Consider the following 54,888-nt stretch of genomic DNA (forward strand, 5'->3'; position numbering starts at 1 on the left):
GGTGGGCGGCACCAGAATAGTGTCGAGCGCTTCGGGCAGCATATCCGGATAGTCGAGGGTGTAATGCAGCCCGCGGCTTTCCTTGCGTTCCATGGCTGAGCTGATCATCAATTCGGCAACTTGTGCCAGGTTGCGCAGCTCGATCAGGTCACGGCTGACTTTATAGTTGCTGTAGAACTCGACCGTATGAGGCTAAACCCAATGGATACAGGGGTTTCAGCCGATGACCGTCAACCACCGCTCCCAAAGTGGGACAAACCTGTTACAAACTGCGCTCGCCAAGCCGTACCACTATCGCCGGTCTGGTCGCTATTACCTTCGCCTTCGCCCTCAAGGAACCGTTAAGGGCTTCTTCACGCTGTCACTCAGGACTACCGACAAGGCCACCGCAATGACCATCTCCGACGACATCCTCTCGACTCTCAAGGCTTACCACTTGGACAACCCTGAGGCGTCATGGGACGAACTCCGTGAGCGCTTGATTGAGTTCGCTGAGTACAACCTGACGATGGCACACGGTGATAGCTCGCTGGTCGCTTACGAGATGATCAACGATGAGCATCACTTGGCACTTCGTAAGGCCTCCGCAAAGCTGCCCCTGAGCGTCAACCAGCAACGAGCAGTGAGTAAGGCTCTTGAGATTCTTGAGGCCTCTCAGGAGCGTATGCGGGGAAGTCAGGGAAGCTGGTCGAAATCGTAAAGGACCTCAACGAAGAATCTTGTGGCACGTCTTTGGCCCTCTCCTTGCCTTCATCTGTAAACGCTTTTCCGAGGCTGACCTTTAAGTCTCTCTCTGCGCTCTACATGGAGGAACGCAAAGACAGCATTCAGCCCAGCACCATGCGCGACGTGAAGTCATCGTGTGAAGCTATCGGCGCGGTCCTTGGCGAGCTGGACATGAAGAACCACACACGGGAGGACATGAAGAGCCTCAGGGACAAGCTTCTTGAGGACCGTAAGCCTTCGACAGTTAAGAAGCTGCTGACCCGGCTATCAACGGTCATGGATTGGGCTGTGAACAATGGCTATCTCGACAAGAGTTTCGATAAGGGCCTGAAGCCAACTAAAGGCGCTGACAGCTCCCGTGAGGCACTCTCTCAAGATCAGGTAAAGGCCCTGATGACTCACGCTAACTCACTACCAGTGGACGCATGGCAGCGTTGGGCGTTGTCCCTTGGGGTCATCACCGGGACCCGTATCGAGGAGCTCAGACAGTTGACCAAGGATGACGTAAAGCAGGTTGGGGAGTGTGGGTCATCGACATCAATAGGAACGACGGCAAGACAGCCAAGACCAGGAACGCTTTGCGTGTCATACCGCTGACTGACGGTGCCTGTGGGTTCGACCTTCAAGCGTTCCGTGGGTTTGTCGATAAAGCTGATTCCCGACTGTTCACGTTAGGGGCTGGTCAGTTCTCGAACGTGCTTAATAAGGCCCTTAGGGATGTCCTAAGTTTGAACGCTGATCGGACCCAGACCTTCCATTCTTTGCGTCACTCTCTGGCCGGTGCATTGAAGGCTGCTGAGATCCCTGTGGGGACCGCTGAGTCAATCTTGGGGCATGCTTCGGGATCTATCAGTTATGACCTTTATGGCGCTGGAAGTACGGTCGAAGTGACTCGATTAGCTGAGGCTTTGAAAGTAGCTTTGCGTTTCAGGGTGAAATTTTTAACATTCCTTGTGGTAATTACTGAGCCGATCTTGGGGCACCGGGGCACGCTTCATGGTCGGTCAGTTATGACTGATCTTATGGGCAAATAGAAATTATACAATTAGGTCTTAATGGAATGAGAAATCTCGAACTTTATGGCGGTGAAAAGGTAGCTCAAGAGCTTAGAAAACGTGAGCTACAGCTGCTTTCGATAGATTCAAATGGTGAAAAAGCCGCAAGAACTATGGCTTGGAAAATGTTTTGCGATGATGAGCTAAAAATAGACGACAGCAATAGTAATTTATCACGGCTCGCACAGATCAAGTATTTTCATGCCGTTGACTTACTTCCTCAATATGGCCTGTCGATGGATATTGATGAGCGTAAATTCAGAGATTGTTTTCTCGATGAGTTGTGGGTGATAAATAAGAGTGTCACTAAGAAGGAGTTCAATTGGTGTTTTACGTGTTTGTGGCTTTAGGCCTGTTTGGGCTATACAAGATATTTTTCTGATGCCTGCGACCAAGACCTTGAGTGGGTCGAGGTCGCAAGTCTTTATTGGTCTCGAAATATTTGAAGTAGAGTGGTGGGTGATTTGATTTGATTGTTCATAAAATCAAAATAGTCTCGTCCGCCTGCCGCTTGTCCTTTATCGAATCCTTCTACTCCTTGTAGTTGCATTGAGGCGCGAGTGTACTCATCGGTGGAGCCTATGTCTTTTCTTAGCAAGGCTTCATGTCCGTACAGCATGCAAATGAAAAACTCCTCATCGTCTCTTAATGGTGCATTCGAATACTGTAAGGAAGCGTCAAGAAAACCTATAAAATAGCCTCTTACAAAGTCGCTGCTGAGTTTGGCTTTATAGCTTGATACGGATCTGCACAGCATGAGATTAAATTCAAGAATAGTAGCTGTGCGTGAAAGTGTTTCTCTGATTTGCTGATTTTGGGGGTGGGTTTTTTCTTTAAGAAGCCAAACATTTAAAGCGTCCTGTATACTAAAATTTGTCCGGGCGATTTGTCTGCGAAGATTTGCCTCGGGAGTCCTGTCCAGAGTCACTCGAGATTTGTTTTTGCTGCTTCCTCGTTTTCTTGAATTCTGAGTTCGAAGGTATTGGATAGATGAGTGTACTGATGGATTTGATCCAGAATCAGAAAGCCTATTAGTGACGCTTTTCTTGTAAATGAAGAGGTCGGGTTTTTGCCATGGCTGACTGTGTTTCTACTTATGAAGTCAGTTTCTTCAGTAACGTTGAAATCTTTAAAATAGTGCTTGTTTAGATACTCTCCGAATCTATCGGGGAGTAGTCTTGTGATTGTGTGAGTGTGCTTTGTTACATTGGTGGATATGTGAGAAGATAGCGCGCTCTGTTGTCTTCCTTGTTTTTGAGGGTTTGCTCGGATGAAGTCCTCTCGGAGAAGTGCCTCAATCCTTGGGTATAATATGTGTATTGATGCGTCATAATCCTCATTCAGATGGTACTTCATTGATTTTTCAATGAGGGCGTAATGTGGTTTTATTTTCTCGTTGTTGCTTATTTTTGATAGCCAATTGTTACTGTCGTCACATAACTTTTGGTCGATGCTTTGCTCTATTTCCTGAGTGTCCCAGTCGAGCTTTAAATAATTAAGCAGGTTTAGTTGTTGCTCGTAATCAAGATAAGAGAACGGGAACCAACCGGAAGCAATGATTTTACGCCACTCGTCGTCATTTAAATCAAATATCTCTGGAAAAACCGAAGCCGAGAATCCAGTAGCTATAAGGCGACCTACGTCGTAGTCTATAGGTGCGTAATTTTCATTTTCTAATAGAGGGCCGAAATCCCAGAATAGAATTCTCTCCCATCCATTGTTTAGTATGATTACATAGCCACAATCCTTGGGGAATTCTATACCTTCTAATATCATTTTGTCGAAGTGGTGGAGGTCATTTTTTCTTACTGCGTCACCAGCTTCAACGCTTCTGGTTACCAATGCTTCAGCATATATGTCGAAGTCATTTAGATGTACTTCTGTCTCAAGATTTTCGTGAATTATGGCGACGAAGCGCTTAACCGTTGAGGCGTGGAAGTCCGCGTAGGCCATTTCTAAAATTTGGTTAGGGAAAGCTTCAACCTTACGAATGAAATCTCTACCGCTTGACGATAGGGAAACCCCTCGGTACTGGATAAGTGCGGGTTCTCCAGCTCTCGCAGCGTTCGTGCAGTAACCGGCAGGCTTTTCTTTTAGGTGAATTACTTTCTTCATCGCTCGATCCCTATGTGCCGAATTCTTGACTGCCCTTGCTTAAGACTCTGCCAGAAATAATCACTTTATGCCAATAAGGCATCGTGCCGATATTCGTTGGTTTCCCCCATCCTTACAGTTTCTTGAATTTACAGGTGGGTTTCGCCCGATGGTCTGAGGATTTTGCAGGGCGTAGGGCTGAACTATAACGGAACCAAGTAGCTGCTCGTTAAGATCCGCTACGAATTACTTAAAGCTCTTGAGATGTTCTCTATGGAGACCATCGTGTCACGTATGTGCCCATTTCTCGGATGGCCCGCCGTTACCTGCAAGCCTTAAGGTCGCCGTGCAAATGCTGATGAGGCCCCACCTAAGGGACAGAGGGCTTTGTCCTTCTGAGATTCTGCCGGGTAGGTTGGAATAAACCCTTACTTACAATGGAAGATACGAATAGTTTCTTCTGATGCCCATTTAGATTTGTCTGTAAAGACCCTCACTAAGGCCACAGGACTAATACCTCCGGGCCCACTCTCGTAAACCTTAGTCGAGCCAATTGGGCTTAAATCCCAATCTACGCATGGATGACGGTTACAACCTCGGAACTCCCCACTTAAAACCCCTCACCTAAACAGGGACCACCGAGCCCATCCTAATCCCCTCGCAACCAACGGAGACCACCGCTACCAAGGAGACCCGCCACATGACCCATTTCTCTACCGTTCTATTTCAAACCCTGGCCCATGACTTCGACCGGGCCGACTACCTGACAGGTCTTCGCCTTGTGCCTAATAAACCCAAGCGAGGAACCGTGCCGACAATCATTGATAACCCTTTCTGTGGTCAACTGGATTTTCAGGACCGGTATGACCGATGGTCTGAGGACATCCTTTCAGGAGTCGCAAGGCTGGACCACGGCGGAGCCAAACAGCTCCCGGTTAAGACCCTCTATGAATTGCTTGAGGCCCTTGAGGTTTTCTCTACGGAGACCATCGGGGCACACCTGGGTCTGTCCTCCCGGATGGCTCGCCGCTATCTCAGTGCCCTTGAGGTCGCCTTGCAACCGCTTATGAGGTCCCGGCCTAAGTGGCTGAGGGCTGCTATGGGAGACTTTGAATGTCACCAGCGCGAGACCACCCCGGCCATTCAATCGACACCCAACCAGATGGCACAGCTACGTCTGGACCTGGGAACTGATGCGTTCGCCATTTAATGCGGACACAAGATAAAGAACCCTAAGTACCGACCTCTAAGAGGCACTGACTCAATGAGGACACAAGACTAAAGCCATCCCTAAATGACCCTTCCTTTGTGACGGGGATTATTTGCTGATAAGCAATCCCACCTCTTAGAGACCTTTAAGACCCTCTGAGCTTAGTGCCTGGGTCTACCGACCACTGATTGAAAGCACCACTGAGCAACCTTTAAGAGACCACTGAGCAGCCGCCCAGGACCTGCGCGCACCTCTAAGACCTGCACCATGGGTCACTAAGGAGAACCACCACCACACAATAAGGAGACATCTACCATGCAAAACATTCAGATCGACGTTAAGAACCTTTCCGCTTCCTACAAGGCCGACCCTAAGAGCCCTTCGGGCCTTGCGACCCTTGAAGGTCAACCCGTAGGCAACCAGCGTCCCGATGGCTATTGGTCATTTCAAGGGCTGGCAGTTCACCGGGTCGTGTACGCACTGGTCACCGGCAAGGACCCTCAAGGGCTCTACATCGACCACCGCGACGGGAACCCCGGGAATAACAAGACCAGCAACCTAAGGGCCTGCACCAATCGCCAGAACGCACAGAACACCCCAGGTCGTTCCCGCTTCCTGCCTAAAGGGGTCTACATCAACGCTAAGACTGGCCGTGTGTCTGGCTGTGTAGAAGGCTACGGCCTGGGTAAAAGTTTCATGCTGGCCGATGACCATGACAGCTCGCAGCTCAACGCAATGTGTCGTGCTGCCTATGAGGCAATCCTTGAGGAACACGGAGAGTTCGCCAACGTAAGGAGCTTCTTTTGTCAGTTACCCATTGAGGCCGTAATGGGGCCCGCTGAGGGGCCTTGCTAAGGCTGTTTAAGAGAGGACTCCCTCTGAAAGTCCCCGTATCGCCTGAGCCCTGCTGGGCTGACTTGTTGCTGACTCAAAGGCGACTAAACGAGAGCCTAAGGGGAGATGAGGAAATGACACGAAAATCTGAATGACCACCTGTAACTACTAACCTGCGCGCTTACCCCCGTGGGCCTTGCACGCTCATTCGGGCGCACGTTAAGGACCCTTGCGGGCAGGCGATAAGGACCCCAGCGTTAGGACAAATATGTGCCAAAGCTGTTACAGATCGGGGGCTTATGGTGCTACGCTAAGGGTCCTAACGTGCCTCATCTGGTCGGTGTAAGGATCGTATCCTTCGCCTCTGGCAGCATCTCTGGATAGTCCAGCGTGTAGTGCAGACCCCGAGATTCCTTGCGTTCCATCGCTGACTGGATCATCAGTTCAGCTACCTGAGCAAGGTTCCTCAACTCAATAAGGTCTCTGCTTACTCGGTAGTTGCTGTAAAACTCATCGATCTCATCCAGCAACAGACGCACCCGGTGCTGCGCCCGTTGCAGACGCTTGTTGGTGCGCACGATGCCGACGTAGTCCCACATGAATCGGCGCAGCTCGTCCCAGTTGTGCGCGATGATCACATCTTCATCCGAGTCGGTGACCTGGCTGGCGTCCCAGACGGGCAGGGCGCTCGGCGCCGCGATATCATCCAGCTGCGCGAGAATGTCCGCCGCCGCCGAACGGGCGTAAACGAAGCATTCCAATAGCGAGTTGCTGGCCATGCGGTTGGCGCCGTGCAGGCCGGTAAAACTGGTTTCGCCGATGGCGTAGAGGCCGGGCACGTCGGTGCGCCCATGCTGATCGACCATCACGCCGCCACAGGTGTAGTGCGCGGCGGGAACCACCGGGATCGGTTGTCTGGTGATGTCGATGCCGAAGCCCAGGCAGCGCTCATAAACAGTCGGGAAGTGGCTTTTGACGAACGCTTCGGGCTTGTGACTGATGTCGAGATACACGCAGTCGACACCCAGACGCTTCATTTCATGGTCAATGGCCCGCGCGACAATGTCACGAGGCGCCAGCTCGGCGCGTTTATCGAAGCGATACATGAAGCGCTCGCCATTGGGCAGCTTCAGATGCGCGCCTTCGCCACGCAGGGCTTCGGTGATCAGGAAGCTTTTGGCTTGCGGGTGATACAGGCAGGTCGGATGGAACTGATTAAATTCCAGGTTCGCCACCCGGCAGCCGGAGCGCCAGGCCATGGCGATGCCGTCACCGCAGGCGCCGTCAGGGTTGCTCGTATAAAGATAGACCTTGGCCGCGCCGCCCGACGCCAGAATCACGAAACGTGCGCCGTAGGTATCGACTTCCCCGGTGGCACGATTCAGTACGTAGGCGCCGAGACAACGGTCGCCTTCCATGCCCAAGCGGCGTTCGGTAATCAGATCGATGGCAACGCGCTGTTCCAGCAGTTCGATGTTCGCGCGCTCTTTGGCCTGGGCCAGCAAGGTCTTGAAGATCGCAGCGCCGGTGGCGTCGGCAGCATGGATGATCCGCCGATGGCTGTGGCCGCCTTCGCGGGTCAGGTGAAATTCGAAACCACCGTCTTCAGTGCCGGACTGTTCGTCGCGGGTGAACGGCACGCCCTGGTCGATCAGCCATTGGATGGCTTCGCGGCTGTGCTCGACGGTAAAGCGTACGGCGTCTTCATGGCACAAGCCGCCGCCCGCATTGAGGGTGTCGTCGACATGGGATTCGACAGTGTCGGTATCGTCGAGCACTGCGGCCACGCCACCCTGGGCCCAGAAGGTCGAACCGTTGGCGAGATCGCCTTTGCTCAATACGGCAATGCGCAGATGACCGGGCAAGGTCAACGCGAGACTCAAACCGGCAGCACCGCTGCCAATTACCAGAACATCGTGTTGGAACTGTTGGCTCATTTCAGGATTCCGCTCAAAGCGACCCGGGTCGGGGTTGGCGCAAGACAGCTGGATCGGCGAGTCAAGACAGCCACACAGCCCACTAGTATATAGAGGGGTTGGGCGGCACAATAGCCGGGCCCAGATGGCATTGTGAGACTACTGCGCGGTGAAAAGGGCTGTGCTTCGTCGGAAGATTTTTTCACAGGTGTGGGAAAAGACACCTGTATCGGCGCTGAAACAGACTTTTCCGCCCACGGTTGCGCAATCTCAGGTGGGTACGGCTATAAATAATTGGAACTTTTGCCAAAGGGCCAAGATCAATAGACGGTGCCAGAAACCACGGACAGTGTCGGCTTCAGTGCGGAATCTGCGTTTGGATTCCTGCCGGCGAAACCGATAACAAGATTATTCGCGCAGCCGGTTTATCCCGCGCTGCGTTTTTCGTGCGTGCCAAATCAGAGCTCGCAGGAAACTTGCTTGGAGGGGAGAACTTTTGCGAAAAGCCCGAGTCTATGTTTGCAAGTCTGGTCGTTTAGTAATGCAAGTCTCCTCCGGGCTTATCGAGGAGTGTTCATGCTAACCCAGGAAGAGGATCAGCAGCTGGTCGAACGCGTTCAGCGTGGCGACAAGCGAGCTTTCGATCTGCTGGTGCTGAAATATCAGCACAAAATTCTCGGGTTGATCGTGCGTTTTGTGCACGACACCCATGAAGCCCAGGACGTTGCTCAGGAAGCCTTTATCAAGGCGTATCGGGCACTTGGAAATTTCCGCGGTGACAGTGCGTTTTATACGTGGCTGTATCGTATTGCCATTAACACGGCAAAGAACTACCTGGTTTCCCGCGGCCGTAGGCCGCCGGATAGCGATGTAAGTTCAGAGGATGCGGAGTTCTACGATGGCGATCACGGCCTCAAGGATCTCGAATCACCGGAACGCGCATTGCTGCGGGATGAGATCGAAGGCACTGTCCATCGAACCATTCAGCAACTGCCAGAGGATTTGCGTACGGCTTTAACTTTACGTGAATTCGATGGTCTGAGTTACGAGGACATTGCGAGCGTCATGCAGTGTCCGGTGGGTACCGTGCGCTCCCGGATTTTCCGCGCTCGGGAGGCCATCGACAAAGCCCTGCAACCGTTGTTGCAGGAAAACTGAGACAGCGGCGACAGCCAAGAGAGGAACGCCATGAGTCGTGAAGCCCTGCAGGAATCGCTGTCCGCAGTGATGGATAACGAAGCGGACGAACTGGAATTGCGTCGAGTGCTCAGCGCACTGGATGATGTTGATACCCGTGAGACCTGGGCTCGTTACCAGATCGCTCGGGCAGCCATGCACAAGGATCTGCTGCTTCCGCGTCTGGATATCGCTGCGGCAGTGTCTGCTGCGCTGGAAGACGAAACGGCTCCGGCCAAAGTATCCCGCAGCCCATGGCGTAACCTGGGTCGCCTCGCTGTTGCCGCTTCGGTAACCGTGGCCGTTCTGGCCGGTGTTCGCCTGTACAACCAGGACGAAATCGCTGGTGTTGAGCTGGCCCAGCAGTCGAATCAACCTACCCTGGCCACTCCACAGGTCAAGGGTCCGGCAGTTCTGGCGGGTTACAGCGAAAGTTCGGAAGCGACTGGCCCGATGGCCAATGGCGTCCTGCAAGGTCAGCCAGGCTGGCATGATCAGCGTCTGCCAGGCTACCTGCGCCAGCACGCTCAGCAGGCTGCACTCAAGGGAACTGAAAGCGCGCTGCCATACGCACGTGCCGCAAGCCTGGAAAACCGTTAAGGAGGATCATGCGCGCCATCCCTCTACTTTCGCTTCTGCTCAGTGGCTGGTTCATTGTTCCAGCCCACGCTGACGAGGCCCAGGACTGGTTGACCCGTCTGGGCCAGGCCGAGCAGCAGCAAAGCTTTCACGGTACTTTCGTTTACGAGCGCAACGGCAGTTTTTCCACGCACAACATCTGGCATCGCGTCCAGAATGGCCAAGTCCGCGAGCGGTTATTGCAGCTCGACGGCTCGGCTCAGGAAGTCGTGCGCATTGATGGGCGTACTCAATGCGTCAGCGGCACCCTGATTGCGGGATTGGGTGATTCACCCAACGCTGCCGCCCGTGCGCTGGATCCCAAAAAGCTGAAGAATTGGTATGACCTTGCCGTCATTGGCAAGTCGCGTGTGGCCGGTCGCGATGCCGTGATCGTGTCACTCACGCCTCGTGATCAGCACCGCTACGGTTTCGAGCTGCATCTGGACAAGAAGACCGGGCTGCCGCTCAAGTCGTTGCTGTTGAACGACAAAGGGCAGTTGCTTGAGCGTTTCCAGTTCACCAGCCTCGACACTGATGAGATCCCGTCGGACAAGGACTTGTTGGCAGACGCCGATTGCAAGCCGATCAACATCGCAAGCGACAAGGCTTCTGCAGCCAAGACCGTGCAAAACTGGCGTTCGGACTGGCTGCCGCCAGGCTTTGAGCTGACCAGCAGCAGTTCGCACAAAGATGCGCAAACCAAGACCCAAGTCAGCAGCCTGATGTATGACGATGGTCTGGCGCGTTTCTCGGTGTTCCTTGAACCGTTGAATGGCGCAACCGTCACTGACACCCGCACTCAGTTGGGCCCGACCGTCGCGGTATCCCGTCGCCTGACCACGCCGCAAGGCGAAATGATGGTCACGGTTGTCGGCGAAATCCCGATTGGCACCGCCGAACGAATCGCTCTATCGATGCGTAACAACGATGGCGCTGCGACCAGCAAGCAGTGAGCTGATTTCAGTCATTTCCACTTCGTCGTCGAGACGTCGAAATGTTTGCTGAGCATTTTCATTTGCAAAACCCCTGAAAATTTTTTATAGGTCAGAGCCTCACGGCTCTGGCCTTGTTTGTTGTTCCCGGAACAAAAATGCCGGTCTGTGGTTTCCGGTGTTCCTTTGCTCCATATCGCTTAACCCTGCTCGTCGTAACGGGAGCTGTATGTCGATACCAAGTTTAAAGTCTTACCTTTCCATCTTCGCCACCGTGCTGTTGCTCGGTCAGGCGGTGCCTGCTGCGCAAGCGGCCGATCTGCCTGATTTCACCCAGTTGGTCGAACAAGCGTCGCCCGCGGTGGTGAACATCAGTACCACGCAGAAACTGCCGGACCGTCGCGTGAATCAGCAGATGCCGGATCTGGAAGGCCTGCCACCGATGCTGCGCGAATTCTTCGAGCGCGGCATGCCGCCTCAGCAGCGCTCGCCGCGTGGCGACGGCCGCCAGCGTGAAGCGCAATCGCTGGGTTCGGGATTCATCATTTCGCCGGATGGCTACATCCTTACCAACAACCACGTGATCGCCGATGCCGACGAAATCCTCGTCCGTCTGGCTGACCGCAGTGAGATGAAAGCCAAGCTGGTCGGCACCGATCCACGTTCGGACGTGGCCTTGCTGAAAATCGAAGGCAAGGATCTGCCGGTGCTCAAGCTCGGCAAATCCCAGGACCTGAAGGCCGGCCAGTGGGTCGTCGCGATCGGTTCGCCATTTGGCTTCGACCACACTGTGACCCAAGGCATCGTCAGCGCCGTGGGCCGCAGCCTGCCGAACGAAAACTATGTACCGTTCATTCAGACCGACGTGCCGATCAACCCGGGCAACTCCGGTGGTCCGCTATTCAACCTGAACGGTGAAGTGGTCGGCATCAACTCGCAGATCTACACCCGCTCCGGTGGTTTCATGGGCGTGTCGTTCGCCATCCCGATCGACGTGGCGATGGACGTTTCCAATCAGCTCAAAAGCGGTGGCAAAGTCAGCCGCGGCTGGCTGGGCGTGGTCATTCAGGAAGTGAACAAGGATCTGGCCGAGTCGTTCGGTCTGGACAAGCCGGCCGGCGCCCTCGTTGCACAGATTCAGGATGACGGCCCCGCGGCCAAGGGCGGCCTGCAGGTTGGCGACGTGATCCTGAGCATGAACGGTCAGCCGATCGTCATGTCCGCAGACCTGCCGCATCTGGTCGGTGCGTTGAAGGCTGGCGCCAAAGCCAATCTGGAAGTGATTCGTGAAGGCAAGCGCAAAAACGTCGAGTTGACCGTCGGCGCAATCCCGGACGAAGACAAAGAGCTGGACGCGTTGCCGAAATCCGGCGCTGAAAGCAGCAGCAATCGTCTCGGCGTTGCAGTCGGCGAATTGACCGCCGAGCAGAAGAAAACCTACGACCTCAAAGGCGGTGTGGTGATCAAGGAAGTGCAGGACGGTCCTGCGGCCCTGATCGGTCTCCAACCGGGTGACGTGATCACCCACCTGAACAACCAGGCCATCGGCTCGGCCAAGGAGTTCACCGACATCGCCAAGGCGTTGCCGAAGAACCGTTCGGTGTCGATGCGCGTGCTGCGTCAGGGCCGTGCCAGCTTCATCACCTTCAAACTGGCTGAATAAACCAGCTACAAGGTAAAAGAAACCGCCTCGAAAGAGGCGGTTTTTTTGTGTCTGCAGCTTCTACCTTGCGGGGAAACTCAGCCCATCATGTCCTTGACCATGCGCTCCTGCTCCATCAGCTCGCGCTGACGGGCGTCGATGCGCGAGGACAGCGGGAAGTTGTTGCCGGCCTTGCGCTTGGCGAAGTCCAGTTGCTGAATGGCCTGGCGGTAATCGCCGACCAGCGCAAAGTACTCAGCGCGCGCCTGATGCAGGCCAATGATGTTGCCCGACAGGCCGCGAGTTTCGGCAACCTGATACCAGACGTCCGGATCATCCGGGCGGGTCTTGAGCAAACTGTCTAGCGCCTTCTCGGCATCGGCGGCGCGATTCTGTTTCAGCAGCAGATCGACGCGCACCTGATTCAGCGGGTAATTGCCGGGGTATTGAGTGAGCATGCGATCGACCCGCGATTGCGCATCCGGCAGGCGATTGTTGGTGATGTCCAGATCGACCTGAGCGAGGTTGTAAATGATTTCGTTCGGCGACTTGGCCAATAGCTGCTTGAGGTTCTCGCGGGCTTCGTTGAGCTGGCCGCCCTTGATTTGCGCGATGGCCAAGCCGTAACGCGCCACATCGTTTTTCGGATTCTCATCGAGCAGGGCGCGGAAACGCTTGGCGCCCAGTCCCGGGGTTTCCTCATAGATCAACTGCACGCGCGCACGAATCAACTGATAACGCATGCTGTCTTCAATGCCGCCCGGTTTCGCCTGCTCGGCGCGGTTGCGAGTGTCAGCGATACGCGATTCGGTGACCGGGTGAGTCAGGAGGAATTCCGGCGGCTTGGCGTCGAAGCGATACTGGCGCATCAGTCGTTCGAACATGGTCGGCATCGAACGCGGGTCGTAGCCGGCCTTTTCCAGATTGAGAATGCCGATACGGTCCGCTTCCTGTTCGTTCTGCCGCGAGAAGCGTCGTTGTTCCTGCAATGCCGCAGCCTGAGTGCCGGCAATGGTAGCGATGCCGGCATCACCGCCACCAGCCGCGGCGATGACGATGCCGGCGAGCAAAGCGGCCATCATCGGCACCTGCATTCTTTGTGACGCTTCGACGCCGCGAGCAAAGTGACGTTGCGACAAGTGCGCCAGTTCGTGAGCGAGCACCGAGGCGTATTCACCTTCGGTCTGGGCGTTGAGGAACAGACCGCCGTTGACCCCGACCACGCCGCCCGGTGCAGCGAAGGCGTTGAGTTGCGGGCTGTTGATCAGGATGAATTCCAGGCGTCGGTCGGAGACCTGGCTGGTCTCCACCAACTTGTAGACGCTGGATTCGACGTAATCCTTGAGCTGCGGATCGTTTAGCTGAGAAACCTGGCTGCGCAGCACGGCCAGCCAGGCGCGGCCGAGCTGGTATTCCTGCTGCGGCGAGACGATGGCAGAACTGGCGTCGCCGAGTGACGGCAGATCGTCGGCAAAGCCTGGTGAGGCGAGCAGGCAAGCGAGCGTCAGCAGGGTAGGGCGCAGAAAAGTCATGCACAAAGCCTTGGAGGACAAAGACCTTACTGTAGCCGGACACCGAAGCCGCGACCAGATATTCTAGGCAGCTCGACAACCTGAACCGGAGTGCCGCAATGACCGACGCTGTAGCCCACGACGTGGAACTGGACGCCAGTGGCCTGAACTGTCCGTTGCCGTTGCTCAAGGCAAAAATGGAGCTCAATAAAATGCAAAGCGGCGCCGTACTCAAGGTCATCGCCACCGATGCGGGCTCACAACGGGATTTCCGTACCTTTGCCAAACTGGCCGGTCATGCGCTGTTGCGCGAAGAAGACGAGGCTGGCGTTTACCGTTACTGGTTGAAAAAAGCCTGACGCGAGCGCGTTAACGATCGAAGGGAATATTGATGTTCAAAGTGTTACGCGACTGGATTCAGCGCTACTTCTCCGATGAAGAAGCCGTGGTGCTGGCGGTGCTGCTGTTTCTCGCCTTCACCGCCGTGCTGACTCTCGGCGGCATGCTTGCGCCGGTGCTGGCGGGAATGGTGCTGGCGTATCTGATGCAAGGCCTGGTGGTGACGCTCGAGCGGCTGCGCGTACCCGGCGGCGTGGCGGTGGGTCTGGTGTTTGCGCTGTTCATGGGCGCGCTGATGCTGTTTATCGTCGTGGTGCTGCCCCTGCTGTGGCATCAGTTGATCACGCTGTTCAACGAGTTGCCGGGCATGCTCGCCAAGTGGCAATCGCTGCTGCTTCTGTTGCCCGAGCGCTATCCGCATCTGGTGTCTGACGAGCAAGTCCTGCAAGCGATCGAAGCGGCGCGGGGCGAGATTGGCAAGTTCGGTCAGTGGGCACTGACCTTTTCGCTGTCGAGTTTGCCGCTGCTGGTGAACATCATGATCTACCTGGTGCTGGTGCCGATTCTGGTGTTCTTCTTCCTTAAGGATCGGGCGATGATCGGCGAGTGGGTGCGCGGCTATCTGCCTCGCGAGCGCGCACTGATCACCCGTGTCGCCCAGGAAATGAATCGGCAGATCGCCAACTACATACGTGGCAAAGGTATCGAAATCGTCATCTGTGGCGGCGTGACCTACATCGCTTTCATCGCGTTGGGCCTGAACTACGCGGCGCTGCTGGCGTTGCTGGTCGGCTTGTCGGTGGTGGTGCCGTATGTCGGTGCGGTGGTGGTGACCGTGCCGGTGCTGCTGATTGCACTGTTCCAGTGGGGCTGGAGCGATCAGTTCATTTATCTGATGGCGGTCTACGGGATTATTCAGACGCTGGATGGCAACGTACTGGTGCCGTTGCTGTTTTCGGAAGCAGTGAATCTGCATCCGGTGGCAATTATCTGTGCGGTGTTGTTGTTTGGCGGGTTGTGGGGATTCTGGGGGTGTTCTTTGCGATCCCGCTGGCGACGCTGTTCAAGGCAGTGCTGGATGCTTGGCCGCGCAAGGAGCCGGTGGTGGCGCCGTTGCTTTAAATCGGGGTGAGGCTTTTGGCCTCATCGCTGGCAAGCCAGCTCCCACAGGTTTTGTATGTGCTGAACCCTGTGGGAGCTGGCTTGCCAGCGATGGCGTCGGTGACGACGCAGCAAAAACATCAGGCTTTATTCAGAGCCTCAGCCGCCGCCAGCACGGCATCAACATGCCCCGGCACTTTCACGCCACGCCATTCCTGACGCAGGACACCGTCCTTATCAATCAGGAACGTGCTGCGATCAACGCCCAGGTATTCCTTGCCGTACAGCTTCTTCAGCTTGATCACGTCGAACAACTGGCAAACCGCTTCGTCCTTGTCACTGATCAGTTCGAAGGGGAATTCCTGTTTGCCTTTGAAGTTTTCGTGCGATTTCAAACTGTCACGGGAAATGCCAAAGACTTCAGTGTTGGCAGCCTTGAACGCCGCATATTGATCGCGAAAGCCCTGACCCTGAGTGGTGCAGCCCGGGGTGCTGTCCTTCGGGTAGAAATAGATCACCACTTGCTTGCCCTTGAGTTCCGACAGGCTGACGGTCTGCCCGCTGGTCGCAGGCGCGGTGAAATCCGCAACCGGTTGGTCGATGACAACGGCCATGAAAGCTTCCTTACATTGGGTTTTGTGGGCGCCAAGGCTCGATCAGCGCATCCAGGTTCATCGCGTCGGCGAAGTCGAGGAACTGATCGCGCAGCCAACTGATCTGGGTACCGGCCGGCAGGGTCACGGTGAACGTGGCGTTGAGCATGGTGCCGCCGGTCTGTGGCGCCTGATAGGTGTCGCAGGTGAGGTTTTCCAGTTCGACGTTGTGGTCCATGAAGAACTGGCACAGCTCATTGATGATGTCCGGGCGATACGCCGAGCTGACGTAAGCCACGTAAGGCAGCGCCTGTGGGCGATTTTCCAGAGCCGCGCTGCGTACCACGTTGACAGTGAACGCATGACGCTTGGCCAGCAATGGCAGGCTGCCTTCGAGGCGCGCGAGGGCGTCCCAGCTGCCGGAAATTTCCAGCACCAGGGCACTGCACTCGCCGTGGCGGGTCAGGCGAGAGGTGACGACGGCGCAGCGGTTTTCATGGCTGGCGCGGCACAGGACGTTGGTCAGCTCCATGGGGTTGGCGCCGAGGGCACTGATGACAAGGAATTGTTCGCGAACTGTGGGGGTGGACATGCAGCATTCCTAAAGCGATGAGCGGTCGGTAGGTTGACGGGCGTTGGTGGCCGGGAGTGCCTGTTCTGGCGGCCGTATAAAGAGACCCGGCCAGCGTTCGCGGCTCGCTCCACTGTGCGGGAGCGCGTCGATGCGACGCAGGAACGGGGCCTGGGAGGCCGAAAAGGGAGGCTGAAACCCGGCGTACAAGCTGATCTGTACCGATCAAAGTCTGAAGGGTAGCGAAAAGCGGCGCCAAGGGGAATGGCGGCGGCGCAGTACTTCGCTTGTGCAAGCATCTTGGCGCCAGTACCATTACCGCTCTCTTTTCCGGCAGGAGCGGTTTCATGATTGCGGGCAGTATGGTGGCACTGGTCACTCCCATGGATGCACAAGGGCGTCTTGACTGGGACAGCCTCAGCAAACTCGTGGACTTCCACCTCAAGAACGGCACCCATGCCATCGTCGCCGTCGGTACCACCGGCGAGTCGGCCACCCTTGATGTAGAAGAGCACATCGCCGTCATCAAAGCCGTGGTCAAACAGGTTGCCGGGCGCATTCCGGTCATCGCCGGCACCGGCGCCAATTCGACCCGCGAAGCCGTCGAGCTGACCCGCAACGCCAAGGCCGCCGGCGCCGATGCCTGCCTGCTGGTGGTTCCTTATTACAACAAGCCGACCCAGGAAGGTCTGTACCAGCACTTCAAGCACATCGCTGAAGCCGTCGACATTCCGCAGATTCTCTACAACGTTCCCGGCCGCACCTCCTGCGACATGCAGGCCGAGACGGTGATTCGCCTGTCCACCGTGCCGAACATCATCGGCATCAAGGAAGCCACCGGCGATCTCAATCGCGCCAAAGCGATCATCGATGGCGTGAGCAAGGATTTCATCGTGCTGTCCGGCGACGATCCGACCGCTGTCGAGCTGATCCTGCTGGGCGGCAAAGGCAACATCTCGGTCACCGCCAACGTCGCCCCGCGCGAAATGGCTGACCTGTGCGAGGCCGCGCTGAAGGGCGACGCCGATACCGCGCGCGCAATCAACGAAAAACTGATGCCCCTGCACAAGGACCTGTTCATCGAAGCCAACCCGATTCCGGTGAAATGGGCTTTGGTCGAAATGGGCCTGATGCACGAAGGCATCCGCCTGCCACTGACCTGGCTGAGCACCCCTTGTCATGAAACGCTGCGCTCGGCCCTGCGCCAGTGCAGCGTCCTGGTTTAATTGAGGAAGTACAACGCATGAAGCGAATGGCCGGACTTTCCGCACTTGCCTTGATTATCTCCAGCACCAGTGGCTGCGGATGGGTCTGGGGGCCGGAAGGTTATTTCCGCGACCGTGGAAGCGATTACCTGCAAGCGCAACAGACTGCACCGATGCAATTGCCACCGGATGTGAGCACTGCCAAGCGTCTCGATCCGCTGTTGCCGATCCCGCGCAACGTGGCCGATGACACCGCGACGGGCGAATACGTTGTTCCGCGTCCTCAGCCGCTGTCGGCGGTTGCCGATGCCACTGATTATTCGCTGCAGAAGAGCGGTGATACGCGTTGGGTCGTGGCCCAGCATCCACCGGCCGAAGTCTGGCCAGTGGCGCTGCAGTTCTTCCAGGACAACGGTTTCCGTCTGGATGAACAGCGTCCGCAGACCGGTGAATTCACCACCACCTGGCAGCACTCCGACGAGCTGTCCGCGTCGATGGCCAAGCGCCTGAGCGCGGCCGGTATCGCCAGCGACAGCGAAACCCGCGTGCGCGTGCGCATCGAGCCGGGCGTGCAGCGCAACACCAGTGAAATCTACGTGGTCAGCGCCGAGCGTCCTGCTGGCAGCACGGCCGACGTAGCCTTCACCAACCGTTCGGTCAACACTGGCCTGGACGCTGCGCTGGTCGACGACATGCTCGCGAGCATGAGCCGCACCTCCGAGAAGGGCGGTTCGGTGTCGATGCTGGCCTCGCGTGATTTCGACGCGCCAAGCCGCGTCAGCCTCAGCGAAGACGGTAGCGGCAACCCGGTGTTGAACGTCGGTACCGATCTGGACCGCGCCTGGTCGAGCGTCGGCCGTGCGCTGGAACAGGGCGAATGGCGCGTTGAAGACATCAACCGCAGCCTGGGCCTGTACTACATCAACCTGGCCGAAAAAGCCGAGAAGAAAGACGACAAGCCTGGCTTCCTCAGCAGTCTGTTCGGCAGCGCGCCGAGCAAGGAAGAAGTCGAAGCCCGCGCCGAGCGTTATCAGGTTCGCCTGAGCAAGGTGGGCGAGAACATCCAGGTCACCGTCGAAAAGAACATCAACACCGTCGCACCTGCCGATGTCGCGCGTAAAGTGTTGAGCGTGATTCAGGACAACCTGGGCTGATCCGATATGCGTTTTGCCGTTCTCGGCAGCGGTAGCCAAGGGAACGGCACGCTGATCGCCAGTGCTGATACGTATGTGCTGGTGGATTGTGGTTTTCCCTGCGGGAAACCGAAAGACGTCTGTTGCGCCTGGGTGTGCACCCGGCGCAACTGAGCGCGATACTTGTGACCCACGAACATGCCGACCACGTGCATGGCGTGGGTTTGCTGTCTCGGCGCTACAATCTGCCGGTCTACCTCAGTCGCGGCACGTTGCGGGGGATGCGCAAACCGCTTGAACCGGCGGGCTTTCTGGCCGGCGGCGAGCAACTGCAGATCGGCGCACTGAACGTCGGGGTCATTGCCGTGGCCCATGACGCGCAGGAGCCGACCCAGTATGTCTTCAGCGATCAGGAACAGCGGCGCTTCGGCCTGCTGACCGACCTGGGGTCGTTCTGCGAGCGGGTGCTGGATGGCTATCGGGATCTCGATGCGTTGATGATCGAGTCCAACCATTGCCGCGACATGTTGGCCCGTGGTCATTACCCGTACTTTCTCAAGCAGCGGGTGGGCGGCGAACGCGGGCATCTAAACAACCATCAGGCGGCATTCCTGGTGGCCGAGTTGGGCTGGCAGGGTTTGCAACACCTGGTTCTGGCCCATCTGAGCAGCAAGAACAACCTGCCGCAGCTGGCCCGGCAATGTTTTGTCGACACCCTCGGGTGCGACCCGGACTGGCTGCAACTGGCCGATCAAGATTCAGGGCTCGACTGGCGCCACATCGCCTAGCCCACCTACTTAGCAAGCGGAGCCCATCATGGAAAAACGTGAAGAACTCTACCGCGGCAAAGCCAAATCGGTTTACAAGACCGACGACGCTGACCGCTTGATCCTGCTGTTTCGCAACGACACCTCGGCGTTCGACGGCAAGCGCATCGAACAGCTCGATCGCAAAGGTATGGTGAACAACAAGTTCAACGCCTTCATCATGCAGAAGCTCGAAGCGGCCGGCGTGCCGACCCAGTTCGACAAACTGCTGGGCGACAACGAATGCCTGGTGAAGAAACTCGACATGATCCCGGTGGAATGCGTCGTGCGTAACTACGCCGCCGGCAGCCTGGTCAAGCGTCTGGGCGTCGAGGAGGGCATGAAGCTCAACCCGTACACCTTCGAACTGTTTTTGAAGGACGACGCCAAGGGCGACCCGTTCATCAACGAATCCCATGTCGTGGCGTTCGGTTGGGGCACCGCCGAGCAACTGGCACGCATGAAAGAACTGTCGCTCAAGGTCAACGAAGTCCTGAGCAAACTGTTCGACGACGCCGGCCTGCTGCTGGTCGACTTCAAGCTTGAATTCGGCGTGTTCAGCGACGGCTCCATCGTCCTCGGCGACGAGTTCAGCCCGGACGGCTGCCGTCTGTGGGACAAGGACACCAAGAAGAAGATGGACAAGGACCGCTTCCGTCAGGGCCTCGGTGACGTCATCGAAGCCTACGAAGAAGTCGCCGCTCGTCTGGGTGTACCGCTTTAATCGACGCAAGCATCTGATAGCACGGAAAAAATTTCGTTTGGGGGTTCGCAACCAACGAAAGTGTTGTTATGATGCGCGCCGTTGGAGAGATGCCAGAGTGGCCGAATGGGACGGATTCGAAATCCGTTGTACCTTCACCGGTACCTAGGGTTCGAATCCCTATCTCTCCGCCATTATTGAACAAGACGAAGCCCCCGTAATCATTGCTGATTACGGGGGCTTTTTCGTTTCTGGCGTTTTGTTCGTTACGCTTTTCGGGTACAACCTGCCGACTGCATAAAAGGAACAGCTCGATGAGTGAAGTTCAGCCGTTGGCGGGGGATGACGATGTGAAGCCGCAGGCCGTGAGTCTGCGCGAGGCTTTCTGGTTCTGGTTGAAGCTGGGCTTTATCAGTTTCGGCGGGCCGGCCGGGCAGATTTCGATCATGCACCAGGAGTTGGTCGAGCGGCGACGCTGGATTTCCGAGCGGCGTTTTCTGCATGCCTTGAACTACTGCATGTTGCTGCCGGGGCCGGAGGCGCAGCAGTTGGCGACCTACATCGGCTGGTTGATGCATCGAAGCTGGGGCGGCATTGTGGCCGGGGCTTTATTCGTGTTGCCTTCGCTGTTCATCCTGATTTTCCTGTCGTGGCTGTACATCGCCTTCGGTGAAGTGCCGGTGGTGGCCGGGCTGTTTTACGGGATCAAGCCTGCGGTGACGGCCATCGTGGTGCAGGCGGCGCATCGCATTGGTTCGCGGGCGCTGAAGAACAATTGGCTGTGGGCGATTGCGGCAGCGTCGTTTACCGCGATTTTTGCGTTCAATGTGCCGTTCCCGCTGATCGTGCTGGGCGCGGCGGTGATTGGCTATTTTGGCGGACGCTTGGCGCCGGAGAAATTCAGGGCCGGCGGGCATAGCGCGGCGAAGAAGTCTTTCGGTGCGGCGTTGATCGACGACGACACGCCAACTCCGGCGCATGCCCGTTTCAGCTGGACGAAACTGGCCATGCTCGCCGTGATTGGCGCCGCGCTCTGGGCATTGCCGATGGGCGTATTGACCGCGCTATTCGGCTGGCAGGGCACGTTGACGCAAATGAGCTGGTTCTTCACCAAAGCTGCGCTGCTTACCTTTGGCGGAGCTTATGCGGTGTTGCCCTATGTCTATCAAGGTGCGGTCGGCCACTACGGCTGGCTGACCCCGACGCAGATGATCGACGGCCTGGCGCTGGGCGAAACCACGCCCGGGCCGCTGATCATGGTGGTGGCATTTGTCGGTTTTGTCGGGGCTTATGTGACGCAGGTGTTCGTTGCCGATCAGGTGTTTCTTGCCGGAGCGGTTGCCGCTGCGCTGGTCACTTGGTTCACCTTTCTACCCTCATTCCTGTTCATCCTCGCCGGCGGCCCGCTGGTGGAGTCGACGCACGATGAACTCAAATTCACCGCCCGCTGACCGCGGTCACCGCTGCGGTGGTTGGGGTGATCCTCAATCTGGCGTGTTTCTTCGGTTATCACGTGCTCTGGCCGCAGGGCTTCAGCGCCAGCCTGGACTGGCCGTCGGCGTTGATTGCGATTGCCGCGGCCATTGCGCTGTTTCGCTTCAAGCGCGGGGTGATTGAGGTGCTGCTGGGGTGTGCGCTGATCGGGTTGGTGGTGCATTTGCTGCGTTGATTCATGCGGTCAGGCCCAGCCAGCCGTGGAAACCGACGTAAAGCCCAACCGCGATAATCAGAACGCCAGACACATACGGCGCCCTCCGCGCCAATGTGCCCAACCACGGCCAACGATTGGACGCCTGTCTGGCGCCAATCGCCGCCGCAGCTCCCACGGTCACCAGAGTGATCGCCAAGCCGATGCTGAAACACAACACCAGCATGCCGCCCAGCGCGACCTCTTTGACTTGCAAACACAGCAGCAGAACGGTGATCGCGGCGGGGCAGGGGATCAAACCGCCGGTCAAACCGAATACAACAATCTGCCCCGTTGTCACTTCGCGATGGCTAAAGCGCTTGCGAATATCCTCGGCATGCGCGCGCTCATGGGCGTCCTGATAACCTTCAACTGCCAGCGCCAGACCTTCCGATTCGGTGTGACCATGGTGATGCTTGTGATCATGATCGTCATGATGATCATGCCCATGAGCAACGTTGAACATCCGCTCACCCCGCCAGGTCCGCCACAACATCCATAGCGCAATCGCAATGATCAACGCCGCAGACGCCAGCTGAAAGTACGGCTCGGTGGTCTGCGCATCCAGCCCGGCGCCCAGGTACATTCCGCCAATCGCCACCAGCCAGACCACCGCCGTGTGCGACAACGTCGCGGCCAGGCCCAACAGCACGGCCTGTTTGACCGAGCCACGAATGGCGACGATGAACGCCGCCATCATTGTTTTCGAATGGCCCGGTTCCAGGCCATGCAAAGCGCCGAGCAGAACCGCACTGGGGAAATACAGCCAGGCGTTGGCCCCGCCTTGTTGCAGCAGTTGAGCAAAATCGGGCATGTCGGAACCTAGAGGTATTTGGTGATTTGTTTGAACGCTTCCAGCGGTGCGCGCTCGCCGTTGCCCAGTGCCGAGACGGTGTCTTCCAGGCAATGGTCGATGTGATCCTGAATCAACGTGCGCTTGGCCTGGCAGATGGCTTTTTCAACCGCGTGCAGTTGCTGGGCGATGTCCACGCACTCGCGGCCTTCTTCGATCATCGTGATGATGCCGCGCAAATGACCGTCCGCACGCTTGAGGCGTTTGATGATTGCTTCGTGGCTTTGGTGAACATGAGCATGCCCGTGTTCGTGTGTGTGCTTACTCATTTTTTGCACCTCGAAGCAGATCTGAACGTGCGCCAATGCTATCCCCCTGGGGGATACTAACAAGCCCTGAAACAGCGCGTCGTGAACCCGTTGCTGTGTGATTAGTTCCGCTCAATTCAAAGCGAGCAGCGCAAGCGGCACACCGCCGTTTCGCTTGATCCCGCGGTTCAAACCATTTGTCCTGTCACTTCAAATTTTTTGAAATTTCCGCGAAGACAATGCTTCACAAAAGGGTAGGCAGGCTTTTAACCCACGACTTGCCACGCTTATCCGACTGAGGAGATTTGTCATGTTTCTACATAACAAGCGACTTCAATACACCGTTCGTGTCGCCCAGCCCAATCCGGGACTGGCCAATCTGTTGCTCGAGCAGTTTGGCGGCGCACAAGGTGAACTGGCGGCGGCTTCGCGCTATTTCACTCAAGCGCTGGCCGAGGACGATCCGGGACGCAAAGACCTGCTGATGGACATTGCCACTGAAGAACTCAGCCACCTGGAAATCATTGGCTCGATCATCGTCATGCTCAACAAGGGCGCGAAAGGCCGGATGGCCGAAGGCGTCGAGCAGGAGGGTGAGCTGTATCGCTCTTTGAATGGCAATGGCAATGACTCGCACATCACCAGCCTGCTCTATGGTGCCGGTTCGCCGTTGACCAACTCGGCCGGTGTGCCTTGGACGGCGGCATACATCGATACGATCGGCGAGCCCACCGCCGACATGCGCTCCAACATCGCTGCAGAAGCGCGGGCGAAGATTGTTTACGAGCGCTTGATGAACGTGACCGATGACCCCGGCGTGAAAGAGGCGCTGGGCTTTCTGATGACCCGCGAGATCGCCCACCAGTTGTCGTTCGAAAAAGCCCTGCATTCGATTCAGCCCAACTTCCCGCAAGGCAAGCTGCCCGGCATGCCTGAGTTCACCAACGTCTACTTCAACATGTCGCAAGGCACCGAAAGCATGCGCGGGCCGTGGAATCAGGGCGACGATTGGGAGTTTGTCGAAAGCCCAACGCCGGCGGTCGACGGCGGTGATGGCCTGGCCACCGTGCAACTGGATAGCGCCGACGAAGCGCTGCTGGAAAACATGAAGATGCGGACCATGTCCGATCCCAACAGCGAGCCGGTTACCGGTGCGGATCTGGGCTCCGGCGCGCAGGCCAAGCCTGGTTTGTAAGGCACGTGGGGCGCGCCGGACATCAGGCGGCGCGCCCCGGTTGATCACTGTGAAATCATCAAGAAGAGGATTCGACAATGGCTACTCCACAGGAAAACCTGCTCGACTGGCTGCGTGATGCCCATGCCATGGAGCAACAGGCCGAGCAGATGCTCAAGGCGCAATCCAAGCGCCTGGAGCATTACCCGCAGCTCAAGGCACGCATCGACCAGCACATCGAAGAAACCCTCGGCCAGCAGAAACTCATCGACGAATGCCTGCAACGTCTGGGCGGTGATTCGTCAACGATCAAGGACTTGGGCGGCAAATTGATGGCGTTCGGTCAGGCGGTTGGCGGCTCCTTGATGAGCGACGAAGTGATCAAGGGCGCCATGGCCGGCTACGTTTTCGAGAACATGGAGGTTGCCAGCTACACCGTGCTGATCGCAGCGGCGAAAGCAGCGGGGGACACGCAGACGCAGAAGGCCTGCGAACAGATTCTGCCGCAGGAAGTGGCCATGGCTGAATGGCTGCTCAAGCATTTGCCGCAACTGACTGACGCGTTTCTCGAGCGCTCGGCGGAACCGGACAAGGAAGCCAAGAAGTAACTCTGCCCACCGGCGTCCGCCTGCAAACCGGGCGGACGCGGTATCAATGCTATGGCGCGACTTCCAGCGGTTTGCGCTCGATTGCCACGGGCTGCAAATGACCCAAGCGGTCGAGGTGATAGCGCTGAAGATCCCGCGCCAGAATCAGTCGGCCGTTATACAGCGCCGCCGCTTCGCTACGCACGTCTTCGATCGACGGACTCAGCGCCGGGTTGGCCTGATAGCGTGCGCTGAAGTGCGTCAGCACCAGATTGCGCACCCCTGCGGCCTCGGCAAAACCGGCGACCGCAGCGGCGCTGCTGTGGCCGTAACTGGCACGAGCGCGGTCGATTGCTGCCTGCACGAATGTCGCCTCATGCACCAGCACGTCCGCCGATTGCGCCACTTCTGCCAGCAGTGCCGGGCGATCGTTATCGCCGCAAACGATGATGCGCCGATCAGGTCGCGCGCTCAGCAGATAGTCGCGAGCGTGCAGCATCCGCCCATCAACCGTCACGTCCTGACCATGGGCCAACTGACCCCACAGCGGGCCGCGTTCGATGCCCTCGGCGTCGAGGCGCCGCACGTCGAGACGCGGCTCCGGGTCGGATTCGGTAAACACATAACCGTGACACGGCACACGGTGCGACAACTCGACGGTCTGCACTTGGACGTTAACGTTGCGCCATTCGGTGAGCGTTTCCACCGCGTGCAGGTTGATCTCGAAGGGCAGATGCGATTGCGTCACCTCAAGACTCATTCTCAGCCACGGATGCAGCGCCGCCGGCAGAATAATGTCCAGCGGCCGCGTGCGTCCGGACATGCCGGTGCTCGCCAGCAGACCCGGCAAGCCCAGGCAGTGATCGGCGTGCACATGAGTGATGAAAATCGCTCGCAATTCACTCAGTGACAGCGGCGTGCGCAGCACCGGTGCTGAGTGCCTTCACCGCAGTCGATCAGGTACCAGCCCTTGCCGGCAGATGCGATCAGTGCCGTGGCGCTGACATTGCGCTGGCGGGTCGGCACGCCGGCAGACGTGCCCAGAAACAACAAATCCACGGTGGTTCTCCCTGGCGGTTCGGATTTGACTATGCAGACTGCCAGACGCGGTAACCGCGTGCAGTGCTCGGTGTGCTTTCGACACTCAGCGACGCGATTCGGATCCATCGATATTGTGCGGCAACTCATCGGACACCCGTGCTGTCGGCGCCCGGCCTTGGCACTCTTCTCGCTGGTAATGGTCACAGCGAAACGCAATGAGCTTAGCGGAGGTTAGCTTGCCTAAAAATCCAGACCGATCGTCGACCGCGCCGACGCAGCGGTCGCTTTCGCAGGAACGCAAAGATGTGTTCTTCGCGGCGGTGCAGGTCAGCCGCATGGCCATGATCGTTACCGACCCTGCGCAGCCCGACGATCCCATCATTTTCGCCAATAACGCGTTTCTTGAACTCAGCGGCTACGAGCTGGAAGAAGTGCTCGGGCGCAACTGCCGATTTCTGCAAGGCGAGCAGACTGATCGCGCCGTGTTGCAACAGGTCAAGCAAGCGCTGAAACATCACCACGAAACCTGCGTGGAGGTACTCAACTATCGCAAGGACGGCTCGTCGTTCTGGAACGAGCTGTTTATCGCACCGCTATTCAACGAGCGCGGGCAACTGGTGTATTTCTTCGCCTCGCAAATGGACGTCAGCCGCCGCCGTGACGCCGAGGACGGTTTGCGTTACAGCGAAAACATGGAAGCACTGGGGCAGTTGACCGGTGGCATTGCCCACGATTTCAACAATCTGTTGCAAGTGATGATCGGCTACATCGAACTGATCCAGCACACCGCCAAGCGGCCGAGCATCGATCCGCAGCGCATTGTGGTAGGCGCCGGTCACGCCCGTGCAGCGGCGGAAAAAGCCCGTCTGCTGACCCAACATTTGCTGGCCTTTTCCCGGCGGCAACGGCTCGAAGGCCGGGTAATCAATCTCAATGCCTTGCTGGAGCGGTCTACGCTTCCCTCGCTGGAGTCTGTTGCTCTGGAGCCACAGTTCAACCTCGCCAGGGACCTGTGGAATTGCCGCCTCGACCCGGCGCAGGCCGAGATGGCGCTGAACCATCTGCTGTCCAATGCGCGCGACGCGCTGAGTCAGCAGCGCCAGCCGATGATCACTGTGCAGACCCGCAACGTCGTGGTGCCGGACGCAACGGATCCGCACCAGGCCGGATTGGCCGAGGGACGTTACGTGTGCATCGCAATCGCCGACAACGGTGTGGGCATTGCTGCCGACGATCTTGATAAGGTCATGGAACCGTTCTACACCACCAAAGAGGAGGGCAGCGGCGCCGGCCTCGGGCTGTCGATGGTCTATGGCTTCGTCAAGCAGTCCGGCGGCGTGGTCAAAATCGAATCGACGCCGGAACTCGGCACCACGGTGCGCCTGTTCTTTGCGGCCGACGACAGTCTGCCGACGGCGTTGGAATCGTCGCCCGATGCCGAAAAGCTCAAAGGCACCGAGCGCATTCTGATCGTCGAGGACCGTCCGGAGGTTGCTGAGCTGGCCCGTCTGGTCCTGTCCGAACACGGTTACCGCACCGACATCGCTGCAGATGCGCGCGAGGCGTTGGCAGTACTGCAGGGCGGCGATTATGACTTGGCGTTTACCGATCTGGTCATGCCCGGCGAGATGAACGGGCTGGCCTTGGCACGGGAAATCAGCCAGCGCTATCCGGCCATGAAAATTTTGCTCACAACCGGCTATTGCGCGGACGAGTCGACGCCCAATGAGCTGGCGGACAATGAATTCGAATTGATCGCCAAGCCTTACGCGCCCTTGGATCTGTTGCGCAAGCTGCGCTCGATGCTTGGCTGAAAAAACGAACTGACAGCGCGCGTTCGGCGTCCATCCTAAAGACCGCATTGAGCAACCAGTGAGGGGATCGATCCCCGGGGAGATTTTGGCCATGAGCGATTATCCGATGGACGAAACCGATTCCGATCACCGCAACCGCCAGTTCGGCCAGGCGCTGGGGCTGGATGCTGACGAAGTGGAGCTTTGGGTCAGCGCGATTGAGGAAGACGGCAGCGGCATGGGCTACGTCGTGCACTTTTCCAGCGAGACGCCGGTGGATGTGCTGGCCAAGGTGCAAGGGCTGGGCGAAGACCTGATGATCAATATCGGGCCGATTGACTGAGCGTCAGGGAGGGCGATCCATGCAGGAGCAACCTTTGGTGGTGATAAGTGGCGCCAGTGCCGGCGTCGGGCGTGCGGTGGCTCACCGGTTTGCCGCTGGCGGCTACCGTATCGGCCTATTGGCGCGTGATCCGGCGGGACTGGCCGCCACGCAAGAGGAGCTGCAAGCGTATGGCGTTCAGGTTGAAGCCGTCAGCGTCGACATCGCCGATGCGCTCGCCGTGCAGCAGGCCGCCCAGCAACTGGAAACCGCGCTTGGGCCGCTGGCGGTCTGGGTCAACGCGGCGATGGTCACGGTGCTTTCGCCGATAGAACAATTGTCTGCCGCCGAGATCGAGCGCGTCACTCAGGTGACCTATCTCGGCACGGTCCACGGCACTTTGGCAGCGCTGTCGCTGATGCGCCCGCGCAACAAGGGCCTGATCATCCAGGTCGGCTCGGCGTTGGCCTATCGCGCCATTCCGTTGCAGGCCGCCTATTGCGGGGCGAAGTTTGCTGTACGCGGTTTTACTGATTCATTGCGCTGTGAGTTGCTGCATGAGCGCAGCCATATTCGCGTGTGCATGGTGCAATTGCCGGCGATCAATACCCCGCAGTTCGATTGGGCCCGCAACAAATTGCCCAAGCGCCCGCAACCGGTGCCACCGATTCACGACCCCGACGTGGCAGCACGGGCGATTTTCAGTGTGGTAAAGCATCCGCCGCGAGAGTTGTGGCTCGGAGGATCGACGATCAAAGCGATTATCGGCCAATCGGTCATGCCGGGTTTGCTCGACCGTCTGATGGCGCGCGCCGCCTGGTCCGGCCAGCAAACCAGCGAGCCTGAGGACAACGAGCACCCGGACAACCTGTTCGAGGCGCAGCCTGGATTGCATCAGACCCGTGGCCGCTTCGTCGGCCGATCAAAGGACGCGGCGCTGGCCTTGACCTCGACACAAGTGCTGGCAGTGTCTGCGCTGATCGCCGGCCTCGTGGCCGTGGTGCTTCTACAACTCTGACGGTTGCCAGCGAAACCAGCGATAGCCGAAGCCGGCCAAGGCCAGATTGCCTCGGTCCGGCGCGGCATATTTCCGGTCTGCGAGGATCGGTTCATAGTCTTGCAAAACGATATCGAGCGTGTCGTCGAGACTCACCGGTTTATCGCTGAGATTGCACAACATCAGTGTGCACGACTGCGCCCGGTGCACGATGGCGAATATTGCAGGATGACCGCTGTCGAGTATTTGCCATTGGCCTTCGCCGACTTCAGCAAGGTTCGCGCGCGCTCGCAGGATGCGTCGGCAACGACTCAGCAACGAGCGGTCATCCGCTTGCTGTGCGGCGACGTTCAGCTGCGCAAAAGCAAACGGCCCATGGTTGACCACCGGTGCGGCCAGCCTGGCTGAAGCGGCGGTTGAAAACCCGGCGTTGCGCTCGGCTGACCACTGCATCGGTGTACGCACCGAGAGTCTTTCCGGACGCGCTGCCCGGTACGCCGATTGTGCGTTACGGCGAAGAAATCGGCATGGGCGAATGGCGGTAAAACTGCCCGGCCTGTTCGTCCCACTGCCAGATGCTGTCCTCCACCGACGGAAAAATCGGCTGGTTGCCATCGTCCACTGGCTGATCCGACCAGATGTAGTAATCACGATAGCGACTATGACGATCACGCCGTGCTTGAACAAACCACGGGTGCTGATTGCTGGTGTGTTGCAATACCAGTTCCAGCACTACGCGTATGCCGCGCTTGCCCGCCTCCCTGAGCAACAGGCGCCAATCGTCTTCGGTGCCGAAGCGCGGCTCGAGCTGTCGATGGTCGCTGATGTCATACCCGGCATCGCGAAATGGCGAAGCGAAAATCGGTAACAGCCACAGTGTGCCGACACCCAGTGCCTGCAGGTAGTCGAGTCGGTCGATGACTCCGCGCAAGTCGCCGCAGCCGTCGCCGTTGCTGTCGAGGAACAGCGATGGATCAATCTGATAGATCAGGGTTTTGCGATACCAGTCGGCGCTCATGATCAGCCCTCGGCCGGGCGCAGGATCAACGCTTGTTCCGCTGCCAGCGTTCCGTTGAAAGGCTGGTTTGCGGCAACGGTGTCACTGGCGACGTCGACCCGCCAATGACCGGTCATTGGAAAGCTGTGTTCGCGCTGGTCGAAATTGATGCAGACAATCCGTTCGTCTCCCGCGCAGTGACGCCGATACGCCAGCACTTGCGGGTGTGACGGCAATTCCTGCCAGTCGCCAAGACGCAACGCTTCACTCTTGCGGCGGCAATCGAGCAATTGGCGATACAACGTGAGCGTTGATTCGGCTGAGGCTTCTTGCACCTGCACCGCCAGTTCAGCAGCGTCGGGCGGGAAGGGCAGCCACGGCGCAGACCCGCTCCAGCCGTGTGGTGGATCGGCAGCCCAGGGAATCGGCCCGCGACTGCCATCGCGGCCACCGGGGTCCACGCGGGTCTGCGCATCGACCACGGTATCTTCCAGAGCCAGCTCATCACCTTGAAAAATGAACGGCGTGCCGCGCAGAGTCAGCAGCATCACAGCGGCCGCCCGCGCCCTGTGCAGAGAACCATCGTAACGACTGCGGATGCGTCGGTTGTCGTGGTTGGACAAAGCCCAGGTCGGCCACGCTGACTGAGCGCCGAGGAGGCTTTCCACGTCGCGAATGCACAGGCGAAATACCACCGGATCCCAGGGCGCATCCAGTGGCGGAAAATTGAAGGACATATGCAGTTCATCGCAGGCGCCGTAGTAGGCGGCTACCTGCGCGGTGGAACGGATGTTCACCTCGCCGATCAGTACGCGGTCGCCAGGGTAGCCATCGACCAGACGGCGCAACCCACGCAGCACTTCATGGCTGTAGGGCTGGTCATTGATCTGAACCATGGTTTCGCCGGCCAGGCAGCGCGGATCATCGGCGAATGTCGGATCCTTGCCGACGCAATGCACCACATCGATCCGGAAGCCATCGACGCCGCGATCGAGCCAGAACCGCAGCACCTCGTGCATGGCCTGCACGACTTCGGGGTTATGCCAGTTCAGGTCCGGCTGTTGCGGCAAGAAGAAGTGCAAATAGTATTGCTGGCTGCCCTCGTCCCAGCTCCAGGCACTGCCGCCATCGATGGAGGCGCGCCAGTTATTCGGTTGATCCCGCCAGATGTACCAGTCGCGCTTGCGACTGTCGCGGCTGGCTCGGGATTCGATGAACCAAGGGTGCTGATCGGAAGTGTGATTGGGCACGAAATCCATGAGCACCTTGATGCCACGGTTGTGCGCTTGTGAGATCAGATTGTCGAGATCGGCGAGATGGCCGAACAGCGGATCGATGTCGGTGTAATCGCAAATGTCATAGCCGGCATCGACCATCGGCGAGCGGTACACCGGCGACAGCCACAGCGCGTCGATGCCCAGTGCCTTGAGGTAATCGAGCCGAGCGATGAGGCCGGGCAGATCACCAATGCCGTCACCATTGGTGTCGGCGAAGGAGCGCGGGTAGACCTGATAGATGACTGCGTGTTTCCACCAGGGCGATGTCGACATGGTTTCTCCTTGAACCGTGCTTGCGGAATCGATCTAGGGCTTGGGCGGCGTCAGTGCGCCGGCGGAGGGCTTGAGCTTTTCCTGCAGATCCCGAGCGGTTTTGGCCTGTTTTTCGATGCCCGGCAAGGCGGACTGGGCGAAAGCCTTGAGCTGCGGATTTTGCGATGACATCGCTTCTTTCTTGAACAGCATCAGCTTTTGCTCGAGGGTTTCGGCCTGGCTGTCGATGTAGATGCGGTCGAAGGCGTCGTCCCTTGATTCAAGGCGTAGCTGCTTGGCTTTGGATGCCATCGAAGGTTCGGTGGGAACTGCCATACTCTGGCTTTGCCCCAGTTGTCGGATTTGCTTATCGAAACGCTCATGCTCGGCGATCATTTGCCGGGCAAACGCTTTGATCTCGGGCAGGGTGGCCTTTTCCAGTGCTATGCGCGAACTGTTGTGCTGGAACAGGCTTTGCTGTGCCGCCTCTTCGATGAAGGCATCAATAGTGTCCGCATGGCTGGGCTGGACGATTACAGCCAGCAGTGCAAGGCAGATCGCGGCGAGTGATTTCATGGCGCGTAAACTCCGCAGCATCAATGGAGGGTGGCGGCCCGGGCCCGACTCATGGTTGCTGATAGTGGCCGGGGATATTGTCGCCTTCGTCGGGCTTGGTGCGTTTCTGCACCTGGACGTCGCTCAGTGAAGCAGCCTTCAATTCGGGGAAAGCGGTCTTGACCAGGGTTTCAGCGAGACCGGGGTCGAGAGTGTCGCCATCGTGGATCAGCGTGCGGCTTTGCGGCTGGTTGTCGACGATGAAACTGATGAGGTAGCGGTGCTCATGGGACATGGCTGGAATCCTTGAGTGCATGGCAGCAAACATTGCAGTACATGCACCTTTGATGAACACCGCTGACGAGCATTCAAATAAACGCTTTGAACGGCGACAGACGGTGCCGCTTCGCCGATGAAAAGGGTCTCGCTCAAATCTCCTTGATTGGCGTCTCGCCCTGTACGGCTTTGATCAGGTTGATCACGTGCAGGCAATCGGCCTTGTTCACATACGACTCGCCGCTGGCCACCGTCTCGTGGTTGCGCGCGCGCAGACGCCAGCGCCATTGGCCTTTGCCAGTGCTCGGGGTGCCGCGGGTTTGTCGGTAGATTTCGAAATACATGGGTTCGCTCCCTGCGATTGATAGGCGCGCCAACCTCTGTGGCGCATCGACGCAAGCCTAGCGCAGCGGTTTTTTGGCTATCGCGGATTTGTTTCCAATCGTTCGCGGATGTTTCTGCAAAAGCTGCCGCATAAACGTTTATGGACGGCATCCCCAAGGCCTTTCTACACTGCCGCTATTCCGGGAGCAGGGGCAATGGATGAATCGCAATGAACTACGCAAGGCCGACATCAACCTGATGGTGGTGTTCGAGACCCTGATGCTCGAACGCAACGTGACCCGCGCGGCGGAGAAGCTGTTCCTCGGCCAGCCGACCATCAGCTCGGCGCTCAACCGTTTGCGCACGATGCTTAACGACCCGCTGTTCATCCGCGTCGGCCATCGCATGGAACCGACGGCCCGCGCCGAAGATATCTACCGCCATCTGAAACCGGCACTGGATTCACTGTCGGCGGCTTTGAGCCTGACCCGCGATTTCGACCCCGCCACCAGCACCATGACCTTTCGCATCGGCCTTTCCGATGACGTCGAATTCGGCCTGCTGCCGCCGCTGTTGCGCGCGCTGCGCCAAGAGGCACCGAACGTTGTGTTCGTCGTACAGCATGTCGATTACTGGCGCATTCCCGACCTTCTTGCGGCTGGCGACATCACCGTCGGCATCAGCCAGACCCGTGGCCTGCCCGCCAACGCCAAACGCAAACTGCTGCGCCATATTCAGCCGAGCATCCTGCGCGCCGATGCCTCTGATACACCGCTGACCCTCGACGAATATTGCGCTCGCCCGCATGTGCTGGTGTCGCACACGGCCAATGTCAGTGGCTATGCCGATGAGTGGCTGGCGGAGTTGGGGCGCACGCGGCAGGTGGTGTTGTCGGTGCCCCAGTACAGCGCACTACCGGCACTGCTGGCAGGCACCGACCTGATCGCCAGTCTGCCGGATTACACCGCCGCGGCGATGGCGGCGTCCGGGTCGCTGTTCAAGGAGCCGTTCCCGTTCAAGACGCCGACGCTGGACCTGTCGATGGTCTGGCTCAGCCACGTCGACAGCGACCCGGCCGAACGCTGGCTGCGTTCGCGGCTGGAAGCGTTCATGAGTGAACGACCAACTGAGCACCACGATCCCTTGTAGGCGCTGCCGAACGCTCGGGCCCGATCGGACGATCTTTTGATCTTGATTGTGAAAAACACAAAATCAAAAGCTCGCAGCCTCGTTTCACTCGACAGCTCCTGCAGGTAATGCATTGAGCCGACTGTGGTATACGTACGCCCCCGCATCCGCCGACTGGAGATCCGCAATGCCACACCTGCACGTGGAATACACCGCCAACCTGACGCAGTTGAATGCTGACATCGCCCTGATCCGGCTCAACAACACGCTGGTCGGTTCCGGACAGTTTGGTGCCGAGTTCGATATCAAGAGCCGCGCGATCAAGGTGGAGAACTTCAAGGTCGGCACGGCCCTCGGCGAGCGCGCCTTCGTCCATGTGAAACTGGCATTGCTCAGCGGGCGCTCGGCGGAGATCAAAAAGCAGCTCTCGCAAAGCCTGCTGGCGGTGTTGCAGGAACTGTGCGAATGGCCGGCCGGGCTCCAAGTTCAACTGTGCGTCGAACTGCTCGACATCGATCGCGAGTCCTACAGCAAGGCCGCGATCGGCATCTGAGGCTCAGACGCTTTCCAGCTCGCTGCACACCTGAATCACCTGCTCGCGCAGCCAGAGGTTGGCGCTGTCCTGATCGGCGTTCTGGCTCCACTGCATGTCGAGAGTGAAACCCGGCAAGCCATTCGGCGCCTCGCAGTGATTGAACACTGCATCGTTGGTCAGCAAACGCTGGATACGCCGGGGCAGGGTGAGGATGAAATCAGTGCCGGTAATCATTTTCAACGCGGCGCTGTAGCTGTTCGAGCGCGCGACGATCTGGCGTTTCTGCGCCTGCCGCGCCAGCCAGCCGTCGACCATGTTGGTGCTCGAAGTCCACGGCGTCGGGAATACATGCCGACGCTCGGTGAATGCTTGCAGGCTCAGGCGCGGCTCCAGTGGTGTGGCGCGTTTGTCGAAGACACAGACCAGGTCATCTTCCAGCAGCATCCGTGATTTCAGATCTGCATGCTGGCGGTGAAAGTGCGGGCCGAAACTGATCACCAGATCGAGGCTGCCGTCGCGCAGCTCATCGGCCGGCACGTCGGTTTCAAACTTGTGCATGTTGACCATCACCGGCAAGTCGTCGAAATCGAAGCGCTTCAACAGGCGCGGCAGGATCAATTGCTCGAAATATTCCGGCGCGCAGATGTTGAAGGTCACCGCTTGCCGGCTCGGGTCGAAGGCCGGGGCACCAGCGTGGCAGAGGTTGATGCTTTCGAGGATCTTCTGCACATGGCCATACATGCTGCAGGCCTTGTAGGTCGGGCGCATGCCGGTGCGGGTATTGATGAACAACTCGTCTTCGAAACTGGTGCGCAGTTTCTTCAGGCAATAACTGACGGTGGACTGACTGACAAACAGCGTTTCCGAGACATCGGTGACGCTGCTCTGCTCATACACGGCGACAAATACCATCAAATCCTGCATGTCGAGCTTGCGAAGCAAATTACTGTTCAGCATGAGTTCCGTCTCGCTGTGCCCTTGCGCAGAATTCGCGCAAACGTGTGCGTACGATCCTAACGGAACGATGGTGCCAGGAGAAACCCTTGTAGGGCGTTTCACGGATACATGTGGGACAGAAACTTTTAGCAACACGACGTTGCCAATCCCGTGCGGGAAAGATGGCCAGAGGCCTCTAGTCCGGGCCAGGCAAGTGGCGCGCGTAGTGGCGTGGGTCGAAGCGCATCACCATCAGCAGCATGATTACCATCACCGCCGTCAGCGCCCACCACGCGCCTTCGAAATTGCCCAGCCGATCGCGGATCAGGCCTGCCAACAGCGGCGAAAGTCCGGCGATCAGATAGCCGATCCCCTGCACGAACGCGGTCAGGCCTCCGGCGCGCTGCGGCTCGTCGCAGTGATCCAGCGCGACGATCAGGCTCATTGGAAACAGGCCGCCAATCCCGAGCCCCAACAAACACGGCCACAGCAGGACCAGATGCGCCGGGGCGAATATCAGCCCGCAGAAACCGCCGATGATCAGCATCAGCAAAACCGCCAGTATTGCGCGTCGATCATGACTGCGATTGGCGATCGCCGGCACTGCCAGGCCGGAAATGACCTCCATCGCCGTAAGAAAACCCAACAGCAACCCGGCGTTTTGTTCGCTCCAGCCTTTTTCCACGTAGTACGGGGCGAGCCAGGCGAGGATGCAGGTGTAGGACGCCGTACCGAGGCCAAAGAAAATCGCCAGCAACCAGGCGCGGCGGCGCGTTATGAAAGACTCCCGCTGGGTCACCCTTGATACGGTTTGCGCCGGCTGCAAGCACCAGACCAGCAACGCGATCAATGCCAGCGCGGCCCAGATGGCCAGCCCCACACGCCAACTGCCGGCCTGCGCCAGCACCAGTGGCGCGAACGAGGCGGCAATCGCGGCGCCGCCCATGATCGACGTGACGTAGACGCCCATGCATAACGCCACGTTGTCAGGGAAGCGCGACTTGATCAGCACCGGCATCAACGCCTGGATCAACGCGATGCCAGTACCGACCACTATTGCGCTGACGATCAGTTCAATGGCCGAATCGATAAACAGCCGCGACAGGGTCGCCAGCCCGATGATCAGCAATGACAGCAAAATAGTGCGCTGTTCGCCCATGCGCTCGCTGATGCTCAGGCCGAAGAACATCGCCAGTCCCATGGCCATGACCGGCAGCATCGTTAACAGAGAGGCAATGGTAAAGCTCAACGGGATATCGCCACGGATCGCCGAAAGCAGCGGCCCGATAGCTGCCATTGAGGGGCGCAGGTTGAGTGCGACGAGGACGATTGCCAGCATCAGCCAGACAGCAGGGCGGGTTTGATTCATCAGCGGATCTTCGATTGCAGAGGCTGGTGATTAAGCGTGGCGACGCGCGCATCGGCAAATCAGAAAATCCCGGGCCAGACCTAAAAACTCGATAACACCGCACTCCTGCAAGGAAATTGTGAACGGCGAGAAACTGAATAAAACCTGAACCATTCTCAAATACGCGCAAACTTTCATCTCGGTACTCGAAAGCAACTAATCATTAGCATCTTTTTCACGAAAAATTGATCCATGCCTGCCTAAAGTTTGTCATGCCTCGGTGAATGAATTTTTCACAATTGACGAGGCTCTTCTTTCAGGAACTGTCACTCATCATGTTGAAGTTAAAAGCCGTGCGCCCGGAATGGGTGACGTTGTTCGCCAGCGCCTTTTTGTTGCTCGGTTTCAATCTGGTGCTTTGGCAACATCTGCTCGAGATCACCGCTGCCGACGGCAAGGGCATCGCCATGCGCGTGGCGTTTGGCGTGATGATCTTTGCCGCGTTCAATATCGTGCTGACGTTATTCGCTTTCCGGCCACTGCTTAAACCACTGTTGACTCTTTTGTTTTTAGTCAGCGCCGGCGTGGCTTATTTCATGAGCCAATATGGCGTGATGATCGATGCCGGCATGTTGCGTAACTTTGCCGAAACCAATGCGACGGAAGTGCGTGATCTGCTCTCGTTGAAGTTATTCGCTTATATTCTCTTGCTGGGTGTTTTGCCGTGTTTGTTGTTGTGGAAAGTACCGGTCAATTATCGGCGCTGGCATCGTGAGTTGTTCAGCAAAGTTATCGTCAGTGTCGCCTCTGCGGCAGTGATCGGTGTAGTCGCATTGGCCAACTACCAAGGCTTGTCGTCGCTGTTTCGCAATCATCACGAAATTCGCCTGATGCTGGTGCCGAGCAATTACATCGGCGCATCCATTGGTTACCTGCAGGAGCAAGTGGTTTCGGCGCAGCAGCCGTTTATCAAGATTGGCGAAGATGCCCAGCGCAATCCCGACTTGCAGTTCCAGCCACGCAAATCGCTGACGGTGCTGGTGGTGGGGAAAGTGCGCGGGCGCAGAACTTCGGCATTCTCGGTTACGACCGAGACACCACGCCGCAGCTGAACAAGGAGGCCGGGCTGATCGCCTTTACCGATGTGCATTCCTGCGGCACGGAAACTGCGGTTTCGGTGCCATGCATGTTCTCCAACATGGGCCGCAAGGATTACAACGCCAGCAAAGCCAAGAACGAAGAAGGTTTGCTCGATGTGCTCAAGCGGGCCGGCATTGATGTGATCTGGCGCGATAACCAGTCCGGCTGCAAGGGCACTTGCGACCGCGTCACGGTGCAGGATGTCAGCAAGTTGCAGGATCCGGCGCTCTGCGCCAACAGCGAATGCCGTGATGAAATACTTCTGCAGGGCCTGCAAAGTTTCATCGATCATCTGGACAAGGACACCGTGCTGGTTCTGCACCAGATGGGCAGTCACGGCCCGGATTACTTCAAGCGTTATCCCAAGGAGTACGAACACTTCACTCCGGTCTGTGAAAGTAACGCACTGAACAATTGCAGCCGCGAAAGTATCGTCAACGGTTACGACAACACACTGGTGTACACCGACCATGTGCTGGCGAGCCTGATCGATGTGTTGCGCATTAATCAGGACAAAGTCGACACCGCCATGCTTTATCTGTCCGATCACGGCGAATCGCTGGGCGAGTACAACCTGTTTCTGCACGGCACGCCGTACATGTTGGCGCCTGAGCAACAAAAGCATGTAGCGATGCTGGCGTGGTTCTCCGACAGTTATCAGAAGGCTTACTCGGTCGACACACACTGTTTGCAAATGAGCCGGGACAAACCGCTGAGTCAGGACAACCTGTTCCACTCGATGCTCGGTCTGCTGGAGGTGCGCAGCAGCGTTTATCAACCTGCCTTGGACATGTTTGCCGGCTGTCGCGGCGCGGTGATCGACGGCGTGTTGGCCAAGGAGTGAAGCGTTTGCGGCCCGTCGCGTCGATGCGACAGGCCTTTCTGTTTCTGCTGTCAGACTATTCTTGCTGACAGGCAAGATATTTCCTTACAGCTCTTGCCCTGCAAAGGCGCGTAAATCGTCGGTGGCGATATATACTGCGCGCCATTCTTCAAGGGAGAGCCGTGTGGCTATCGATATTCACTGGATTCGCGACAACGAAAGCCTCGCGCAGTTTTGCGCCGAGTGGCAGCAGCTGCCGTTCGTTGCCCTCGACACCGAATTCATGCGGGTCGACACCTTCTACCCGATTGCCGGCCTGTTACAGATCGGCGACGGCAAGCGCGCCTACCTGATCGATCCGCTGACCATCAACGCCTGGCAACCGCTGGCCGCGCTGCTGGAGAACCCGGCGGTGCTGAAAGTCCTGCACGCCTGCAGCGAAGACCTCGAAGTGCTGCTGCGCCTGACCGGCAGCCTGCCGGCGCCATTGTTTGACACGCAACTGGCCGCCGCTTATCTGAATCTCGGTTTCTCGATGGGCTACTCGCGTCTGGTGCAGGAGGTGCTCGGCATCGACCTGCCCAAGGGCGAAACCCGCTCCGACTGGTTGCAGCGTCCGCTGTCCGAAACCCAGATCAGCTATGCCGCCGAAGATGCCGTGCATCTGGCCGAGGTGTTCGTCGAGTTACGCCCCAAGCTGTCCGACGACAAGTTCGCCTGGGTGCTGGAAGATGGCGCCGAACTCGTCGCCAACCTGCGCCGCGAGACCGATCCGTACGAGGTCTATCGCGAGGCGAAACTGGCGTGGAAGCTGTCCCGCGCGCAACTCGCTGTGCTGCGTGAACTGTGCGCCTGGCGCGAAAAAGAAGCCCGTGCCCGCGACTTGCCGCGCAACCGCATTGTTCGTGAACACTCGCTGTGGCCCCTGGCCCGCACGCAGCCGGATAACCTCGCGGCGCTAGGCAAGATCGAAGACATGCACCCGCGTACCGTACGTCAGGACGGGCAGTTTCTGCTTGATCTGATCAAGCGCTCTGGCAGTGTGAGCCCTGATCAATGGCCGCCGGCAGTGCCGGAGCCGTTGCCGATCGAAGCCGCTGCGCTGATCAAACAACTGCGCGCACTGGGCCAGGCTGAGGCCGAACGCCTGGGTATTGCGCCGGAACTGATGCTGCGCAAGAAAACCCTCGAAGCCCTGGTCAAAAGCGGCTTTCCCGAGGGGCCTTACCAATTGCCCGATTCGTTGCGTGGCTGGCGCCGCGAATTGCTCGGCCAGAAGCTGCTCGACAGCCTGGCCACCGCCGGAGAACAGCCTTGAAACGTATTTGCTCCATCTACCAAAGCTCCAAGCGCAGCGGCATGTATCTTTACGTGCTCAAGAGCGATGCGCTCGAGCGCGTGCCGGATGCGCTGATGACGGCTTTCGGCAAAGCGAAGCATTCGTTCGATCTGGTGCTGTCGCCCGAGCGCAAACTGGCCAGCGAAGATATTACTGTGGTCCTGGAAAACCTCGACAAGCAGGGCTATCACCTGCAGATGCCACCGGCCGAGGACGAGTACATCGAGCACCTGCCCGAAGAGTTGCTGCGACGCAACGACCCGGTCTGACCCGCGAGGCCCTGTCCTGGGCCTCGGTTAACCCTGGAACTGTTTTTACCGCGATGGCCGGCCCCAACCCGGCGGCCGTCTGCACGGTTTGCGAAAGGTTTGAAGATGCGCGTTCTGATTGCCGAACACGACCACGCGATATACGCCCGCCTGCTGCGTCAGGCACTGCCCGAGCTTGAAGTCCTGACCAGCGGCGACTCCGCCGAACTGGCGCGTCAGGCCGCCGATTGCCCGGTGTGGCTGGGCCAGCCGGATCTGCTGGCGACCCTGCTGCGCCAAGGGCATCAACCGCAATGGCTGCAATCGACCTGGGCCGGCATCACGCCGCTGCTCGCCGACGGCCTGCGCCGCGATTATCGCCTGACCCGCGCCGTGGGGATTTTCGGTCAGGTCATGGCCGAATACGTGCTGACCTACATCCTTGGCCACGAACGCGAAGTGCTCGCGCGGCTGGTCAGTCAGGTCGAGCGCAAGTGGGACAACCGCAGCGGCCAGAGTCTGGTCGGGCGCAAGGTGCTGATCGTCGGCACCGGTGACATTGGCCAAAGTGTCGCGCAATTTCTGCTGCCGTTCGGCGTCGAGCTGTACGGCATCGCCAGCACCGCGCGGGAACAGGCGCCATTCGTCGAAGTCGGCGCGCTGGCCGATCTGCCACGGTTGGTGGGCGAGGTGGACTACGTGGTCAATCTGCTACCGAACACCGAACACACCCACGATATCTACGACGCGGCGCTGTTCAAGCAATTCAAACCGACCGGGTTGTTCATCAACGCTGGACGCGGTGTCGCGGTGGTCGATGCCGATCTGGTCGAGGCTTTGAAAGAAGGGCATCTGGCCGGCGCGGTGATCGACGTCTGCCGCCAGGAACCATTGCCGCAACGCCACCCCTTCTGGACCGCTTGGGGCTTGCTGCTCACCGGACACAGCTCGGCACCGACATCGCCGGCGTTGATGGTGGATTTGTTCGTGCACAACCTGAAAGCGTACGAGGCGGGTGAGGCGTTGCGTGGCGAGGTGGATTTCACCCGCGGTTACTGACTCACCCGATTTCGCTGTGGCAGCGAGCCCGCTCGCGAAGAGGGCGTGTCAGTCGACAACAGCGTGTCTGACACAGCGCTTTCGCGAGCAGGCTCGCTCCCACATTGGTTTCAAAGTGCAGCCACCAGTTTGCTCAGCGGGCGGCGCTGGCGCTGACAAGCGGATTTACCGGCAGTCGCCAGCGCTTGGCCCTTGCCTCCGCTGGCACTAGACTGGCGGCCTTTTCACCACCTTGATGTTGATGCTTGAGCCATGGCCGCCATAGTCGAACCGTTCTGGAAACGCAAAACCCTCGATCAACTCGATCACGAGGAATGGGAATCGCTGTGTGACGGCTGCGGTCTGTGCTGCCTGCAAAAGCTCGAGGACGAAGAAGACAACAGCGTCTATTACACGCGCATAGCCTGCAAACTGCTGGATCTGAAAACCTGCCAGTGCAGCGATTATCCGAACCGGATCAAGTTTGTCCCGGACTGCATTCAGCTAACGCCGGGTCAGGCGGAACAATTCAAATGGCTGCCGCCGACCTGTGGTTATCGTCTGGTCAGCGAGGGCAAGGATCTGCCGTTATGGCATCACCTGGTGTGTGGCGACCGCGATGCGGTGCACCATGAGCGGATTTCCCAATCCGGGCGCATGCTCGCTGAAGGCAGCGTGCCGGAGGATGACTGGGAAGATCATCTGATCTTTCGCGCGGGCTGAAATTTTCTCCCTTCAGGTATATCGCAATCGCTGGCAAGCCAGCTCCCACAGGTTTTTCTGTGGGAGCTGGCTTGCCAGCGAAGAGGCCATCAGCGGCGCTGAGGATCCCGGATCAAACCCCGGCTTTCGGCGAGGTCAGCGAATCATTGCCGGTCACAGTGGCTGTTTCAGTAGCCACTTCGGCATTGGTCTTCAGCTTGCTCAGTTCTTCCCCGGCGCGTTCGATCTTCGCCCGCACGTTGCTCATGTCCTGACGGCCTTTTTCCAGCAGGCTTTTCGCCGAGCAGTGCCCGGTAATGCCACGGGCCACGGCCATGCCGCCGAGCGCCACTTGAATCAGGCCGAACACGCCGCCCCGGCGCAGGCCCTTGCCGACCATCAACACGCCGCCGGTCAACGAGCCGACGCGCTCCCATCCATGCACATTTTTGTGCGCAGGCGACTGGAACGGGGTGGATTCGATGCGTTCTACGCGTTTGAGCTCGCTCATGATCTATCTCCAGGCAGGGTGCGATTGATAGATAAGCTGACTGCCACGGCGGTCAGCTTGTTCCATCGAATGTGCGACGCTTCAGCGGAATTTCGGCCCGGAGCGGGTATTCAGCCCTTTGGCCATGCGGTCGTAGAGCACGACATTGACGGTGGCGGCGAGGTTCATGCAGCCGGTGGTCGGGATGTACACGACGTCTTCGCACCAGTCGCGAATCTCTTTATCCAGCGAGCCGTCTTCCGGGCCGAAGATGTACAGCGCGCGGTCGGGGTGGGTGTATTCCGGCAGCGGCCGGGCGCCTTCGACCAGCTCCACCGCCACGGGCACGCAGTTGAGCGGGAGAATTTTTTCAGGTCGTCGATGCCGATCAGCGGGATGTCGTAGTGCACGCGCTTGGTGTCGGTGACGAAATCGGCGGCGCGTTCATAACGCTTGCCGGTGTAGAACACCGACGCCACGCCGTAACACCCTGCGGCGCGCATCACCGAGCCGACGTTCTCCGGTGATTTGGGGTTATACAAACCAATGCAGCTGTACCGTTTGTCTGCCACGAGCGGGATGCCTTCGGGAAAAAGAGCGGGATTATACGGGGATTGGGCGGTTGTGGTCAGATCATGGATTGGCGGTGCCCGAACGGCCGCCTTCGCGAGCAAGCTCGCTCCCACAGTGGTTTTGTGCATGACACCGATCCAGTGTGGGAGCGAGCTTGCTCGGGAAGGGCCAGTCAGGCCAATGAAGAACTTTAATCTTCTTTTTTCATGAGACCGGCCAGAGCGGCAAACGGGTTATGCGTGGCCTTGGCGATTTTCGGTGTGCTCAGCGAGCCGTCGCCGAAATACTGCTGATCGGTGTAACGCGAGTGTTCGTTGTCATGGCAGTACAGGCACAACAGCTCCCAGTTCGAGCCGTCCTGCGGGTTGTTGTCGTGGTTGTGGTCGCGGTGGTGCACGGTCAGTTCGCTCAGGCGCTTGCCGGAAAACTCACGAGCGCAGCGGCCGCAGACGTGCGGATACATCTTCAGGGCCTTGTCGCGGTAGCCCATTTCCTTGTCGCGCTGGTTGTCGGCGAGGATGCGGTCCAGCTTCGACGTGTTGGTGGGGGTGGACGAACTCATGGGTTCACCTTTGCAGAAAGACTGATGACGGTTATGCGCAGAGTTTAGCTCAGCCCTTGAGCTTCTCGGCAATCCAGATCGTGTGGCGGGTGCCCTTGTTGCCGTGGGCGAAGACCTGGACTTCTTCGGCCTTGAAACCGGCCTTCTTCAATTTCTTGGAAAACTGCCGATCGGCGCTGGCCGACCACACGGCGAGCACGCCTTTGGGACGCAGCGCCTTGGCGCAGGCATTCAGGCCAGCGGCGGAATACAGCCAGCTGTTGGCCTTCTGAGTCAGGCCTTCAGGGCCGTTGTCGACGTCGAGCATGATTGCGTCGAAACCGTTCGGCTCGCTTTGCAGCACGTTGGCCACGTCTTCCTGGCGGATCCCTGTGCGCGGGTCGAGCAATGGCCGGCCGGATTTCTCCCCGAGCGGGCCGCGATTCCACTCGACCACGCCGGGCACCAGTTCGGCAACCACTACTTCGGCGGATTTACCCAGATGCTTGAGTGCCGAGGCGAGGGTGAAGCCCATGCCGAGGCCCCCGATCAACACCCGCGAATGCGGCCGGCCGGCGACCTTGCGGCAGGGAATCTCGGCCAGTGCATCTTCGGAACCGTGCATGCGCGTATTCATCAACTGCCCGCCATCGCCGCCCTGAATCTTGATGACGAAGTCCTCGCCGTACTCGAACAGGCACAGGGCACCGCCGTTTTCAGGGATCGGGGTGGTGTCGAGCAGAACGAAACGTTTCATGGAAATCTCTACAAGGGGGAAGGCAAGCAGGCGCGTTGGGAGTAGCCTGAGCACAGACTAAGGCCAAACGGAGCCCTTGATGAAGCGCACCATTCTAACGGTCATTACCCTGGCCGCGCTCGCGATTACTGCAGTGCAGGCCCAGCAAAGCGTTCCGGTCAGCCCGATGCCGCAACCCGGCTCGCCCGGTACTGCAACGCCGACGCCGTACCCGCAGATCACTCCGATCACTCTGCCGAAATCGGGCGCCGGCAGCGGCAGCCCGCCGCTGGTACCGATCGAAATGCCCAGCCCGCCGAGCAAGGATCAACCGGTGCCGGGCATCGAGCCGAACGGCAACAAGGTCAAATCTCCCGGCGGTTAAACCTGTTGCGCAGCGAGTTGGCCGTCGGCCATGCGCAGGCGTTTGGACAGCGAGACAGCGAGGGCGCGGATGATCTTCGCGGCGATTTTCGGCGCGTCGTTGAGCATTTTTTCCAGCGAGTCCTTGCCCAGATTGAGCAACTGACAATTGCTCGCCGCGATACACGTGGCCGAACGGCGCTCGCCATCGAGCACGGCCATTTCACCGAAGGCGCGGCCGCTGCGCAGGGTGGCCATGGTGATCACCTGGCCGTCGGCGCCGGTTTTCTGCACGGCGACCTGGCCGGTGTGGATGATGCACATGAAGCTGCCGGCATCGCCCTCGCGAAAAATCGCCTCGCCCTCAGCCACGGTGCTGATGCTGAAGTAACCGGAAGCGGCCGCAAAGTCGGCCAGCTGCAATTGATCGAACAGGCCACAGTCCATCAGCCAGTCGCGGATTTCGTTGTTCAGAAAGGTCGGTTCGGACATGTCGATGCGGTCTTTTTGTTATCACATTTCAAGGCTATACACGGATCCCGTAGGAATGGGCTTTTGTGGCGAGGGATTTATCCCCGTTGGGCTGCGCAGCAGTCGCAAATCCTGCCAACTCGGTGCTTCAGGAATACTGAGTTTGCAGGTTTTGGGGCCGCTTCGCAGCCCAACGGGGATAAATCCTCGCCATAAGGGTCTGCTGTTAAGACCCAAGCCACCCACAGAGTTCCTCAGGCAATCTGCAAAACCTTGAACACAAATGCATATTCGAGCGCTACGTCACGTAATCCCTGATAGCGCCCGCTCATGCCGCCATGCCCGGCGCCCAGTTCGGTCTTGAGCAGCAGCAAGTTGTCGTCGGTCTTGGTCGCGCGTAATTTCGCTACCCACTTGGCTGCTTCCCAATACTGCACGCGGCTGTCGTTGTAGCCGGCGATCACCAGCAGCGGCGGATAAGCCTGCGCCGCGACATTTTCGTACGGCGCGTAAGCCTTGATCCGATCATAGACGTCCGGTTCTTCCGGATTGCCCCATTCGTCGTATTCAGTGACGGTCAACGGCAGCTCAGGGTCGAGCATGGTGTTGAGCACGTCGACGAACGGCACTTCGGCAATCGCCACGCCGAACAGATCCGGGCGTTGATTGAGCACCGCGCCGATCAGCAAACCACCGGCGCTGCCGCCGCTGATCGCCAGTTTCTCCGCCGTGGTGATGCCGTTGAGGATCAGAAACTCGGCGCAGGCGATAAAGTCGCTGAAGGTGTTGTGTTTGTGTTCCTGCTTGCCGGCGCGATACCAGGCTTCGCCCAATTCACCGCCGCCACGAACATGAGCGATGGCAAAGGCCATGCCGCGCTCGAGCAGGCTCAGGCGCGCGTGGGAGAACCACGGATCGAGACTCGACCCGTAGGCGCCGTAACCGTACAGATACAGCGGCACCGGTTTGCCGACCATCTCGCGCTTCATCACCAGACTGATCGGCACCTGCGTGCCATCCGGGGCGGTGGCCCACAGGCGCTGACTGACATAGGCGTCGGCATCGAACGGGCCGAGCACCGGCGTTTGCTTGAGCACCGTTTGCTCGCCGCTGGCGAGAATCAACTGGCGCACCTGGGCCGGACGATTCAACGCTTCGTAACGCAGACGAATGCGATCGCTCTCGAATTCCAGGCTGTTTTGCACATGGAGGCTATAGGCCGCATCGGGCAACTGCACGCGATACGGCGCCAGGCCCTGCGGGTGGACCTCAATGATCGGCAGGCCACCTTCGCGCAGGCTCAAGGTCATTGCCTCTGCGTTGAGGCTGACGCCGTCGAGCATCACTTCGTCGTTGTGCGGGATCAGGCTCTGCCACTCGGCTTCGCTCGGCGGTACGCCGGTGTCCGCAGCCTGATACAGGGCGAAATTGATGCCGTCGCGGTTGGTGCGAATAAACCAGGTCCAGACGCCATCAAGCAGGCCGTGGTCGACGTCGTATTCGTGATCCTCCACCCGTGGCGCCAGGCAGCTGAACGGCAGGTGCGGTTGGTTGGCGTCCAGCGCCCACACTTCGCTGGTGGTCTTGCTGCCCAGTGACAGCAGCAATTGCTGTTCGGAGCTGGCGCGGTAGCAATGCAGGAAGAACCGCCCGTCCGGCTCGTGGAAGACTTCTTCAGCGGCAGTGCCATCGAGGCGATAGCGGAACAGTTTATGCGGGCGATGGGTGTCGTCGAGCACGCCGAAGAATAGGGTCAGGCTGTCGTTGGCCCAGGTCATGCTGCCGTCGCAGTCCTCGAATTCCAGTTCGCTGACCTTGTCGTTGGACAGCTCTTTGACGAACAGCGTGTAGACCTCGTCGCCCGAGGTATCGACGCTGTAGGCCAGGCGCTGGTGATCAGGACTGATGCTGAAAGCACCGAGCGAGAAGAAGCCGCCATTGGCCAGCGCATTCGGGTCGAGCAACAGTTGCTCGCGGCTTTCATCGAGGGTCAGGCTGTCGTCCGCCGGGCGCGGGCTGCGGTAGTGCCGGGCATATTCGTCACCGGCGGTGGTGCGCGTGTAATACAGATACGGGCCCCAAGGCGAGGGCAGGGACAGGTCGGTTTCGAGGATCCGGCCCTTGATCTCGTTGAACAGGCTTTCGCGCAGCTCGGCCTGATCGGCGGTTTGCGCTTCCTGATAAGCGTTTTCAGCCTTGAGGTAGTCGAGCACCGCGTCGGTGTCGCGCTCCTGCAGCCAGGCATACGGGTCGGCGCCGGGCGCCCGCTGGGCAATTGGGGCAGTCATGACATTGGCGGATTCGGGCATGGAAGGCTCTCGGACAATATTCGGATAAAGGTTTCGCGTATTTTGAAACCGCCGCAGAGCCCTGTGGGAGCGAGCTTGCTCGCGAAGGCGTCCTGGCAGATGACTTTTGCTGCAATGACACACCGCATTCGCGAGCAAGCTCGCTCCCACAGGGATAACAGTGGTCGTCTGGTATTGGGACAAGCCGCATGGGCGAAAAGTCGTTACTATAAGCGCCAATTTGCCTGCCTTGCCATGGACACCATGACCGAGAACGACTATCTGATCGCCTGGGGCCTTTACGCCTTTGCCGCCGTGGGCTGCCTGCTGGTATGGATGCGCCTGACCACCTGGATGTGGCGCTGGCTGCGCGAGCCGCTGCGTGTGCTGATGGCAGTATTGCTGTTCAGCCCGACCATCGTCGATCCGGTGAAAGCCAAAGTGGCACCGGCCATCGCCATCACCGCCCTGGACATGCTGTTCAAGGTCGGCAACAACGCCTGGCGCGCGGTTTCCGATCTGTTCATGTACGGCATGATCGCCTTCGGCGTTTATCTGGTTTTTGTCTTGATCCGCCTGCCGATCGAGCGCGCCTCGACAGCGCGGCGTGAACGCGCCGAGGCCGCCAAGGCCGCCGCCCGTGCCGAAGAGCGCGACGATGATCAACCGTTCGGCGGCGCCGGTGACGACCGCTACGGTCGCCCGCCGGTGCCGAACAATCCGCAGCGCATGCGGGTCGAGCCGCGTCTGTAACCCGAGAGTCCGCACATGTGTGAATTACTGGGCATGAGTGCCAACGTGCCGACCGACATCGTGTTCAGCTTTACCGGCCTGATGCAGCGCGGCGGCCGCACCGGCCCGCACCGCGACGGCTGGGGCATTGCCTTCTACGAAGGGCGCGGCTTGCGTCTGTTTCAGGATCCGGCAGCAAGCAGCGAGTCGGAAGTGGCCAATCTGGTCCAGCGTTATCCGATCAAGAGCGAAGTGGTCATCGGCCACATCCGCCAGGCCAACGTCGGCAAGGTCTGCCTGTCCAACACCCACCCGTTCGTCCGCGAGCTGTGGGGGCGCAACTGGTGTTTCGCGCACAACGGCCAGCTCGCTGACTTCACCCCGATCAAGAGTTTTTACCGCCCGGTCGGCGATACCGACAGCGAAGCGGCATTCTGCGATCTGCTCAACCGTGTCCGTGCGGCGTTTCCGGAACCGGTCGATATCGAAGTGCTGCTGCCGGATCTGGTCGCGGCTTGCGCCGAATATCGCAGCAAAGGTGTGTTCAATTGCCTGCTCAGCGACGGCGACTGGCTGTTCTGTTATTGCTCGACCAAACTGGCCCAGATCACTCGGCGCGCCCCGTTCGGCCCGGCGCGGCTCAAGGATGTCGATGTGATTGTCGACTTCCAGGCCGAAACCACGCCCAACGACGTGGTCACCGTAATCGCTACCGAGCCCTTGACCGAAAATGAAACCTGGACCCGCTACGAACCGGGCCAATGGAGCCTGTGGCGACGCGGCGAATGCGTCAGCCAGGGCAAGACCGAATAAGGATTTGCACCCATGTTGCTCAGTTATCTACGGCTGGTGTTGTTTGCGGCGGGACTGTTGATCGGTGTCCAGGTGCCGGGATTCATCAACGATTACGCCCAGCGTGTCGAAGCGCACCTGATCGAAGCGCAGACCGGCCTGCGTGGTTTCCAAGGCACGGCCGATCAGTTTTTCAAAGGCGACATGCAGGCGCTGGTCGCGCATTACCGTGCCAGCGAAGACCCGATTTTCCGCAGCGATGCCGACAGCCTGAACACCTTGCTTACCCGCCAGGTCGCGCTGGATAAACAATTCCAGGCGATGCAAGGGCCCTGGTACGTGCGTTTCCTGCAAGTGGTGCTGGCGGCTGATCCGGATATTCGCAAGGAAACCTGGAACGGCTACAGCTACCAGATCCTGCTGACGCCCGAGGCGATGATCTGGGGCATGAGCGGCGCGTTGCTGCTGTCGTTCGGCATCGAATGCCTGTTCCGCCTGATCGACTGGGTCGTCCTCGGCGGCCGCCGCCTGCGCCAGAGTCGACCGATCGAAGATCGCGACGTCCGCGGTTTGTAAGACCTGCTCAATCCCCTCTGGCAACAGAGGCTTTATGGCATGGCGATTCTGTGGTCAGTGGGCTCTGTGGCGAATGGGCTCTGTGGTGAATGAGTTCTGTGGTGAGTGGGTTCTGTGGCGAGGGATTTATCCCCGTTGGGCTGCGCAGCAGCCCCAAAACCTGCAAATGCGGTACCTCTGAAAGACCGCGTTGGCCGCAATCACGACTGCTGCGCAGCCGAGCGGGGATAAATCCCTCGCCACGTAATCATTCAGTTAGGGTGATGTAGTCCTTGCCGACCTTGTGCGCATACCCCGCCAAGACCTGCTGACACAACGTCACAATCTCCTCGACCCACTCAACCCCGACCCGCCACGACACCACCACCGGCAGATTCGCCGGCCGCTGCTCGATGTCGAGCAAGATCAATTCGCCCCGCGCCAGCTCCTCCGTCACCAGCACCGGCGGCAGCGCGCCGATACCGAAGCCGTCGCGCAACAACCGGGTGATCGCCGACACCGAGTTTACGCAATTCAAGCGTGGCGCCATGACGCCGCTGGCCTGCATCAGCGCGACGATATCCTGATGCGGTCGTGAGTTTTTCGAATAGGTGATGATCCGCTCCTGTGCCAGTTCGGCGAGGTCGGCGTAGTCACGGTTGTAGATCGAATTGCTCGCGACAATCCAGCCCAGCGGATGGCTGGCCAGCTCTAGGCTGCGCACGCTTTCGTGACGGACCAGATCGGTTTGCAGGACCAGATCAAGGAAGCCTTTTTGCAGTTGATCGCAGAGGTTCAGCGCGGTATCCGCGACCAATTCGATTTCCACCCGTGGGTACAGATCGGTCATCTGCGCCACCAGCGGGCTAAGCCAGGTATGGATCACTGTGTCCATCACGCCGATACGCACCCGCCCGACCTTGCTCGAACGGGTTTCGATCGATTGTTTCAGCGCCGCCATGGTGTCGAGCATCTGTTCAGCGTAATCGAGCACCTTCAAGCCTTCCGGGGTCAGGCTGACGCCGCGTGAATCGCGCAGGAACAGCTTCACGCCGAGCTCGCCTTCGAGCACCGCAATGCGGCTGGAAATCGATGCCTGGGTGGTGAACAGCTTGTCAGCGGTCAGGCGAAAACTCTTCAGGCGCGCGACCCAGACAAAGGTCTCGAGAAACTTCAGATTCATGGACAAGGCTCGGCTGACAAATTTTTCTTATGCCTAGGGCGGGTTTTTATTCGTTGGACGGCGCAGGGCAGGGCGACGAAAAATCGGCGCATCCGGTTCCCACGATAGGCGTCGTCGGAGCTTCGAACAAGACCAATAAAAGCCCTGCGGAGATTTGCCATGAGTGCTCCCGACACCCTCCCGTTATCCAAACCTGTAACGCGCCCCGGGCCGTTCGACTGGTACCGCAACATCAACCAGCAGGAGCGCCGCACGTTCTGGAGCTGCAAGATCGGCTACGGTCTGGACGGCATGGACACGCAGATGCTCAGCTTCGTTGTGCCGACGCTGATCGCGATGTGGGGCATCACCACTGGCGAAGCGGGGCTGATTCACACCAGCACCCTGATCGCCTCGGCCATCGGCGGTTGGGTCGCCGGGATTCTCTCCGACCGCATCGGCCGCGTGCGCACCCTGCAACTGACGGTGCTGTGGTTCGCCTTCTTCACCTTCCTCTGCGGCTTCGCGCAAAACTACGAACAATTGCTGATCGCCCGCACCTTGATGGGCTTCGGTTTCGGCGGTGAATGGACCGCCGGCGCGGTGTTGATCGGTGAAGTGATCCGCGCCAAGGATCGCGGCAAAGCGGTGGGCATGGTGCAATCCGGCTGGGCGCTGGGCTGGGGCCTGACGGCGATTCTGTACGCGCTGCTGTTTTCGGTGTTGCCAGCGGAAGATGCCTGGCGCGCGCTGTTCATCCTCGGCATCGTGCCGGCGATATTCGTGATTTTCGTCCGTCGCCTGGTGAAGGATCCTGAGATTTATCGCGAAGCCAAAGCTGCGCAAACCCCGGAAAACCCGGCGAAGTTCTACGAGATCTTTGCCCCTGGCATGCTCTTCACCACGTTTCGCGCCTCCTTGCTGACCACCGGTGCGCTGGGCGGTTACTACGCGATCACCTCCTGGCTGCCGACTTTCCTCAAGAACGAACGCGGTCTGAGCGTGCTCGGCACCGGCGGTTATCTGGCGATGGTGATCGTCGGTTCCTACGTCGGTTACGTGATCAGCGCTTATCTGACCGACCTGCTCGGGCGGAAGAAGAATTTCATTCTGTTCGCGGTCGGCTCGTTCACCATCGTTCTGCTCTACACGCAGATGCCGGTCAGCAATGGCGTGATGCTGTGGCTGGGCTTTCCGCTGGGCTTCTTCGCCTCGGGGATTTTCAGCGGCATGGGTGCGTTTCTCACCGAACTGTTCCCCACGCGGATTCGCGGCTCGGGCCAGGGTTTCTGCTACAACATCGGCCGCGCGCTGGCAGCACTGTTTCCGCTGTTGATCGGCCTGCTCAGCCAGAAAGTCCCGCTGAGCATGGGCATCGGCGCCTTCGCAGCGGTGTCCTACGGTGTGGTGATTCTGGCGGCGCTGAGTCTGCCGGAAACCCGTGGCAAGCAACTCGACGCGCAGTAACTGATAACCTGCGCAGCAATGTCCTACAGATAAAAAGATCAGCAGCTACAGGAGTGTTCACCGTGAGCCGCCTGCTATTGAATTGCGACATTGGCGAGAGCTTCGGCAGCTGGACCATGGGTCTGGATGCCGAGGTCATGCCCTTCATCGATTGCGCCAACGTTGCCTGTGGTTTTCACGCCGGTGACCCGAGCATCATGCGCAAAACCGTGGCGCTGGCCCTTGAGCACGGCGTGCAGATCGGCGCGCATCCTGCCTATCAGGATCTGGTCGGATTCGGCCGGCGCTCCATGGCCTATTCCGCGCAAGAGCTGCAAGACATCCTGCATTACCAGATCGGCGCTCTCGACGGCATCTGCAAGGCGCATGGCGCACGCGTGAGTTACGTCAAACCCCACGGCGCGATGTACAACGACATGATGGCCAACCCGGCGCAATTGCGCGCGGTGGTACAGGCCGTGGCCGCGTATGACCGCAACCTGCCACTGTTGTTGATGGCAACCCGTGACAACGCCGCAGCGCAGCAAATCGGTGATGAATACGGGGTAACGTTGTGGTTCGAAGCTTTTGCCGATCGCGCCTACGACAGCGCGGGTCGATTGGTCTCGCGGCAATTGCCGGGCGCGGTGCATCACGAGGCCGAAAAGATCATCGGGCAAGCACTGACCATCGCCGCTGGCGGTGAGCTCACCGCCAGCGATGGCAGCGCCTTGGTCCTGCATGCCAATACCTTGTGCGTACACGGCGACAACGCCAGTTCGGTGGCCGCCGTGCAGCGCATTCGCCAGGCCTTGCAGCAGTCGAGTGCGTCATGAATCCACGAGTTGAAGTGGTGGCGCTGGATTGCCTGATGCTGCGTCTGTTCGATGAAATTGCCGAAGCCAACATGCCGTGGATGCTTGCCGCCAGCGAGCGTTTGCGTACGGCGTTTGGTGCACAGTTGATCGATCTGGTGCCGTCCTATACCACGTTGATGGTGCATTACGATCTGACCCTGTTGAGTCCGGCTCAGGCGCGTGAATTGATCGCCGAAGCGCTGGTCGATCTGTCGCCGAATGCGCGAAGCGGTGGGCAGTGTCACGTCTTGCCAGTCTGGTACGACCTCAGTGTCGGCCCGGAACTGAGTCTGTTGGCCGAACGTAGCGGGCTAGCGGTGGAGGAGGTGATTCGTCGCCACAGCGCACGGGAATATCAGGTGTTTGCCCTTGGCTTTGCGCCGGGTTTTGCCTTCATGGGGCTGGTCGAGGAAATGCTCGCCGCGCCACGGCTCAACACACCGCGCAAGAAAGTCGCCGCCGGCAGCGTCGGTATCGCCGAGCGGCAGACGGCGGCATATCCCGTGGTCTCGCCCGGTGGCTGGAACCTGATCGGCCGCACTCCGGCAAAACTCTTCGATCGCCATCGCGACGGTTACAGCCTGATGCAGCCTGGCGACACGGTGCGCTTCGAAGCGGTCGATCACGCTGAATTCATACGCTTGGGCGGCGACGACACCCCACTGGAGGCGTTGGCATGAGTCGATTGATGATCGGAGCCAGCACACCGCTGTGCCTGTTGCAGGACGCCGGGCGGTTTGGCGTGCGACATCTGGGCGTGACCCAGGGTGGCGCGGCGGACTGGTGTTCGATGAGCTGGGCCAATTGGCTGCTGGGTAATGAGCTGGATGCTGCGGTGGTGGAAATCACTCTGGGCGGGTTTGCCGTGGTGGCTGAGGAGGATTGCCTGCTGGCGCTGGCTGGCGCGGATCTCGGCGCGCAGGTTGACGGCCAGCCGCTGGCGCCGTGGCGCAGTTTCAAATTGGCGAAAGGGCAGACATTGCGGTTTATCCAGCCCTTGCTCGGCGCCCGGGCTTATCTGGCCGCTCCCGGTGGGTTCACTGCGCCGAAGGTACTGGGCAGCAGTGCCACGGTGGTGCGTGAAGAACTTGGCGGGCTTGATGGCATGGGTCTACCGCTCGCCAAAGGGGCGGCGCTCGATTACAGCGGAGAAGTGGTGGCGGAGCGGGAAATGCCTGCAACACTGCGGCCGGATTTCAAAATGGATATGCCACTGGATTTGGTCTTGGGCGCACAGATCGGCCAGTTCAGCGGGCAAAGCCTGTTCGATGTGTTCAACAGCACGTGGACCATCGACAGTCGCGCCGACCGCATGGGCATCCGCCTGCTCGGCGCGGCGTTGCAATATCAGGGCGCGCCGATGATTTCCGAGGGCATTCCCTTGGGCGCTGTGCAGGTACCGCCGGACGGGCAGCCGATTGTGTTGCTCAATGATCGGCAGACCATTGGCGGCTATCCGCGCCTGGGTGCGTTGACGCCGCTGGCACTGGCGCGATTGGCGCAGTGCCTGCCGGGAGCGAAGGTGAGATTGAGACCAGTGGTGCAGGACGTTGCGCACCGCGAGCATGTCGAGTATTTGCAGCGCTTTAAAGATCGCTGAAAGCTTCGCGAGCAGGCTCGCTCCCACAGGTAAAAGCATTCCAAGGTAGGAGCGAGCCTGCTCGCGAAGGCGTTCGTCGGGTTAACGATTATTTGGAAAGAAACCGCATCCCTTCCTCAAGCCCGCGCAACGTCAGCGGATACATCTGATCCTCGATCAGATCGCGCACGATGTTGGTCGACGAGGTATAGCCCCAGGTATCTTTCGGATACGGGTTGATCCAGATGAGCTTCTTGTATTTTTCCATGAAGCGCTGCATCCACACGTAACCCGGCTCTTCGTTCCAGTGCTCGACGCTGCCGCCGGCCTGGGTGATTTCGTACGGGGCCATGGCGGCGTCGCCGATGAAGATCACTTTGTAGTCGGCGCCATACTTGTGCAGCAGATCCTGGGTCGAGGTGCGCTCGGAAGTGCGGCGCATGTTGTTCTTCCACACAGATTCATAAATGAAGTTGTGGAAGTAGAAGTACTCCAGATGTTTGAACTCGGTCTTG

At 58.9% G+C, this 54,888-nt stretch carries 56 protein-coding genes, 1 tRNA gene and 8 pseudogenes (3 of these 65 only partly in view); 39 read left to right on the top strand and 26 right to left on the bottom strand.

The window, feature by feature from the left end:
* On the top strand, positions 1 to 20 hold the end of the coding sequence (locus LJU32_11310; GenBank protein ID WKV90653.1) for a hypothetical protein. It extends 433 nt beyond the left edge of the window; 20 of the gene's 453 nt are visible here — the last part of the coding sequence; the start codon falls outside the window, past its left edge; its stop codon occupies positions 18 to 20.
* Here LJU32_11310 and LJU32_11315 read toward each other — a convergent pair.
* Positions 1 to 180, bottom strand: a pseudogene (locus LJU32_11315) (L-aspartate oxidase); it reaches 12 nt to the left of the window's first position. The gene LJU32_11310 and the pseudogene LJU32_11315 overlap by 32 nt on opposite strands.
* A gap of 43 nt (positions 181 to 223) precedes the next feature.
* Here LJU32_11315 and LJU32_11320 point away from each other — a divergent pair.
* The 4 genes from LJU32_11320 (at position 224) to LJU32_11335 (ending at position 2,131) form a co-directional block, all read left to right on the top strand.
* Positions 224 to 700: a hypothetical protein gene (locus LJU32_11320; GenBank protein ID WKV90654.1), complete on the top strand. Its 477-nt coding sequence runs from the start codon at positions 224 to 226 to the stop codon at positions 698 to 700.
* A 104-nt stretch (positions 701 to 804) separates the two neighbouring features.
* Positions 805 to 1,323, top strand: coding sequence for a tyrosine-type recombinase/integrase (locus LJU32_11325; GenBank protein ID WKV90655.1), 519 nt, complete (start codon positions 805 to 807; stop codon positions 1,321 to 1,323).
* A gap of 98 nt (positions 1,324 to 1,421) precedes the next feature.
* Positions 1,422 to 1,760 carry a tyrosine-type recombinase/integrase gene (locus LJU32_11330; protein ID WKV91081.1) on the top strand — a complete coding sequence of 113 codons (339 nt, stop codon included), beginning with the start codon at positions 1,422 to 1,424 and terminating at the stop codon, positions 1,758 to 1,760.
* Between the two features lie 26 nt (positions 1,761 to 1,786).
* Positions 1,787 to 2,131, top strand: a complete 345-nt coding sequence (locus tag LJU32_11335; protein ID WKV90656.1) for a hypothetical protein — start codon at positions 1,787 to 1,789, stop codon at positions 2,129 to 2,131.
* Between the two features lie 74 nt (positions 2,132 to 2,205).
* Here LJU32_11335 and LJU32_11340 read toward each other — a convergent pair whose 3' ends face one another.
* Positions 2,206 to 2,709: a hypothetical protein gene (locus tag LJU32_11340; GenBank protein WKV90657.1), complete on the bottom strand. Its 504-nt coding sequence runs from the start codon at positions 2,707 to 2,709 to the stop codon at positions 2,206 to 2,208.
* Entirely contained in the window at positions 2,706 to 3,896 is a 1,191-nt protein-coding gene (locus LJU32_11345; GenBank protein WKV90658.1) for a hypothetical protein, read from the bottom strand. Before LJU32_11345 ends, LJU32_11340 begins: the two co-directional genes overlap by 4 nt.
* Before the next feature lie 679 nt (positions 3,897 to 4,575).
* Here LJU32_11345 and LJU32_11350 point away from each other — a divergent pair.
* The gene (locus LJU32_11350; GenBank protein ID WKV90659.1) at positions 4,576 to 5,085 is read left to right on the top strand and encodes a hypothetical protein; all 510 of its coding nucleotides are present in this window, start codon (positions 4,576 to 4,578) and stop codon (positions 5,083 to 5,085) included.
* Positions 5,086 to 5,400: 315 nt separating this feature from the next.
* Positions 5,401 to 5,940 carry an HNH endonuclease gene (locus tag LJU32_11355; protein WKV90660.1) on the top strand — a complete coding sequence of 180 codons (540 nt, stop codon included), beginning with the start codon at positions 5,401 to 5,403 and terminating at the stop codon, positions 5,938 to 5,940.
* 308 nt (positions 5,941 to 6,248) lie between these two features.
* On the opposite strand, the gene nadB is transcribed toward LJU32_11355, so the two are convergent.
* Complete coding sequence (gene nadB, locus LJU32_11360; protein ID WKV90661.1) at positions 6,249 to 7,856, bottom strand: L-aspartate oxidase; 1,608 nt, start codon at positions 7,854 to 7,856, stop codon at positions 6,249 to 6,251.
* A gap of 555 nt (positions 7,857 to 8,411) precedes the next feature.
* Here nadB and rpoE point away from each other — a divergent pair.
* From rpoE to LJU32_11380, 4 genes are all read left to right on the top strand, one after another.
* Positions 8,412 to 8,993 carry an RNA polymerase sigma factor RpoE gene (rpoE, locus tag LJU32_11365; protein WKV90662.1) on the top strand — a complete coding sequence of 194 codons (582 nt, stop codon included), beginning with the start codon at positions 8,412 to 8,414 and terminating at the stop codon, positions 8,991 to 8,993.
* A 30-nt stretch (positions 8,994 to 9,023) separates the two neighbouring features.
* The gene (locus tag LJU32_11370) at positions 9,024 to 9,611 is read left to right on the top strand and encodes an anti-sigma factor (GenBank protein WKV90663.1); all 588 of its coding nucleotides are present in this window, start codon (positions 9,024 to 9,026) and stop codon (positions 9,609 to 9,611) included.
* Positions 9,612 to 9,619: 8 nt separating this feature from the next.
* Positions 9,620 to 10,585, top strand: coding sequence for a MucB/RseB C-terminal domain-containing protein (locus LJU32_11375; protein ID WKV90664.1), 966 nt, complete (start codon positions 9,620 to 9,622; stop codon positions 10,583 to 10,585).
* A gap of 208 nt (positions 10,586 to 10,793) precedes the next feature.
* Entirely contained in the window at positions 10,794 to 12,227 is a 1,434-nt protein-coding gene (locus LJU32_11380; GenBank protein ID WKV90665.1) for a DegQ family serine endoprotease, read from the top strand.
* A gap of 77 nt (positions 12,228 to 12,304) precedes the next feature.
* Here LJU32_11380 and LJU32_11385 read toward each other — a convergent pair whose 3' ends face one another.
* Entirely contained in the window at positions 12,305 to 13,738 is a 1,434-nt protein-coding gene (locus tag LJU32_11385; protein ID WKV90666.1) for a M48 family metalloprotease, read from the bottom strand.
* A 98-nt stretch (positions 13,739 to 13,836) separates the two neighbouring features.
* On the opposite strand from LJU32_11385, the gene LJU32_11390 reads away from it, so the two are divergent.
* Together LJU32_11390 and LJU32_11395 are read left to right on the top strand one after the other, a co-directional pair.
* A complete protein-coding gene (locus LJU32_11390; protein WKV90667.1) occupies positions 13,837 to 14,076 on the top strand; it encodes a sulfurtransferase TusA family protein in 240 nt (79 codons plus the stop codon).
* A gap of 32 nt (positions 14,077 to 14,108) precedes the next feature.
* A pseudogene (locus LJU32_11395) lies at positions 14,109 to 15,178 on the top strand (AI-2E family transporter).
* Between the two features lie 119 nt (positions 15,179 to 15,297).
* Here LJU32_11395 and LJU32_11400 read toward each other — a convergent pair.
* Both LJU32_11400 and LJU32_11405 read right to left on the bottom strand, forming a co-directional pair.
* Positions 15,298 to 15,771 (bottom strand): peroxiredoxin, encoded by a 474-nt coding sequence (locus LJU32_11400; protein WKV90668.1) that lies wholly within the window; start codon positions 15,769 to 15,771, stop codon positions 15,298 to 15,300.
* A 10-nt stretch (positions 15,772 to 15,781) separates the two neighbouring features.
* Positions 15,782 to 16,342: a glycine cleavage system protein R gene (locus tag LJU32_11405; GenBank protein ID WKV90669.1), complete on the bottom strand. Its 561-nt coding sequence runs from the start codon at positions 16,340 to 16,342 to the stop codon at positions 15,782 to 15,784.
* 326 nt (positions 16,343 to 16,668) lie between these two features.
* On the opposite strand from LJU32_11405, the gene dapA reads away from it, so the two are divergent.
* From dapA to chrA, 6 genes and pseudogenes are all read left to right on the top strand, one after another.
* Complete coding sequence (gene dapA / locus LJU32_11410) at positions 16,669 to 17,547, top strand: 4-hydroxy-tetrahydrodipicolinate synthase (protein ID WKV90670.1); 879 nt, start codon at positions 16,669 to 16,671, stop codon at positions 17,545 to 17,547.
* Between the two features lie 17 nt (positions 17,548 to 17,564).
* A complete protein-coding gene (gene bamC / locus LJU32_11415; protein WKV90671.1) occupies positions 17,565 to 18,680 on the top strand; it encodes an outer membrane protein assembly factor BamC in 1,116 nt (371 codons plus the stop codon).
* A 6-nt stretch (positions 18,681 to 18,686) separates the two neighbouring features.
* Positions 18,687 to 19,447: pseudogene (locus LJU32_11420) on the top strand (MBL fold metallo-hydrolase).
* A 28-nt stretch (positions 19,448 to 19,475) separates the two neighbouring features.
* Positions 19,476 to 20,189: a phosphoribosylaminoimidazolesuccinocarboxamide synthase gene (locus LJU32_11425; protein ID WKV90672.1), complete on the top strand. Its 714-nt coding sequence runs from the start codon at positions 19,476 to 19,478 to the stop codon at positions 20,187 to 20,189.
* A gap of 83 nt (positions 20,190 to 20,272) precedes the next feature.
* Positions 20,273 to 20,362 (top strand) — tRNA-Ser (locus LJU32_11430).
* 120 nt (positions 20,363 to 20,482) lie between these two features.
* Positions 20,483 to 21,837: pseudogene (gene chrA, locus LJU32_11435) on the top strand (chromate efflux transporter).
* A gap of 1 nt (position 21,838) precedes the next feature.
* Here the strand turns inward: chrA and rcnA are convergent.
* Positions 21,839 to 22,669: a nickel/cobalt efflux transporter RcnA gene (rcnA, locus tag LJU32_11440; GenBank protein WKV90673.1), complete on the bottom strand. Its 831-nt coding sequence runs from the start codon at positions 22,667 to 22,669 to the stop codon at positions 21,839 to 21,841.
* A gap of 8 nt (positions 22,670 to 22,677) precedes the next feature.
* Complete coding sequence (locus LJU32_11445) at positions 22,678 to 22,977, bottom strand: metal-sensing transcriptional repressor (protein ID WKV90674.1); 300 nt, start codon at positions 22,975 to 22,977, stop codon at positions 22,678 to 22,680.
* Positions 22,978 to 23,266: 289 nt separating this feature from the next.
* Here LJU32_11445 and LJU32_11450 point away from each other — a divergent pair, with 289 nt between their 5' ends.
* Both LJU32_11450 and LJU32_11455 read left to right on the top strand, forming a co-directional pair.
* Positions 23,267 to 24,151 carry a manganese catalase family protein gene (locus tag LJU32_11450; protein WKV90675.1) on the top strand — a complete coding sequence of 295 codons (885 nt, stop codon included), beginning with the start codon at positions 23,267 to 23,269 and terminating at the stop codon, positions 24,149 to 24,151.
* Between the two features lie 77 nt (positions 24,152 to 24,228).
* On the top strand, positions 24,229 to 24,738 hold the full coding sequence (locus tag LJU32_11455; protein WKV90676.1) for a DUF892 family protein: 510 nt from the start codon (positions 24,229 to 24,231) through the stop codon (positions 24,736 to 24,738).
* A gap of 49 nt (positions 24,739 to 24,787) precedes the next feature.
* Here LJU32_11455 and LJU32_11460 read toward each other — a convergent pair.
* Positions 24,788 to 25,776: pseudogene (locus LJU32_11460) on the bottom strand (ribonuclease Z).
* A 218-nt stretch (positions 25,777 to 25,994) separates the two neighbouring features.
* Here LJU32_11460 and LJU32_11465 point away from each other — a divergent pair.
* The 3 genes from LJU32_11465 to LJU32_11475 all read left to right on the top strand — a co-directional run bounded on the left by LJU32_11465 (position 25,995) and on the right by LJU32_11475 (position 28,891).
* The gene (locus LJU32_11465) at positions 25,995 to 27,572 is read left to right on the top strand and encodes a response regulator (protein WKV90677.1); all 1,578 of its coding nucleotides are present in this window, start codon (positions 25,995 to 25,997) and stop codon (positions 27,570 to 27,572) included.
* A 91-nt stretch (positions 27,573 to 27,663) separates the two neighbouring features.
* Positions 27,664 to 27,894, top strand: coding sequence for a hypothetical protein (locus LJU32_11470; protein ID WKV90678.1), 231 nt, complete (start codon positions 27,664 to 27,666; stop codon positions 27,892 to 27,894).
* A 19-nt stretch (positions 27,895 to 27,913) separates the two neighbouring features.
* Complete coding sequence (locus LJU32_11475) at positions 27,914 to 28,891, top strand: SDR family oxidoreductase (GenBank protein WKV90679.1); 978 nt, start codon at positions 27,914 to 27,916, stop codon at positions 28,889 to 28,891.
* Here the strand turns inward: LJU32_11475 and LJU32_11480 are convergent.
* The 6 genes from LJU32_11480 to LJU32_11505 form a co-directional block, all read right to left on the bottom strand.
* A complete protein-coding gene (locus LJU32_11480; protein ID WKV90680.1) occupies positions 28,880 to 29,335 on the bottom strand; it encodes a hypothetical protein in 456 nt (151 codons plus the stop codon). The genes LJU32_11475 and LJU32_11480 overlap by 12 nt on opposite strands.
* Positions 29,336 to 29,378: 43 nt before the next feature.
* Positions 29,379 to 29,888 carry a hypothetical protein gene (locus LJU32_11485; GenBank protein ID WKV90681.1) on the bottom strand — a complete coding sequence of 170 codons (510 nt, stop codon included), beginning with the start codon at positions 29,886 to 29,888 and terminating at the stop codon, positions 29,379 to 29,381.
* Positions 29,889 to 29,890: 2 nt separating this feature from the next.
* The gene (locus LJU32_11490; GenBank protein ID WKV90682.1) at positions 29,891 to 31,417 is read right to left on the bottom strand and encodes a DUF3459 domain-containing protein; all 1,527 of its coding nucleotides are present in this window, start codon (positions 31,415 to 31,417) and stop codon (positions 29,891 to 29,893) included.
* Between the two features lie 33 nt (positions 31,418 to 31,450).
* Positions 31,451 to 31,972 (bottom strand): DUF4142 domain-containing protein, encoded by a 522-nt coding sequence (locus LJU32_11495; protein ID WKV90683.1) that lies wholly within the window; start codon positions 31,970 to 31,972, stop codon positions 31,451 to 31,453.
* Between the two features lie 49 nt (positions 31,973 to 32,021).
* The gene (locus LJU32_11500; GenBank protein ID WKV90684.1) at positions 32,022 to 32,246 is read right to left on the bottom strand and encodes a hypothetical protein; all 225 of its coding nucleotides are present in this window, start codon (positions 32,244 to 32,246) and stop codon (positions 32,022 to 32,024) included.
* A 133-nt stretch (positions 32,247 to 32,379) separates the two neighbouring features.
* Positions 32,380 to 32,571: a DUF1508 domain-containing protein gene (locus tag LJU32_11505; GenBank protein WKV90685.1), complete on the bottom strand. Its 192-nt coding sequence runs from the start codon at positions 32,569 to 32,571 to the stop codon at positions 32,380 to 32,382.
* Between the two features lie 199 nt (positions 32,572 to 32,770).
* Between LJU32_11505 and LJU32_11510 the strand changes: the two genes are divergently transcribed.
* Both LJU32_11510 and LJU32_11515 read left to right on the top strand, forming a co-directional pair.
* On the top strand, positions 32,771 to 33,700 hold the full coding sequence (locus LJU32_11510) for a LysR family transcriptional regulator (GenBank protein WKV90686.1): 930 nt from the start codon (positions 32,771 to 32,773) through the stop codon (positions 33,698 to 33,700).
* Positions 33,701 to 33,866: 166 nt separating this feature from the next.
* Positions 33,867 to 34,232: a 5-carboxymethyl-2-hydroxymuconate Delta-isomerase gene (locus LJU32_11515; protein ID WKV90687.1), complete on the top strand. Its 366-nt coding sequence runs from the start codon at positions 33,867 to 33,869 to the stop codon at positions 34,230 to 34,232.
* A gap of 3 nt (positions 34,233 to 34,235) precedes the next feature.
* Here LJU32_11515 and LJU32_11520 read toward each other — a convergent pair whose 3' ends face one another.
* Both LJU32_11520 and LJU32_11525 read right to left on the bottom strand, forming a co-directional pair.
* Positions 34,236 to 35,171, bottom strand: coding sequence for a LysR family transcriptional regulator (locus tag LJU32_11520; protein ID WKV90688.1), 936 nt, complete (start codon positions 35,169 to 35,171; stop codon positions 34,236 to 34,238).
* A 175-nt stretch (positions 35,172 to 35,346) separates the two neighbouring features.
* Positions 35,347 to 36,519: a cyanate transporter gene (locus tag LJU32_11525; protein ID WKV90689.1), complete on the bottom strand. Its 1,173-nt coding sequence runs from the start codon at positions 36,517 to 36,519 to the stop codon at positions 35,347 to 35,349.
* Positions 36,520 to 36,833: 314 nt separating this feature from the next.
* Between LJU32_11525 and LJU32_11530 the strand changes: the two are divergent.
* From LJU32_11530 to LJU32_11550, 5 genes and pseudogenes are all read left to right on the top strand, one after another.
* Positions 36,834 to 38,482, top strand: a pseudogene (locus LJU32_11530) (phosphoethanolamine--lipid A transferase).
* A gap of 163 nt (positions 38,483 to 38,645) precedes the next feature.
* Positions 38,646 to 39,779, top strand: a complete 1,134-nt coding sequence (rnd, locus tag LJU32_11535; GenBank protein ID WKV90690.1) for a ribonuclease D — start codon at positions 38,646 to 38,648, stop codon at positions 39,777 to 39,779.
* A complete protein-coding gene (locus LJU32_11540) occupies positions 39,776 to 40,069 on the top strand; it encodes a YcgL domain-containing protein (protein ID WKV90691.1) in 294 nt (97 codons plus the stop codon). The genes rnd and LJU32_11540 overlap by 4 nt, the downstream gene beginning before the upstream one ends.
* Positions 40,070 to 40,174: 105 nt before the next feature.
* Positions 40,175 to 41,107 carry a D-2-hydroxyacid dehydrogenase gene (locus LJU32_11545; protein WKV90692.1) on the top strand — a complete coding sequence of 311 codons (933 nt, stop codon included), beginning with the start codon at positions 40,175 to 40,177 and terminating at the stop codon, positions 41,105 to 41,107.
* Between the two features lie 252 nt (positions 41,108 to 41,359).
* The gene (locus LJU32_11550) at positions 41,360 to 41,809 is read left to right on the top strand and encodes a YcgN family cysteine cluster protein (protein WKV90693.1); all 450 of its coding nucleotides are present in this window, start codon (positions 41,360 to 41,362) and stop codon (positions 41,807 to 41,809) included.
* A 112-nt stretch (positions 41,810 to 41,921) separates the two neighbouring features.
* Here LJU32_11550 and LJU32_11555 read toward each other — a convergent pair whose 3' ends face one another.
* From LJU32_11555 to LJU32_11570, 4 genes and pseudogenes are all read right to left on the bottom strand, one after another.
* The gene (locus LJU32_11555; protein WKV90694.1) at positions 41,922 to 42,299 is read right to left on the bottom strand and encodes a DUF2892 domain-containing protein; all 378 of its coding nucleotides are present in this window, start codon (positions 42,297 to 42,299) and stop codon (positions 41,922 to 41,924) included.
* A gap of 81 nt (positions 42,300 to 42,380) precedes the next feature.
* Positions 42,381 to 42,850 (bottom strand): annotated as a pseudogene (locus LJU32_11560) (RNA methyltransferase).
* A 191-nt stretch (positions 42,851 to 43,041) separates the two neighbouring features.
* A complete protein-coding gene (locus tag LJU32_11565; protein WKV90695.1) occupies positions 43,042 to 43,413 on the bottom strand; it encodes a YajD family HNH nuclease in 372 nt (123 codons plus the stop codon).
* Positions 43,414 to 43,462: 49 nt separating this feature from the next.
* Complete coding sequence (locus tag LJU32_11570) at positions 43,463 to 44,149, bottom strand: hypothetical protein (GenBank protein WKV90696.1); 687 nt, start codon at positions 44,147 to 44,149, stop codon at positions 43,463 to 43,465.
* Positions 44,150 to 44,228: 79 nt separating this feature from the next.
* Here LJU32_11570 and LJU32_11575 point away from each other — a divergent pair, with 79 nt between their 5' ends.
* A complete protein-coding gene (locus tag LJU32_11575; GenBank protein ID WKV90697.1) occupies positions 44,229 to 44,513 on the top strand; it encodes a hypothetical protein in 285 nt (94 codons plus the stop codon).
* Here LJU32_11575 and LJU32_11580 read toward each other — a convergent pair.
* A complete protein-coding gene (locus LJU32_11580) occupies positions 44,510 to 44,983 on the bottom strand; it encodes a cyclic nucleotide-binding domain-containing protein (protein ID WKV90698.1) in 474 nt (157 codons plus the stop codon). The genes LJU32_11575 and LJU32_11580 overlap by 4 nt on opposite strands.
* Before the next feature lie 233 nt (positions 44,984 to 45,216).
* Positions 45,217 to 47,271, bottom strand: a complete 2,055-nt coding sequence (locus LJU32_11585; protein ID WKV90699.1) for a S9 family peptidase — start codon at positions 47,269 to 47,271, stop codon at positions 45,217 to 45,219.
* A gap of 234 nt (positions 47,272 to 47,505) precedes the next feature.
* Between LJU32_11585 and LJU32_11590 the strand changes: the two genes are divergently transcribed.
* From LJU32_11590 to LJU32_11600, 3 genes are read left to right on the top strand one after another with little or no spacing between them, the layout of a single operon-like run.
* Positions 47,506 to 48,003: an MFS transporter gene (locus tag LJU32_11590; protein ID WKV90700.1), complete on the top strand. Its 498-nt coding sequence runs from the start codon at positions 47,506 to 47,508 to the stop codon at positions 48,001 to 48,003.
* A gap of 15 nt (positions 48,004 to 48,018) precedes the next feature.
* A complete protein-coding gene (locus tag LJU32_11595; protein ID WKV90701.1) occupies positions 48,019 to 48,795 on the top strand; it encodes a class II glutamine amidotransferase in 777 nt (258 codons plus the stop codon).
* 12 nt (positions 48,796 to 48,807) lie between these two features.
* The gene (locus tag LJU32_11600) at positions 48,808 to 49,350 is read left to right on the top strand and encodes a DUF2937 family protein (GenBank protein ID WKV90702.1); all 543 of its coding nucleotides are present in this window, start codon (positions 48,808 to 48,810) and stop codon (positions 49,348 to 49,350) included.
* 247 nt (positions 49,351 to 49,597) lie between these two features.
* On the opposite strand, the gene LJU32_11605 is transcribed toward LJU32_11600, so the two are convergent.
* Positions 49,598 to 50,512 carry a LysR family transcriptional regulator gene (locus tag LJU32_11605; protein ID WKV90703.1) on the bottom strand — a complete coding sequence of 305 codons (915 nt, stop codon included), beginning with the start codon at positions 50,510 to 50,512 and terminating at the stop codon, positions 49,598 to 49,600.
* Between the two features lie 159 nt (positions 50,513 to 50,671).
* On the opposite strand from LJU32_11605, the gene LJU32_11610 reads away from it, so the two are divergent.
* The 4 genes from LJU32_11610 (at position 50,672) to LJU32_11625 (ending at position 54,394) form a co-directional block, all read left to right on the top strand.
* Positions 50,672 to 51,958, top strand: coding sequence for an MFS transporter (locus LJU32_11610; protein ID WKV90704.1), 1,287 nt, complete (start codon positions 50,672 to 50,674; stop codon positions 51,956 to 51,958).
* A gap of 62 nt (positions 51,959 to 52,020) precedes the next feature.
* Positions 52,021 to 52,773: a LamB/YcsF family protein gene (locus LJU32_11615; protein WKV90705.1), complete on the top strand. Its 753-nt coding sequence runs from the start codon at positions 52,021 to 52,023 to the stop codon at positions 52,771 to 52,773.
* A complete protein-coding gene (gene pxpB, locus LJU32_11620; protein ID WKV90706.1) occupies positions 52,770 to 53,474 on the top strand; it encodes a 5-oxoprolinase subunit PxpB in 705 nt (234 codons plus the stop codon). The genes LJU32_11615 and pxpB overlap by 4 nt, the downstream gene beginning before the upstream one ends.
* Positions 53,471 to 54,394 carry a biotin-dependent carboxyltransferase family protein gene (locus LJU32_11625; GenBank protein WKV90707.1) on the top strand — a complete coding sequence of 308 codons (924 nt, stop codon included), beginning with the start codon at positions 53,471 to 53,473 and terminating at the stop codon, positions 54,392 to 54,394. Before pxpB ends, LJU32_11625 begins: the two co-directional genes overlap by 4 nt.
* Before the next feature lie 88 nt (positions 54,395 to 54,482).
* Here the strand turns inward: LJU32_11625 and LJU32_11630 are convergent.
* Positions 54,483 to 54,888: pseudogene (locus tag LJU32_11630) on the bottom strand (VWA domain-containing protein) (it continues 774 nt past the right edge of the window).

This window comes from Pseudomonas sp. B21_DOA (assembly GCA_030544685.1).
Lineage (GTDB): Bacteria > Pseudomonadota > Gammaproteobacteria > Pseudomonadales > Pseudomonadaceae > Aquipseudomonas > Aquipseudomonas fluorescens_AO.

Excerpts from the sequence above, each read along its gene's own strand:
- LJU32_11320 (WKV90654.1), top strand. The coding sequence starts at position 224 with ATGACCGTCAACCACCGCTCCCAAAGTGGGACAAACCTGTTACAAACT.
- LJU32_11325 (WKV90655.1), top strand. The coding sequence starts at position 805 with ATGGAGGAACGCAAAGACAGCATTCAGCCCAGCACCATGCGCGACGTG.
- LJU32_11335 (WKV90656.1), top strand. The coding sequence starts at position 1,787 with ATGAGAAATCTCGAACTTTATGGCGGTGAAAAGGTAGCTCAAGAGCTT.
- LJU32_11345 (WKV90658.1), bottom strand. The coding sequence starts at position 3,896 with ATGAAGAAAGTAATTCACCTAAAAGAAAAGCCTGCCGGTTACTGCACG.
- LJU32_11350 (WKV90659.1), top strand. The coding sequence starts at position 4,576 with ATGACCCATTTCTCTACCGTTCTATTTCAAACCCTGGCCCATGACTTC.
- LJU32_11355 (WKV90660.1), top strand. The coding sequence starts at position 5,401 with ATGCAAAACATTCAGATCGACGTTAAGAACCTTTCCGCTTCCTACAAG.
- nadB (WKV90661.1), bottom strand. The coding sequence starts at position 7,856 with ATGAGCCAACAGTTCCAACACGATGTTCTGGTAATTGGCAGCGGTGCT.
- rpoE (WKV90662.1), top strand. The coding sequence starts at position 8,412 with ATGCTAACCCAGGAAGAGGATCAGCAGCTGGTCGAACGCGTTCAGCGT.
- LJU32_11370 (WKV90663.1), top strand. The coding sequence starts at position 9,024 with ATGAGTCGTGAAGCCCTGCAGGAATCGCTGTCCGCAGTGATGGATAAC.
- LJU32_11375 (WKV90664.1), top strand. The coding sequence starts at position 9,620 with ATGCGCGCCATCCCTCTACTTTCGCTTCTGCTCAGTGGCTGGTTCATT.
- LJU32_11380 (WKV90665.1), top strand. The coding sequence starts at position 10,794 with ATGTCGATACCAAGTTTAAAGTCTTACCTTTCCATCTTCGCCACCGTG.
- LJU32_11385 (WKV90666.1), bottom strand. The coding sequence starts at position 13,738 with ATGACTTTTCTGCGCCCTACCCTGCTGACGCTCGCTTGCCTGCTCGCC.
- LJU32_11390 (WKV90667.1), top strand. The coding sequence starts at position 13,837 with ATGACCGACGCTGTAGCCCACGACGTGGAACTGGACGCCAGTGGCCTG.
- LJU32_11400 (WKV90668.1), bottom strand. The coding sequence starts at position 15,771 with ATGGCCGTTGTCATCGACCAACCGGTTGCGGATTTCACCGCGCCTGCG.
- LJU32_11405 (WKV90669.1), bottom strand. The coding sequence starts at position 16,342 with ATGTCCACCCCCACAGTTCGCGAACAATTCCTTGTCATCAGTGCCCTC.
- dapA (WKV90670.1), top strand. The coding sequence starts at position 16,669 with ATGATTGCGGGCAGTATGGTGGCACTGGTCACTCCCATGGATGCACAA.
- bamC (WKV90671.1), top strand. The coding sequence starts at position 17,565 with ATGAAGCGAATGGCCGGACTTTCCGCACTTGCCTTGATTATCTCCAGC.
- LJU32_11425 (WKV90672.1), top strand. The coding sequence starts at position 19,476 with ATGGAAAAACGTGAAGAACTCTACCGCGGCAAAGCCAAATCGGTTTAC.
- rcnA (WKV90673.1), bottom strand. The coding sequence starts at position 22,669 with ATGCCCGATTTTGCTCAACTGCTGCAACAAGGCGGGGCCAACGCCTGG.
- LJU32_11445 (WKV90674.1), bottom strand. The coding sequence starts at position 22,977 with ATGAGTAAGCACACACACGAACACGGGCATGCTCATGTTCACCAAAGC.
- LJU32_11450 (WKV90675.1), top strand. The coding sequence starts at position 23,267 with ATGTTTCTACATAACAAGCGACTTCAATACACCGTTCGTGTCGCCCAG.
- LJU32_11455 (WKV90676.1), top strand. The coding sequence starts at position 24,229 with ATGGCTACTCCACAGGAAAACCTGCTCGACTGGCTGCGTGATGCCCAT.
- LJU32_11470 (WKV90678.1), top strand. The coding sequence starts at position 27,664 with ATGAGCGATTATCCGATGGACGAAACCGATTCCGATCACCGCAACCGC.
- LJU32_11475 (WKV90679.1), top strand. The coding sequence starts at position 27,914 with ATGCAGGAGCAACCTTTGGTGGTGATAAGTGGCGCCAGTGCCGGCGTC.
- LJU32_11485 (WKV90681.1), bottom strand. The coding sequence starts at position 29,888 with ATGAGCGCCGACTGGTATCGCAAAACCCTGATCTATCAGATTGATCCA.
- LJU32_11490 (WKV90682.1), bottom strand. The coding sequence starts at position 31,417 with ATGTCGACATCGCCCTGGTGGAAACACGCAGTCATCTATCAGGTCTAC.
- LJU32_11495 (WKV90683.1), bottom strand. The coding sequence starts at position 31,972 with ATGAAATCACTCGCCGCGATCTGCCTTGCACTGCTGGCTGTAATCGTC.
- LJU32_11500 (WKV90684.1), bottom strand. The coding sequence starts at position 32,246 with ATGTCCCATGAGCACCGCTACCTCATCAGTTTCATCGTCGACAACCAG.
- LJU32_11505 (WKV90685.1), bottom strand. The coding sequence starts at position 32,571 with ATGTATTTCGAAATCTACCGACAAACCCGCGGCACCCCGAGCACTGGC.
- LJU32_11510 (WKV90686.1), top strand. The coding sequence starts at position 32,771 with ATGAATCGCAATGAACTACGCAAGGCCGACATCAACCTGATGGTGGTG.
- LJU32_11515 (WKV90687.1), top strand. The coding sequence starts at position 33,867 with ATGCCACACCTGCACGTGGAATACACCGCCAACCTGACGCAGTTGAAT.
- LJU32_11520 (WKV90688.1), bottom strand. The coding sequence starts at position 35,171 with ATGCTGAACAGTAATTTGCTTCGCAAGCTCGACATGCAGGATTTGATG.
- LJU32_11525 (WKV90689.1), bottom strand. The coding sequence starts at position 36,519 with ATGAATCAAACCCGCCCTGCTGTCTGGCTGATGCTGGCAATCGTCCTC.
- LJU32_11545 (WKV90692.1), top strand. The coding sequence starts at position 40,175 with ATGCGCGTTCTGATTGCCGAACACGACCACGCGATATACGCCCGCCTG.
- LJU32_11550 (WKV90693.1), top strand. The coding sequence starts at position 41,360 with ATGGCCGCCATAGTCGAACCGTTCTGGAAACGCAAAACCCTCGATCAA.
- LJU32_11555 (WKV90694.1), bottom strand. The coding sequence starts at position 42,299 with ATGAGCGAGCTCAAACGCGTAGAACGCATCGAATCCACCCCGTTCCAG.
- LJU32_11565 (WKV90695.1), bottom strand. The coding sequence starts at position 43,413 with ATGAGTTCGTCCACCCCCACCAACACGTCGAAGCTGGACCGCATCCTC.
- LJU32_11570 (WKV90696.1), bottom strand. The coding sequence starts at position 44,149 with ATGAAACGTTTCGTTCTGCTCGACACCACCCCGATCCCTGAAAACGGC.
- LJU32_11575 (WKV90697.1), top strand. The coding sequence starts at position 44,229 with ATGAAGCGCACCATTCTAACGGTCATTACCCTGGCCGCGCTCGCGATT.
- LJU32_11580 (WKV90698.1), bottom strand. The coding sequence starts at position 44,983 with ATGTCCGAACCGACCTTTCTGAACAACGAAATCCGCGACTGGCTGATG.
- LJU32_11585 (WKV90699.1), bottom strand. The coding sequence starts at position 47,271 with ATGCCCGAATCCGCCAATGTCATGACTGCCCCAATTGCCCAGCGGGCG.
- LJU32_11590 (WKV90700.1), top strand. The coding sequence starts at position 47,506 with ATGGACACCATGACCGAGAACGACTATCTGATCGCCTGGGGCCTTTAC.
- LJU32_11595 (WKV90701.1), top strand. The coding sequence starts at position 48,019 with ATGTGTGAATTACTGGGCATGAGTGCCAACGTGCCGACCGACATCGTG.
- LJU32_11600 (WKV90702.1), top strand. The coding sequence starts at position 48,808 with ATGTTGCTCAGTTATCTACGGCTGGTGTTGTTTGCGGCGGGACTGTTG.
- LJU32_11605 (WKV90703.1), bottom strand. The coding sequence starts at position 50,512 with ATGAATCTGAAGTTTCTCGAGACCTTTGTCTGGGTCGCGCGCCTGAAG.
- LJU32_11610 (WKV90704.1), top strand. The coding sequence starts at position 50,672 with ATGAGTGCTCCCGACACCCTCCCGTTATCCAAACCTGTAACGCGCCCC.
- pxpB (WKV90706.1), top strand. The coding sequence starts at position 52,770 with ATGAATCCACGAGTTGAAGTGGTGGCGCTGGATTGCCTGATGCTGCGT.
- LJU32_11625 (WKV90707.1), top strand. The coding sequence starts at position 53,471 with ATGAGTCGATTGATGATCGGAGCCAGCACACCGCTGTGCCTGTTGCAG.